This window comes from Candidatus Kuenenia stuttgartiensis (assembly GCF_900232105.1).
In the GTDB taxonomy this organism is placed as follows: domain Bacteria; phylum Planctomycetota; class Brocadiia; order Brocadiales; family Brocadiaceae; genus Kuenenia; species Kuenenia stuttgartiensis_A.
On sequence record NZ_LT934425.1, the window covers coordinates 4,208,145 to 4,265,815 of the forward strand.

Here is a 57,671-nt window from a genome sequence, read left to right on the forward strand (position 1 = left end):
CTTAGCGTTAGAGTTAATTCGCAATCTCTACGGATATTCGGCGAAGAAAAGAAACCCTTTCCTTTATTGAAAGAAATCCAATATTTAAAAAGACCCCTTGCTATAAAATCATGGAACGTTTTTATTCCAAACGTTGATAATACTGAATATGTCAAAGGTCGTCTTTGTATAATACACAAAACAGAAGAAGCCATTAAAATAGCTCATAAAAAACTTAAAAGACATGCAAGCAAAAAGGGCATTGAACTAAAACCGGAGACCCTTATTTATGCCAAGTACGTAATAGTATTCACAACGTTTCCTGAAAATCAATTTACCGCTTTTGATATCTTAGAATGGTATCGAGTTCGATGGCAAATTGAACTGGTCTTTAAAAGATTTAAACAAATAGCACAATTTGGACACTTACCTAAATACGATGATGATAGCTCAAAAGCTTGGCTTTATGGCAAACTATTCGTTGCTCTTTTGACAGAAAAACTAATAGATTTTGCTACGTCTTTTTCCCCCTGGGGATACTTCATTGTCAAGCAAGAAGACTAAAAGCAAATGGCGTGAATTTGCTTTTATGCTTAATCAAGTAAAACGGGCTATAGAACCAGCGTTATCATTACAGGAAGTTCTTAAGTGCTGGAATGACATTGCTTGTTCTTTAGCAGAAAATACAAGAATCCGAAAAACACAGATATCAAAATACTTCGAGCATACCTAAAACAAGTTAGCGCTTATGGGGCTTAGCACCAGTGTCCAATCGTTATTCACAGAATATTCGGCTCTACGGCCAAAACCTCACGGCTCATGGTATGGGCAGATCAGAATGGAATATTCTTTTTCGCCGATTCCTTTACCGGCACAACTCATAATAAAAGGTGGAACAACTTCCAATCAGGTTTCATGGATTGGTTACCTAACCCGCAACCGGTTCCTTGCACCACCTAATCTGCTTGCTACCCAAACATTTTTTTCTCGTCGTAGTTTACTTGCTCCTTTATTATGTAATAACATGCCCTGGCCAGCTTATTGCTCAAGGCTTTCGTTGCCAGAACTACATGGCTCTTTGACGCCTTCCTCTGATGCCATTTCCTTCCCTTTTCGCAAAATCTTACGTGAAAATGCGCTGCCTCCACATACGCCCACGCAAGGTATTTATTCCCGTTCTTACGGTTTCCTTTCCCTTTGCTCTTACCATTCGATAATTTTTTTGCCGATACGCATCTGCAATAAGATGAATACATCCCCACATCACTAAATCGCTCTATGTTCCCAGTCTCCAGCATTATCGTCATTGCCAGGATTTCGCCTATCCCAGGCACCTTGAGCAATTTCTTATACGGCTTCTTTAGCTTCACCTCCTTTAATACCGCTTTCTCTATCTTGTATATCTGCTTATTTAATACCTCTATTACCTCGTGATCGCACTGTGCTGACATGGTCAAATGCACGTCGCTGAACATCCCCATTACCTCTTCGTTACTCAGCTTCTTTATCGTATCACCGCTTATCGGTACTCCTTTGTTACGGTTTACCATCGTTTGCATACTCAATATATGCGCTGTCCTTTGTTGTACCAACATCATCCGCTTCCTCAGTAAATCCCTCACTGACCGCGTCTCTTTGGGATAAATATATCCCTCTGGTAATATCTTTAACCGTAACATCTTTGCCAACCAAAACGAATCCCTCGTGTCGTCAATGTACTTTAATCCCTCATACTGCTGCATTGCCGATGTATTTGCCAGGTGTACCTGATAGCCTGCCTCCATCAGACCATCCACTATCCAGTACCAGTTAAAGGTCGATTCTACTACTATACCCTTTATTTCTTTTTTGTATGGCTCTAATACGCGCTTTATTTCATTGATGTCATTACGGTTTCTCCTCTTGAATACCTTCCGATCCTCCTCATCGAGTATTCCAATATAATTATTATCACCATGTAAATCTATTCCTACGAAATATCCCATTGCTCGCTCCCTCCTTACTTTGTTATTATTTAACAATCGCCTTTCACGGTATCCTCCATTTTACCATGAAGAGTGCGCTCGGAGGTGCCTTCTATATGATTATCAGGTTTGCAACCTGAACCAAACGTTTTATACTTTCAATCCAGCCTTCTATTAGCAGAACAAATGACAAATAAATTCCAGATTCCAAACAGTCATCATGTTTCATTTGCAACACCCGGAAACGATGAAAATGGTTTTATAACCCTATCGTGTTGTAGTATGTGTACTTAAACTATTTTTTTGTAGTCTTACTTTAGAGTCGGAAACATCTGGCATTTCTGTTTCTGTACCGGTTCAAATGTATAGGGCCATCCAAAAAGTATCAGCTTGTCATTGCAAGGGTCTCTCAGCTTGTCATTGCGAGGGTCTTTTCCGAAGCAATCAGTATACTACGAGATATTTCGTGACGTAAGAAACGCCATATCGCAGGAGAAGCAAATTAAGGGTGGCTCAAGGGCTTAAAAAATAGAATTAATTAATGGAATGAATGCAGGATGGAAGGATCTCTATGACGGTTTATGAGATTGCTTCGGAAAAGACCCTCGCAATGACAAGCTGAGACCCTCGCAATAACAAGCTGATACCCTTGTAATGACAAAATAAGTCACCAGTCATCATGTTTCATTTGCAACACCCAGAAACGATAAAAATGGGCTTATAACCATATCGTGTTGTAGTATCTGTATTTAAACTATTTTTTGTAGTCTGATTTTCGAGTCAGGGATTTTGTGCATTGGAATTTTACCGCAGTACATGGCCCCATTATACGCATAAACTCATAGGTTCAGGTTGCAAGCCAATGTCATTAAGTTAAGAATTATTGTAACACTTTGGTTTTTAAAAAAAACGTATTACCGATAAGCTCCGTAGGAGCAACCTGTTTGTAGATAGGATACCATAACAGATCGTAGAGACAGGTTTGAAACCTGTCTCTATAATCAGGAGCGGCCTGTCTTCCTGTCAATCATATACAGGCCGCTCCTACGGAGCTATTTACCTGTTGAATTTTATTGCGCTACAAACAGACCGCCCCTAAAGGGGCTACATTGTTTTTTATGTCCCCTTGGATTTTTCAAATATAGTCAAACAAATAAGGTTTTCGAAAAATTTACACACCCCCGGCCCCTCTTTTTAGGGGGGAGATAAGAAGTCCCCTCTATCAAGAGGGGATTTAGGGGTGTGTTTGATAATATGCCTAGTCAAATAAATCTGTTTTTTAGAAAGCCATTTTATCGCCAAATCTCTAAAATCATATTTGTTTGGCTATAACTAAGGCACTGTCCAAAAATAATTTGGTATTTTTATTAATTTAGTTAAGTGAAATTGTATAATTCCAATCTGGCAAGACACTGTGTTTGTTTATGTTTATTTCTTTCATTTGGTCATCAGTGATTTTGATTCCTTTTTGGTATTCTTTCTCGTTAAGAATGGTTTGTACGAGAAGACCCGCTGTTGTTGTAGTGCCAGCAATTAAACTTAGCATAACATCATAAGACCTCAAAGGATTCCCCTCCCAATTTTTACTGATAAAACTAAACAGACGATGTTCTACCGGATTCCATTTTGATGCTCCTGAGGGATAGTGGCAAATCCTGATGGAGAGTCCGTAAACTTTACAAATATTTTGATAAAGCGCATATTTCCACAACCGGGGACGAAATCCGTTGCTCCCTCCTGCGTCACAAAGAATAAGGAGTTCTTTTGCGCATGGATACCTCTTCCAACCAAATTCATCCAGCCAAATCTTAATTGACTCGACTGCAAATTCCGGTGTGTCATAGGACGTACCAACAATAACTGTCCCTAAATTAGTCAGCAATTCATAGATACCAAACGGACATCCAACACCAATTGCCTGAGAACGAAAATCATGGGCCAAAACTTCATTTACTATTTTTGTCCACGCCTTGCCCTCATTTCTGAAATTACCTATCAATTCCTTTTTCTTACTGTCAACACTGATTATTGGCTGACCAGAATCTTCAAAATACTTTTTTGTCTCATTAATAATTTCAAACTGTCTATTACGGTCCGGATGACGTGTCTCTGCTATCGTTTTGCGATTTACTCTCAGAGAATAATCCATGTCCTTAAGAAGCTTACTAACTGTTGTTGCACATACGCTTACACCTCTATCACCGCATTCTTTTTTTAGAGTACGTGTGCTTCTTCTCGTCCATATTTTTCCTTTACCCATTGGGTCTCCTGCAGTATCGCCCTCCATCAATTCTTCAAGAAGTTTTACCACATCAGTTTTTTTTTAATCGAAGAACGACCTGAACCAACCTTACGTATCCGTCCCGGTGTAATGTTCTTACTCGAAAGTTCCCGACGCCCCTTGGCAATTGTTTTTACATTTATGCCGGTTAGCTGTGAAAGTCTTAAATCGCCGCCATGTCCCAGTTTCATTGATTCTAAACCAAGATAAAGCCGTTTCTGCCTTTCATCAAGTATGGAAAGAAATGTCTGCAGGCAATCCGTAACCACTTCACTCCCAAAGCCGGGAATTAATACCTTTTCTTCCTTACAAGCACACAACATGATTGACTGTTTACGTCTGGCGAGTTGATCCGTACCTAACACCTTGGAGATATACAAATATTCTCCGGCAATCTGCTCGCGCAAGACCCTTCCAGATACCACTAATTGAGTCAGTGCATTAAAGACTCGCACATGTACCAGCGTTTGAAGCTCCGAGGCAAAATAACCTTCCTGGGATTTATTAATGATGGCCTCGAGAGTATCTACAAGACTTCCTTGTTGAGAAAAATATATTTGATTGAAACTCCAAATGCCATATTTATTATAGCTTGCAAGTGTATCCAGTGTATGGTATTTGCCCGCATGGGAATAACTCGCACGATGTCCGAGCGATTTTAGCTTCCTGAAAACCGTTGCTTTTGAAGTCGTTCCCAAAGCTTCTTTGATACTGTCCAGAGTTAAAACGACATCCCTGCTGAATAGTCCCAAGAGCTTGCGATGAGAATACTTAGCTAAACGCATAATGACACCATTAGGATTAATACGCCGGATAAAATACCACTTAATCCTAATGTTATCATAATGGCTGGAGGGTGTCAATGCCTATATTTACTAGTTGTAACGGCTATTACCGTGACATACACAAAGACACTGCAACGATACTATTGGTACTATACAATACCATGTTATTTGTGGTCGCTCCCATAGCTAAGATTTTAAAAGACATAAACAACGGGGATCAGGTTACAAACCTGCTCCCACCCGAACCATCCAAGAGTGTACATCCCGAAAGACGCCATCATAAATTCATCTACGGCTTTACCGTTGCCTCATACGAAAAATCCTCCCCCCTCGTCATAGACCCCATCCTCGAATACTCCACCTACCTTGGAGGAGGCGACACGGATCATGGCTATGGCATAGCGGTGGACGGCGCGGGGTCTGCCTATGTTACCGGATATACTGAGGGCAACGGCCTCCCAATCGTGGGAACAACGACTCCTCACGGCGGCAGTTATGACGCCTTTGTCACCAAGCTTGGCACATCGGGCAGCAGCATCGAATACTCCACCTACCTTCAGAACTCCTGATCTGGTGGAATTTGATTTGATACCAAATTATATACAAGGCGCAGATTTGTGCCTGGGAATAATGTTTCGGAACTATTAAGTACATCGCATAATTGCTGAACATATCTGTTGTTCCTTGGGTTTGTCATGTTATGAATCGTTATCCTTAAGACGCCATTCTTTTCATCCGGCATTATATCTGCATCTGTCATAAAAATTTGACGTACCAGTGATCTTGCTTCATCTTTTTTAGAAATATATTCCTGCAATGTATTTGCCATTGCCGTCTCTGCCCGATAAGCAATCATTTTGATTGTGTCTACGAATTGCTTTCCGCTCTTCTTTAAATCCTGAAATTTCTTATCTTCCGGGAGTTTTGAAAACTCTATATGTTTCTCCGTATTCTTTTTTGTCGCCTTGAGTTGTTCAATCTCTTTCTCCAGCGTATCTATCGATTCTCTTATTGTTGCTTTCTCCTGTACATACTTCCGGATATCGGGTTCTTCTCCTTTCCTGACGGAAATAAGATAGATGGCGTTGCAAGTACTAATTTCTACGACGCCATATTTACTCCCACAAGCGTTCTTTCTTACGATACTACTTATACGGCATTCGCCACTACGAAAATCCAGGCGGCAAACTGGACGGGAACAACAATAGAATCGAATCATTCATGGAGTTTCACCACAGAATCCGCCCCGATAGTACCCACACCGACCACGGCAGCAGCGGTGTCGCCCACACCCACGGTTTTATTAACGCCGACCCCTACAATCACATCACAGCCCTCGCCAACCCCGACGGTATCGCAGGACGTTATGACACTGAGCAAGGATGTGGCGTATCTCTCCGGTGATACGGTGATTGTCACGGTAGCGGACGGCGACAGAAACACCGACGCAGGGACAAAGGAGATACTCACCACTGCCATAAAGGTTTCGGGCGATAACTATTATATCGGAAGCGACCTCCTGCTGGATTTAAACGAAGACGGCGCTGACAGTGGCACATTTATAGCGACCATAAAGACATGTACTACCACGAGCGGAGGGGCAGGTGCAACGGCGCGGTCAAATATCGGTACGGTAAAGACCGTGCAGGACGGTACGGTTACGGTGGCATACAGCCCACCTTCCGCCGTATCAGTCACAAAGAAACTCTCTTTCAGCAATTTTGACGCACCGCTTGCATTCAGCCGTCCTGCATATAGCCAAACAAATATGATTTTAGAGATTTGGCGATAAAATGGCTTTCTAAAAAACAGATTTATTTGACTAGGCATATTATCAAACACACCCCTAAATCCCCTCTTGATAGAGGGGACTTCTTATCACCCCTCTAAAAAGAGGGGCCGGGGGTGTGTATATTTTTCGAAAACCTTATTTGTTTGACTATATCTCACCGGGGAATATGCGGAAATCACCCTCAATAATGCGGAGTCGAACGCATACCATAAAGAGGCGGAAACGCTTTTAGAGAAAGTTTATGTACAGACCTCTCAGTTTAACATTGCAGGGGTAAGTATGGCGGAGACGGGTACCGATACGGGTATATTCATGGGTTCAATACAGATAAGCGCAGATTCCACACTCGACTATGAACACATACAGGCGGCAGACGGAGATACCCTGACGGCGAGTTTTTATGACGAGACAACCATTACCGGGTTCCCGCAATTGGTGACGGGTACCTGTTCAGTATCGGCCCTGCCTGTGCCAACGGCGTCCCCTGCCTTCACACCGGCAACACCAGTTCCCTCGCCGTCAATTACCCCTGTAGCAACGGTACCCGTTCCTACACCTACACCTACACCTACACCTACACCTACACCTACACCTACACCTACACCTTCTTCTTCACCCACCCCCGGGACGCCTAGCAAGGCGGAGAAGATAGCGGTATCGCCGGACTCATTATCTCTGGGAAAGGGTGAGGAAGGGCAGGTGACGGTAATGGTCACTGATGCGGATGGCTTCGGTATTGAAGGGGTCAAAGTGAGGGGAAAAACAACCACGAGTAACAATAAAAAAATAAAGGTGAAGCCTTCACACCAGAATACAGACGCAGAGGGCAAGGCCGTATTTACCATAACGGCAAAGAAGAAGTGCAAGAAAAATAATTGTGATGCAAAGGCACGCTTCAAGGCGAAGGGGGTGAAGGAAAAAGCAGAAGTGACCGTCCGGCTGGTGGAATAGGCGTAAGGCTTTTAATGGTTGATTAGTTGAATCCAGAATCATAACCGGACGTATGTTGGTCAACCCTGACAGGGTGAGGAACCCTGTCAGGGTTTTTTTATGGGTTCAGGCTTGCAAGCCAATGTCATTAAGTTAAGCAAACGGCCGCAAAAGTCCCACTTAATAAAGGCGGAAAAAGGGTGTTGTTTTTGATTAAATAATTCATAGCACCTTTGGGAGCGACCACAAATAACATGGTATTGTATAGTACCAATAGTATCGTTGTAGTGTCTTTGTGTATGTCACGGTAATAGCCGTTACAACTAGTAAATATAGGCATTGACACCCTCCAGCCATTATGATAACATTAGGATTAAGTGGTATTTTATCCGGCGTATTAATCCTAATGGTGTCATTATGCGTTTAGCTAAGTATTCTCATCGCAAGCTCTTGGGACTATTCAGCAGGGATGTCGTTTTAACTCTGGACAGTATCAAAGAAGCTTTGGGAACGACTTCAAAAGCAACGGTTTTCAGGAAGCTAAAATCGCTCGGACATCGTGCGAGTTATTCCCATGCGGGCAAATACCATACACTGGATACACTTGCAAGCTATAATAAATATGGCATTTGGAGTTTCAATCAAATATATTTTTCTCAACAAGGAAGTCTTGTAGATACTCTCGAGGCCATCATTAATAAATCCCAGGAAGGTTATTTTGCCTCGGAGCTTCAAACGCTGGTACATGTGCGAGTCTTTAATGCACTGACTCAATTAGTGGTATCTGGAAGGGTCTTGCGCGAGCAGATTGCCGGAGAATATTTGTATATCTCCAAGGTGTTAGGTACGGATCAACTCGCCAGACGTAAACAGTCAATCATGTTGTGTGCTTGTAAGGAAGAAAAGGTATTAATTCCCGGCTTTGGGAGTGAAGTGGTTACGGATTGCCTGCAGACATTTCTTTCCATACTTGATGAAAGGCAGAAACGGCTTTATCTTGGTTTAGAATCAATGAAACTGGGACATGGCGGCGATTTAAGACTTTCACAGCTAACCGGCATAAATGTAAAAACAATTGCCAAGGGGCGTCGGGAACTTTCGAGTAAGAACATTACACCGGGACGGATACGTAAGGTTGGTTCAGGTCGTTCTTCGATTAAAAAAAAACTGATGTGGTAAAACTTCTTGAAGAATTGATGGAGGGCGATACTGCAGGAGACCCAATGGGTAAAGGAAAAATATGGACGAGAAGAAGCACACGTACTCTAAAAAAAGAATGCGGTGATAGAGGTGTAAGCGTATGTGCAACAACAGTTAGCAGGCTTCTTAAGGACATGGATTATTCTCTGAGAGTAAATCGCAAAACGATAGCAGAGACACGTCATCCGGACCGTAATAGACAGTTTGAAATTATTAATGAGACAAAAAAGTATTTTGAAGATTCTGGTCAGCCAATAATCAGTGTTGACAGTAAGAAAAAGGAATTGATAGGTAATTTCAGAAATGAGGGCAAGGCGTGGACAAAAATAGTAAATGAAGTTTTGGCCCATGATTTTCGTTCTCAGGCAATTGGTGTTGGATGTCCGTTTGGTATCTATGAATTGCTGACTAATTTAGGGACAGTTATTGTTGGTACGTCCTATGACACACCGGAATTTGCAGTCGAGTCAATTAAGATTTGGCTGGATGAATTTGGTTGGAAGAGGTATCCATGCGCAAAAGAACTCCTTATTCTTTGTGACGCAGGAGGGAGCAACGGATTTCGTCCCCGGTTGTGGAAATATGCGCTTTATCAAAATATTTGTAAAGTTTACGGACTCTCCATCAGGATTTGCCACTATCCCTCAGGAGCATCAAAATGGAATCCGGTAGAACATCGTCTGTTTAGTTTTATCAGTAAAAATTGGGAGGGGAATCCTTTGAGGTCTTATGATGTTATGCTAAGTTTAATTGCTGGCACTACAACAACAGCGGGTCTTCTCGTACAAACCATTCTTAACGAGAAAGAATACCAAAAAGGAATCAAAATCACTGATGACCAAATGAAAGAAGTAAAGAATCCACCCGCGGAGCAGGTGGCTTTGGGATAACCCCTATAAGGGGATGAAAATGCCTTCCTTCCAAAGGAAGCAAGGTTGAGTTGTCCCCATTTTAAATTTACCGTTGTGACTCTTCTTGGCGCTCTTTCTGCTCTTGATATTTCACATATTTACGTATCTTTTCCGTATCCAAACCAACGGTATCGACACAGTAACCTCTCGACCAGAAATGATTACCCCAATAAGGTTTTTGCTTCAAATGTCGAAACTTATTGAAAACTCGAATAGCTGTTCTGCCTTTGATTATACCTACAAAATCGGATATCGATATCTTGGGTACTACCATGACAAGCAGATGAACATGGTCAATTTGTACATTTATAGTCAAACAAATAAGGTTTTCGAAAAATTTACACCTCCCAGTCCTCTCTATAAAGAGGGAATTAAGGGGCGTGCTTGTATAGTATGCTTAGTCAAATAAATCTGTTTTTTAGAAAGCCATTTTATTGCCAAATTCCTAAAATCATATTTGTTTGGCTATAACTCAACAACTTCACAGCCTTTTTGTTCAGAAAATGCTCTGATACACTTACCTACTTCTTCTGCTACTTGACCAGTAAGTATTCTTAGACGATATTTTGGTGTCCAAAGAATATGATATTGACAATGCCATATCGTATGCGATAATTTGCGAAATCGACTCATTTGTTACTCCTTTGTTGATGTTGTGGGGACAACTCAACTTAGATTGTAACAATGAGTCGTTTTACTGGCAAAGCCTTTAAACTCTGACCACGCCCACAGGGCGTGGTTTTCCACATTATTAATAAACATAAACAAACACAGTGTCTTGCCAGATTGGAATTATACAATTTCACTTAACTAAATTAATAAAAATACCAAATTATTTTTGGACCGTGCCTATGGTGGCGCAGGTATCCGTTCCTTCCACCCCCTTCACCCCCGCCAGCGGGGGACATGTATCAACCAGCAGCGTATCCTGCGGCTCTGCAAGCGCCTTCACCCCCACCAACGGGAGATATATATCCGCCACCCGTTGGAGGGTGCCAGGTAAAGCAAGGCACTGCGCAAGAACCGGTCGAGGATCTGTCCCCCTTTGGAGGGGGTTAGGGGGAGGAGCTTTGGGCGTGGTCAAGTTTATGGCAGGCTCTGCGCCCTTTGCGTCTTTGCGGTGAATCACCTCCACCTGATGTCCCGGTTGGGTGCGCTCCGTCCATTCGGCCGGTGCAGGATGGGATTCATCCAAACCACATACCCTGTTCAGTATCCTGAACGAACCTTCAATCTCTCTCTTTTCTCCGTCGATTATCTGATAAATATACGGTTTTTTATGGATGATGCTGCCTTCTTTAAGGATGATTTCCATGTCGCCGTCTTCCCTGATGCGCAAGTCTTCTATCCCTTCATAACACAACTGAACACGGGACGGACTGACTCCTGGCTTCACGATGACGTCATATTCCATCTGACGGTTGTTGCCGTAAAACCGCATATCGACGCCGTCGTAAATATTTTTGTACTCAACCGCGCCAAAGGTGGGGATATTGGTACGCCACTTCTCAGGACTGCCTACAAAGTAATTGATCTTGCATTCCTGCATATCCTCCGCAATGATCCCGGGGTCTTTGTTTGCGCCAAGAGGAAATAGCCGTATGTGTTCCTGCGGCTGTGGGCTAGGAATTGCAGATCGAGGATTGGCGGATTCCGTTTTTTTGCTGCGTGTCAGCGAGAGATATATCCCTTTTTTGGTAAAGAACATGCCCTGTCCGCTGCCTTTTTCATAATACTGTACCCGCTCATCCACCTGCCCGTCATTCTGTATGAAATAGAGGGGCAATTTCCCGTAAGATTCCTGCACGGAGGTGCGTACCGCCTCGCCCGGTTCCGGTGTGCCGCTGACGTCTTCGGGGATGAATAGACCGTTTAAGCCGTTCAAGTCATTTAAAATGTTTGAACCGGATTGTTGGTTGCGCTCAACCGACCTGCATGGCTGTGCCGGAACATTTACGGCACGTCCGTTTATCGTGAATACCGGGTCACTATGTACACCGATATCCCATTCATAGTCGGCCGATACGGCATCCTCCATTCCATGCCCTATATCTGTATAAATCCCAACAGCCAAAGCGATAAAAAACAATGTACACCACAAGCGTACTACCCTACACATAAATACACTCCTTTCGATAATTCAACAGAAGTTAGAAGACAGAAGGCATCGTACTATTTGAATGGCTGCGTAGCTGCGAAACCTCTGTGGTTCACATTCATATCATTCAAATAAATAGTAACACTTTAGTTTTTTGAAAAATGTACTACCTATAAGTTCCGTAGGAGCGACATGTCTCTTGTAAATCCATATTAAACAGGTCTGCCTGAATACGGACAGGCCGCTCCTACGGAGCTATTTACCTTATTGAATTTTATTGCTCTACAAACAGACCGCCCCTAACAGGGCTACATGGTATTTTTTCTATCCCGGGAATTTTTCAAGAAACTAAAGTGTTACAATAAATAACATTCCTCATAAACAATTTTATCTTTTTTCAGAAAACCAGGGTAAAGCATTTGTCTGATTGGGCTTAAAGGTATTGGCGTAAAAGGTTACCAGTCCATCCACCTGGCCATTATTGGCAATGAAGGGAATTTGGATGCGATGTATGTTCTGCCTGGTATGTTCCTTTGATACTGCTTCTGCCTTTTGGCTACCTGAAACTGTGTATTGGGCAAGAAATACCAGTAACAACACTATTGCCGATGTAATAAATAATCCCTTTTTCATAATTTCTGCCTCTTTCCGCCTGTCTGCAAACAGGCTTTTTTATTCTACAGTATTACAATGTAAAAACTTTTTTTGTAAGTGGAGACAGGTTAAAACCTGTCTCTACGCCTTTGCGTTCTATGTTCTTTTTTTGGCTGTGTTATTGAATCTAAAGAATCTTAACATTTTAGTTTTTTGAAAAAGATATTCACGTATTCCCGTTATATAACAGGAATAAAACATTTTCCTTGTAGTGCAAGGCATGCCTTGCCATTATTCAAATTTCTTATCTATCTCTTCTTTGTTATCAAAATAATAGCTAAGGGCATCAAATAACTGCGCGGGGGTTAGGCTTGGATAGCCATCAAGTATCTCCTCTATCCCCATGCCTGAACGGTAGTGATTTACAATTGATGCAACGGGGATCCTTGTGCCTTTAATAATGGCTTTACCCTCATATTTGCCAGGGTCTTTTTCGATATATCGATGTTGGGTACTTACAAACATTTTATGCCTCCTTAATCGGAAAGGTAAATAATACTATCCGGCTTAGAAAAACATAGTCTCTTTTTTTATAAAACATCGATTACATATTACGCTACTACCCATATAAACTTATGGGTTCGGGTTGCAAACCACCCATGGTTCTTATGGCTGTCAATGCTTCTTACTTCACCTTTACCATTAATTTCGCCTTCTTTTTCAAGCCTTTTGGGGAAAATACAATCCCGGCGGCGCCTTTTTTATTATATGCCGTTACAGTAAATGCCGCTTTACCATACGCATCGGTTGTTGCGCTGGAAGTAACACTGACCTTCTTCTTACTTCGGCGGTTAAGCCTTGCTTTAACTACCGTGCCTTCAACCGGGCATCCGTCAGTACCCAGCACCGATACGGTTACCGTGTCTGACTGATTTCTCATAATTACCAACTTCTTCTCAGGATCTGTCGTAATCGTCTCAGCCTTGCAGGCTTCATCGGTGGGTGTTGGCGTAGCTGTTGTGGTAAAAACTTCTTCGTTTCCATATGAATAACAAGGTGTAAAGTCTGGAATAATCTCTATCCTGTATTTATATATTCTGTAATAATAAGTCGTCCCAGCAGATAGCCCACTTACCCTTACGCTTTTACTTCCTGCTTCTACAAATGCAGAACTGGAATCGTCACCTTCGATATGTATTCTATTGGTATATGATTCACTAGAAGTGCCCCACTCAAAACCCAATTCCCCTCTTACTGAAAACTCCCCTCCAACCAATCCGTTTAAAGTGGCAGAATCCGATGTTACATCCGTTGCTTTATATGTTTCTAAGATAATCCCTCCATCGCATGGTGCAGTTGTGGTGACTGTGGGAGTCGGTGACGGCGATGTCGTATCCGCCGAGAGGTCGCCATCCAGTTTGGATATAAAGACATCAGAACCACCACTAAAAGAGGTATCATATGCGCCAGTGGTAGTGGGAAAGCCTGATGAATATGTATATCCGGCCACATAGACGTTCCCGCTTGAATCTATGGCTAATGACGTTGCCCCCTCACCCTCAGAGCTACCAAGGTAAGTGGAGGCAAGCAGGCTACTCAGATTGCTGCTCATTTTTGATATAAATACTTCATATTCCATATTCACACTACCATAATCAAAATCTGCACTTATGTCATAGGCGCCTGAGGTTGTGGGAAATAAACCGTTTGTATCACCAGTCACATACACATTACCACTCGAATCCAAGGCCAATGAACCTGCAGAATCATTACCTGACCTTTTATCATACTCAATGACATCTTCTGCACCCAGAAAGGTCGAGGCGAGCAGGCTACTGAGATCATTGTTTAACTTTGATATGAATGCATCATCATATATACCATGAGAGGTATCATATGCATCTGAGGTAACAGGGAAGTCTGGTGAATTTGTATATCCAGTCACATAGACACTTCCGCTTGGATCTATGTCCATCGAATTTGCCCTGTCGTCAGATGCCTCGTCGATATCATAAGAACCACCCCCGAGATACGTGGAAGCCTGAAGTGTGGATAATGAACTATCCAGCTTTGAAATAAAGACATCAAAACCATCATTAAAAGATGTATCATATGCACCGCTGGTGGTGGGAAAGTCGCTTGAAGAGGTGTTGCCCGTTACATAGACATTATTACTACTGTCGAGGGCTATGGCATAAGCGTAATCACTATCAGAACCTCCGAGATACGTGGAAGCCTGGAGGGTGGATAATGAACTGTCCAACTTGGAAATAAAGGCATCATCACCGTCATAGGATGTATCATATGCACCGCTTGTGGTTGGAAAGTCGCTTGAAGAGGTGTTGCCCGTTACATAGACGTTATTGCTGCCGTCAAGGGCTATGGCATAAGCGTAATCACTATCAGAACCTCCGAGATACGTGGAAGCCTGGAGGGTGGATAATGAACTGTCCAACTTGGTGATAAAGACGTCTCTGTCACCACCAAGGGAGGTATCATAGGCCCCGCTGGTGACGGGAAAGTCGGTTGAAGAGGTGTTGCCCGTTACATAGACGTTATTGCTGCCGTCAAAGGCTATGGTATAAACGCGATCACTATCAGAACCTCCGAGATACGTGGAAGCCTGGAGGGTAGATAATGAACTGTCCAGCTTGGTGATAAAAACGTCTCTGTCACCACCAAGGGGGGTATCATAGGCCCCGCTGGTGACGGGAAAGTCGGTTGAAGAGGTGTTGCCCGTTACATAGACGTTATTGCTGCCATCAATCGCAATAGCCACGCCATAATCATTAGAAGAACCTCCTAAGTAGGTAGAGGCCAGCAACGGATCAATGACAAGTTCCTTTGTTTTGTCATAAGAAGCAACCTTAAAACCATAAATCAGGGATTGGGAATCAGGTACCTGGAATTCGGGGTTTATTAATTTAGAGTTATGAGTTTTGGAATTCAACACACCCCTTACCTCTCTTTTTAGAGGGGAAATGTCGGGTTCTTCTCTGTTCTGAATATTGTATTCAACTTCAACGTTGACTTTTTTACCCTCTATTTCCTGATATGCCACTGGTTTGGTGAATGTTACGGGGCCAAGTTCGGTTTCTGCTACGAGCTGGCCTTGTTCGTTTACCCACAACCCGCTTGCCCTTAATCCACCCCCTCCCCCCGCCAGCGGGGGACAATCCTTCACGGAGCTTGTAAAAGGGGATAAAGGAGGTTGTATGCCGCTCAGATTTATTTTTATCTGGTCGGGATTAGCACCCGGTTTTACATAAAAGAGTTTTTCTACGTTGTTTCCATACGCCTTCAGTTTTAATTCTATGCCCTTATAGACTTCTCCAAGATCAACCACATCATACGTGGAAATATTGCTTTTCCACTTCTTCTGGTCATTTCCCCTAAAATAATTTACCTTTGTTACCGACGTACCTTCTCCCTTTATTCCCTTTACTTTTGCGCCGACAAGCGTTTCTTTTAATGCAACGCCCTGTAATAACATATTAGGATTCAGGGTTTGTGAGTTTGGGGTTGGGGAATGTAAATCGCTGATTTGTTGGGTGCGCTCCGCCCATTCGACAAGCGCAGGGCAAGCTTCATCCAGCCTACACGATTTGATGCATGAATCACGATTTTCATGTATCTCGCATCCCGCATCGTGTATCACACCGGGCGAATGCCATTCGCCACTACTGTCAGCATTCTTAGCTTCCGATCTTTTTGGCAGTGAATAAACAATCTCCCCCTCATTCGTGACAAATACCGTCCCGCCAAAGGTATTAGCGTAAAATTTAACCTTTTCGCCCATCTGTCCTTCATTGGAAATAAAGGGAATCTGGAGTTTTCCTATCTTTTGGTTAACCGCCTTGTTTGACGGTTTACCTGTGCCTTCTTGCGCAAATAACGGAAAAGCAAAACCAAATAACAATAAAAGCACTATCGAAAAGTTAAAAATATGGGTCCTTTTTTTCATAAGTATTGTCCCTTTAAATTAAGGTAAAAGTTTATAGGGTAAAATTGTGCGTGCATTATAGACAACGCAATTCCATCGTCAATATTTAAAAAAGACCAACCACGCATGGGAGAAGCAATGTGGGGGCAGCCCATTAGAAGGTTTTCAAAAGGATAACCCTTGATTTGATTTGCCACGTAACAGAAAATGGTAAGCTCTACTTGTGGCTATTCAGCGTGAACATTATACAGCTTGTTCTGCGGTTCGGTCTTCTCTTTAAAAAACCGCATAAGGCCTGAACCCGCGAATGTAGTTTCCAGTACAATTACGTTCCCAAACAGATACTTCACTATGTTCAGTACAAGGTTTGAGAACGAGAGTATTAATGTTCAAAAACCCGGTTTTTTTACCTGCGTAGTTTTATGTACTCAATATCTTTCATTTCATACTTGCCCAATCCCTTTTTCCCTGCATTGACGATGTGTTTTGCTTTTTGCGATACAGGCATTAAGCGGTTTTCTCTGCGTTTTGCATCTATTATATCAAGCCCTATCCGGTCTATTGCCACAGGGTCTGTTCCAAAAAACAACTGTTCTTCATTCCAAATAGTGTTGGAGGCCTTGGGTCTGGGGCCTCCTGAGAAGCATGCCTGTAATGCGTCAACAATATGCAGGCGCAGTTTATTTTTAATGGCAGGATGGGCGCAAACCTCCGCAGAAGCAGGGTCGCAGTAATAGGGTGAAGAATGAAACCGCGGGGTATTATTTATTACGCCAAATCCGATATTTTTGAGACACAGGGTTACGCCGGCAATGCCATGGTCTTTCATTACCGGCACATTAATAATGGCAGTAGTCTGCTGCGTGACAATCCTGCTGAAAAGAGACCTTGCGCCGTCATCCTGGCGTAATTTCGGGTCATCGTCGTGCGATTCGTAATAGACATCCCTGTCGTATCCTGCCGTATGTTCCGTGCCGTAATACCGTACGCCGGCGGTTCCTCTGTTTACCTCATAGCCTGCGCTGACCAGATGTTCTTCAAAACGGTCCCAGACGATGATATTATTTTCCTTAACGCCTGCAGCAAGCAACCCGGCTATGATGGCGTTTACCACTTCCGGTCTGGTAGAAAGCAATTTGCCGCCTATCGGGTTGATCTTGACGCCTACAACATCCTCCGATGTAAAAAAACAGCGCCAGGCGTCTTTAGTGGTTTTTTTGCCGGTAAGCGCAAACATTCCTTCGTCCACCATTTTATCAACCCTTATTTGATCAGGGGCACTCTTGCTTATAATCCCGATGTCTTTTACGGCAATAACCCTGCTCTTTGATAGCATATCGGTATCAGAATCTGCGCCAAAGGTTTCTCTGAAGCCATTAATGCCCATAGCGCCTATTCCAACCCCAACGGCGCCCATCGCGGCATTCCTTAAGAAATCCCTACGAGAAAAATGATTGTTTTTTAAGTCCATAACATCCTCCTCTTTAAAATGTCAAGAAATTAAGGAACCTATATATTTTTATTTAATTCATACCTTTCAATCACACCGGCGCCAACGCTATCGCCCCACACGTTTACTGCAGTACGGAATCTGTCTAAAATCCAATCAATTGCCAGGATTAATCCAATGCCTTCGATGGGTAAGCCAACGGACTTAAGCACTATTACCATAGTAATTAATCCCGCCTCCGGAATGCCTGCAGCGCCTATGGCTGCAGGTGTTGCGGTAACAAATATAATGATTTGCATTGCGGGCGTCATGGTTATTCCATATGCCTGGGCGATAAATATCGCGGTAACTGCTTCGTAGAGAGCCGTTCCGTCCATATTTATTGTTGCTCCCAACGGAAGAACAAAACTTGCCGTTCTATTTGAAATTTTATTTTTTTCTTCAGCGCATTGCATGGTAAGCGGAAGGGTCGCCGAGCTGGACGCTGTAGAAAATGCATTTAGCAAGGCGGCGCTCATGCCTTTTCCAAAAATAACAGGACTCCTTTTCCCGAATATTTTTAGTATGAGGGGCAAAATAACGAAACCGTGAATGGCAAGACCGATTAAAACCGTAAAAGAATATTTTCCCAGTAAGTACAATTCAGGAATGAATCCGCTGAATCCCCCTGCCTGTCCAACCCTGGAAGAAATCAAACCGAAAATACCAATAGGCGCAATATACAGCACCCAGTGTGTTATTTTCATAACCGCATCATTGAGAATAGAAATGACATTAACCGCAGATTGGGCTTTTGGCCCCAATGCAGATAATGACAGACCAATTAAGATGGAAAAGACAATTAAGGGCAGAATCTCCATTTGAGCCATTGCGGCAAAAATATTATGTGGCAACATCCCCTGCTTCCCGCTTTCTTTGTCACCTATTAGTATTTGTCGAAAGACGCCTCCCATCGTATCCTCATTGACACCATAGGGATTATTTTCCTGTATTGTGTAAGATGCGTCAGGATAGATTTCACCTGTCGACAACCCTTTTCCAGGCTGAATAATGTTTACCAGGGCAATACCGATCAGTACGGCAATACATGTCGTTGTCAGGTAGTAAACTATTGTGCGCCAGCCAAGTGTCCCAAGACTGCTAAGATCGCCGAGATTTGTTATTCCAACAATAAGCGATAAAATAACAATGGGAATTACAAGCATCATTAATGCGTTGATGAATATTTCGCCCAGCAGGGAAAATTTGACTGCTATGTCAGGAACGAATCCCCCCGTTACCATACCTGCAACTACCGCAATAATAATATACAACCTAAATCCTGCAAACAAGGCAAAGCCTTGTTGCAGGAATAGGATTGAAATGGTAGGATTTCCAAGGTATTCGGCGGTATATTGATAACAAAAAACACCTGAAAGGAGATTCACCATTTCGATGAAGAATATAGCAAAAAAATACAGCAAAAGACAACCGAAAATCAAGGCAGAGATGAGCGGGAAAGGCTTAACGGTACATGCAGGGCTTTTACCGGTATTGAATTTTATGGGTAAGCTGATGTTCCGGGAGAGAGTCCATGAAGCGGTCCATAAGGATCGTGGAGCAAATGCCCGGTATCAGTTTGTCGATGCGGTACAAATGGTAGTGATAGGGTTGATAGCAGGGGCGACATCGATGGTAGAGGTGATGAAGGTGTGTACAGATGAGGTATTGAAGAAGATGTCCGGGTGGAAAGAGGTACCTGTAGATACTACGATAGGACGTATTATGAAGCTGGCGAGTCAGGGAGATATAGTGGAACTGACGGGGGGTGATCCACCGGTTTAGGGGAAAGATATGGAAGCGTGCGGTGAGATCAGGCCATAAACTCAGGAGTGCTCTTTGCGAAGTATGGATAGATGTTGATTCTACCGTAGATGGTGTATATGGGAAACAGGAGGGTGCAGAGGTAGGATATAATCCGCACAAGAAGGGGCAGAAGGCGTATCATCCCTTAATGGCATTTATTGCAGAAACAAAGGAGGTATTACATAGTTGGTTCCGCTGTGGAAGCGCCTACACGAGTAACGGAGTAGTAGAGTTCATGAAGGAATGTATGGCGTACATGAATAAGGGGGGTAAGGGTGGTATTTCGGGGAGACAGCGGTTTTTTTACCGGAGAATTACTTGAATACCTTGAGTCAATATTGGCGGGATATCTGATTAAGGTAAAGCTGAAGAATCTGGAAGGATTGCTTGAAGGGCAGAAATGGAATGAGGTGAAAGGGGAGCCAGGATGGGAACAGGCTGAATTTTGGTATCGATGTGCAGGGTGGGATCGTGCGAGACGTTTTGTGGCAGTGCGGCAATTGGTCAAAAGAGAAAAGAAATTAGTAGAAGTGTCCGTGTATGAGTATTTTTGTTACGTTACAACGGAGCGGTTAAGTCCGATGGAAGCGCATCGTTGTTATGGAAAGAGGGCTACCTGCGAGACTTTGATAGAAGAGAGTAAAGGACAGATGAATGCGGGGCACATACGTACGGGTGAATTTTTGGCCAATGCTGCGCTATTTCAGTGTGCGGTGTTAGCGTATAATCTTTTGAAGTGGATGGGATTGCTCAGTGGTGGAGTGATACAACAGTGGGAAGTAAAGACGATGAGACTGTGGTTAATCCGTGTGGCAGGGAAACTGGTGGAGAGAAGCCGGCAGATGACATTAAAATTGCCGGAGAAATTTCTCCATCAGGAGGAATGGGAAAAGTGGGAACGCATGTCACTGGATGTAGTTTTTCAGTAGAAAACCGACGTTGTATAGTCAAACAAATCAGATTTTCGAAATTTGCTCGCCAATAATTTGAAAATTTTCAGTTAAAAGAGTAGACAATTCATCTGTATACTCGTTAATATTTTTGAAAAAACTTAAACATTTGTTTTTAAACTTCTCATAAGTATCATAATACTTGTTATACAATATTTTTTTGCGAAAGAATTTCCATAATCTTTCAATGAGATTTAAATTGGGCGAATAGGAAGGGAGAAATTTGATCTTTATTCTCGAATTTGCAAGGTATTCTTTGACCAACTTAGACCTGTAATATTTAGCATTATCAGAGATTATGTAAATAGTACCGGCTTGAGCATACCTTGACTCTATTTCATGGAAAAGCTTTATTGTTGATTGAGCATTGATGCTTTCATCTTCCCGGATTGTTACTTCAAAGGTTTCTATGTCAATAGCCCCGTTTAAATTTATTCTTTTCCTGCCGGTATTAGAGGGTATTTCCTTCTTTTTGCCTTTCTCTATCCAGCAATATGCAGACGTAGAATTGTGCTGTGGATGAACTCCATCCATAAAAAGTATCTTATCTCCAGGGGCTTTCTCTTCTTTGAGTTGTTTGTAGTTTTCGATAAATTCTTTTTGTTTTTCAGGGTTTGCTTTGCCTGGAACTATTGTAGTTTTCTTGTAAGTAAAGCCTAATCTATCGAGGGTATGTACCATTCCTTCGGGTGTATAGATTTTATTGAATGTCTGTTTTACATATTCAACAATTTCTTTTGCCGCACTATAGTTGTTTTTCCTGATATGATCTTTTAATTGTTCTTCTTGTTCGCAGGTGAGTTTTGGCACACAGCCAATATAATTGTCAGATAAAAGCCCGTCAAAACCTTTATCTTTGTATAGTTTTTCGTAATTCCTGATTGTTTGATCGTCTAACAAGAGCGCCTCTGCTACTTTTTCATAACTCCATCCTGAATCAAGAAGAAGTATAGCTTTGATTCGGTCGGCATGACGTCTATGAGGCTCTTTCTTATGTGCTTTTTTAAATTCTATTCGGGTTTTTTCACGGAGAAATGGATTCATGCAGAATTTAATACTCTAGAAACAATTCAAATGCAAGAAAAAAACAGATTTTTATAAAAATAAATGCTTTTTACTATATTTCGTTTTTTTAGTCTTTTGAGAGTGGTAAGTATACCGCAGATGGAGACAGTACATCCCTATCTTGATTTTCATTGCATCAGAGAGCACGTTTCCGACAATTTCCCATGTCTTTTTGTTTAAAGTAGTATAGCCAAACAAATATGATTTTAGAGATTTGGCGATAAAATGGCTTTCTAAAAAACAGATTTATTTGACTAGGCATATTATCAAACACACCCCTAAATCCCCTCTTGATAGAGGGGACTTCTTATCTCCCCTCTAAAAAGAGGGGCCGGGGGTGTGTAAATTTTTCGAAAACCTTATTTGTTTGACTATATAATCATCTTTTTTCATCGGAAACTGCCGAAAAGATTCTCCTGTGCCTTCTCCTTCAGTTCCCGTAAGTTTAAAGAAATCGCAAGATAATGAAGGAACCTCAATACTATAATGAATGCGCCAAAGACTTCCTGTTTTCCCAGGTTCCTTTACTGTTGTTGCATCAAATAAGCGAAGATGAAAATTATTCCGTTTATTAATTTGGAGGCCACGCTCACGGAATAAAGATAAACATAATTTATATAGCCATTCTTTGCTCTTTTTTAATCGCTTTAATAAGGCAACATCGGATAAATCTGCTAAGTTAGCACGCTTGGCTCGAACTACTGTTTCACGCAATGAATAGCCACATCCTAAATGAATTAATAATGTTCGAAGAAGCTTTTCTTCAGATTTATCCTTGCGCAAGCCTTTTAAAGCATTTGTATCAACGGCTAAACTTTTCCAATCGTTTGGGAAGAAAGTTCTTAGAAGATCCCAATCTTCTCTCATCATGGCTTTATCCTCCTATAGAGTGATTAGCGGGATAATTAATATAAAAATACCATGATGAATAAAATTTGTCAATAAAACAAGTTAGCGCTTATGCCCCCTGCACCCCCGCCAGCGGGGGACATTGTTTGAACAACAGGGGCATTCCCGATTTTTGGTTAACTAATTGTACATTGTAACACAAGCATCCTGCTTGTGGCATTTTACCCTCAAGCTGGAAGCTTGAGTTACTATTCTTTCCCTCCCCGCTAATGGCATTTTTACAAAAAATCGGGGATGCTCCCGTTTTGTGAGAGGCTTGGGGGGTGAAACTCCCCCTTGCCTATTCGGTGCCTTTGTGTAAAAAAAGTAACACTTTAGTTTTTTGAAAAATTCCCGGTATAGAAAAAATACCATGTAGCCCCGTTAGGGGCGGTCTGTTTGTAGCACAATAAAATTCAATAGAGTAAATAGCTCCGTAGGAGCGGCCTGTCCATATTCAGGCAGACCTGTTTAATATGGATTTACAAGAGACAGGTCGCTCCTAACGGAGCTAATATCTGTTATAATATCCTATTTTGCTACAAACAGGCTGCTCCTACGGAGCTTATAGGTAATACGTTTTTCAAAAGACTAAAATGTTACTAAAAAAAAGATTTTCGGACTAAAATTCCTATACATTTAAGGCATTTGTTTTGGGAAGTTCTGCCTGATTTCCTGTAAAATTTTATCACCGCCATTGTCCAGCATCCTTTGAGCAAGTTCGTTTCCAACCGCAGCCGCTTGATTAGCAGGTCCCTTGTGACTGTCCCGTATAGTACGTTCTCCGTCAAGCGTACAGATAACCGCTTCGAGGTGTACTTCATCATTAAGCACTTTTGCATGTGCTCCAATAGGTACCTGGCATCCACCCTGGAGTTTCGCCAATAAAGCACGTTCCGCCTCTACTGCAATCCTGGTGTGCAGATCATCCATTTTCGATAGTATTTTATTTATCCGTTCATCATCTTTGCGTATTTCTATTCCGAGTGACCCTTGTCCTACGGCGGGTAACATAATTTCGAAAGGAATGATTTCGCTGATCTGTCCGGTATAGCCTATCCTTATCAAACCTGCATGGGCAACGATAATACCATCTAAATCGTCAGCCTCGAGTTTTTTTAGACGGGTATCAAGATTGCCCCGAAGATCTACAATTTCAAAATCTGGCCTTAACGCAAGGAGTTGTGCCTTTCTGCGCAGGCTGCTGGTGCCGATACGCGCATTTCCAGGCAGTCTTTCAAGGGTGACGTTTTTCGCGCTTATGAGAACGTCGCTGGGATCAACCCGCTTTGGCATTGCACCGAGTGTTAATTTCTCAGACACCTCTGTAGGAATGTCTTTTGCGCTATGCACCGCAAGATCAATTTTCTCCTTAATCAAGGCAACTTCAAGTTCCTTGGTAAAAACGCCAACGCCTCCCAGACGTGACAACGGCACATCGGTAATCTTATCTCCGCTGGTAGATATTTTTTTTATTTCAAATTCAACACCGGGGTTTAATTTCTTGAGCTCTGAAATAACCCAATTTGTCTGGGTCAATGCAAGCTTACTTCCCCGCGATCCAACGATAATAGGTTTTCCTTTTGGCAATGCAAACACGCTCCATTTAAAAGGTTAAATAGTAATAACATGCACATGTATTTTTAACTTTATTTAGTGTTCCGATAATAGCATAATATAGTGTATGAGTCAAACTCCTTTGTTAACGGTAGGGGCGAAGCATTTGTCCGCTTTGAGTATGAACGCGTTTATGTCAATTTGTAGCAAATGCTTCGCCCCTACACTATGCGGCAAAACAGCTCCATTATTGGAATTTTTCAAAAAACTAAATTGTTACCGGGAAATGATAAAGTCAGTCGTCTTTTCATTTTCGATAAAGGAAGGAATTTATGAAAACCAGCATATTCAAAAGAATTCTTTATAGTTTGTTATTATGTATCGTTATTCAAAAGGTTTCGTTTGCAGACGCTCTTCCCTTCAGAGTATATGTGGAGGACGTACCGGGTGAGGTTTTCGTTGGAGATCAAATCCCCATAACTCTAATCATTGCCATTGATACTGGCCATTACATTTACAAGGATCAGGTAAAAATGGTAAGCAGCGAACCGTATCTCTATGAGGTTTTCTTTACAAAACTTCCTGAAGGAAAAACAAAAATAGATCCCTTTCTGGAGAAAGAGGTAAGTTTTTACGAAGGACAGGTCGCGATAGCTGCGTATGTACAATTGACGGATAATGTGCCTGAAGGCCCTTATACGATTCGCCTGAAGGTAAACTATCAGGGGTGTTCGGAGACAATTTGTTTCGCCCCAAAGACAGAGGAATTACTCTTGCCGTTAAAAATCAATTCCTCTCAGAACATGACATTCACGGGGAAAACCGAAGATGTTTCGCGTGTATTGCAAAAAGAGGAAGTAACGTCGGATGTGAGCGATATACAGAAAACCATCGAGGATAAGGGGCTTATTTTATCATTTATTTTTATTTTCCTGGCAGGAATAGGCTTAAGCTTTACCCCATGTGTATATCCAATGATTCCCATTACCGTGGCGGTAATTGGCGGACAGGCTTCCGGCGAGCAGCAGGGAAGAAGAAATTCCCTGAGGGCATTCCTACTGTCATTGATTTATGTGCTGGGCATTTCCATTGTATATGCTGCGTTGGGAGTAACGGCAGCATCAACCGGCGCACTGTTCGGCGCCGCATTACAAAGCCCGTGGGTTATTGGTTTTGTTGTGGCGGTATTTGTAGCGCTCGCAATGAGTATGTTTGGATTTTACTACTTGCGTGTCCCGTCTTTTATTTCAGACAGGCTTGGCGGTAAAACAGGAAGGGGCGTTGCCGGTGTTTTTGTCATGGGTTTGATTTCAGGGATTATCGCTTCGCCGTGTATAGGCCCTATTCTTGCAAGTTTACTGGTATATATTGCGAGTACGGGAAATATCTTTTTAGGTTTCTGGATGCTGTTTGTCTTTGCGTGGGGATTGGGCGTTCTCCTTATCGTGCTGGGGACTTTTTCAGGCGCAGTAAAGGCGCTTCCCAGGTCCGGCGCGTGGATGGAAACCGTTGAGCGGATATTCGGTTTTCTTTTGATAGGAGCTGCTTTTTATTACCTGCGGCTCATTATTCCCGAAGGCGCTTTTATTACTTTACTCGGCATTTTCCTGATTGTTGTCTCGGTTTTTTCGGGGGGTTTTGATAAATTAACATTTGACAGCTCTCGTTTTCAGCGTACCAGGAAATCATTTGGTCTGTTAGCATTTATCTTCGGAGTATATTTTTTACTTGGATATATGGTAAACAAAGGATTCATTTTACCGCCGCTATTCACTGATACAAATACCAGAATTGGCAGTGTGAACAACGCGGAAATACATTGGATTACAAATGAAAAAGAGGGTTTGGAAATAGCAAAAAAGGAAGGGAAGACGGCAATAATTGATTTCTGGGCGTCGTGGTGTTCTGCCTGCATGGAATTAGAAAAAATCACGTATGTTGATCCGCAGGTAATAGAGGAGTCGAAGAAATTTGTCAATATTAAGATAGATGCTACAAACGCAGAAGATCCGGAAATAAAAAAACTTTGGAAAAAATACAAGGTTGTCGGTTTGCCAACGATAGTGTTCGTTAATAAGGACGGCGTAGTCCTGAAGGACAAAACAATAACGGGTTTTGTCGATGCAAAAAAATATTTGCAAGCGCTAAAAAGTGTGGAATAGCGCTAGTTGGCGAACGGATAGGTTTTATTTTGAAATTTTTTATAATCTTTGGCAAATAGTATGCTTAATGTCCTCTCAAAATGTAATTTATTTAAAAACACGAACTCCGAAGTAGTATAAACGGGACAAACGGAAAAAACTGCACTGCAGAAACCAAACATTTTAGGCCAATATGAATACTGCTTTATAAACAGACTACTAAAATGACACTGGCTGGAAATACTCTGATTTCTCGTGATAAGATGATACAATATTTATTAGTTCCGGGAAAACGAAATGATAAATCACAATGGTTATCCAGGGCAGGATACACTCTTTAAAACTGGTATTTGCTGAAAAATGGCTTGCATAATCAGATTTTATCGCTTGATGCCATATCCATTGAAAATACACAATACGGTCAAATGTATAAAACCAAAGGCACATTAACCGGGCCGAATGGAAAAAATTTGACAGTACATATAAATTATTTGAAGAAATTGTTTTATTAAAAGATATCCCTGAAAAAAATTGCAGAAAGGCGACGTTGCTACTATTGTTGAGTATCACCCTGTTTCTAAGGGTGAAGATGGATATTCTTTAGAAGTATTTAATGCACCTGGAGACACCATAGCTGTGATAACGGTACCTGTGTCGGCAATTGAGCCTTTAGCAGAAAACGAGATTTTTAGTATTCGTACATTGGTGGTAGAAGGAAAAGATTAAGAGACAGGGTAAATCTTCATAATTCGTAACACTTTCGTTTTATTTGAGTTTTATTGTTTTATAGGGTGCATTCCCGATTTTTTGTATATCTTCACACATTTTGTTTTTTTACAAAGAATTGTAATACTTTAGTCCTATGAAAAAAAACGCTCGTTCCCAAGCTCCGCAGACTGGGTCATAAATGTTTTTTATTTGACTCAGTCTGGGAGCTTGGGAACGAGCATTTTTGTTTTTCAAAAATCTAAACTGTTACAAAAAATCAGGAATGCTCCCCCGTTTTATATCTGCGAACTGCGCAACACTTTTTTATTGATGTCTCCTTACGACAAATTCTGCGACATCCGTGGAATAGCTTTAGTTAACCTTCACGGTCATTGATTTCTTCAAACAACCTACCTTAAATTTGACCTTTGCAGTTCCTTTCTTTTTCATTGCGGTTATGGTAAATGCCGCCTGACCATTGAAGTCTGTGATACCACTGGACGGTGAAACCGATACCTGCTTCCTGCCCGCCTTATTTACTGTTACATTTATTGTCTCGCCTTCGGACGGAGAATCGTATTCGCCTGTTATCGTTACCGTCACTTCACTACCTTCCTGCCTGGCAAGTGTCAATTCTTTAGGAGATATTGTTATCGACCCCAGGCATTTCGAATCCCGAAATTGAGAAACCGTTAGTTTGACTTTGTTTATCGAACGGGCATTATTGGCATTATCAGTGCCGGTAGCAAATCCTTCATAGGATACATCCGGATTCGAAAAATAGTTGACCCTCGTGCCATTGCACGTAGCCATGACAGACCTATAAGGATAAAAGCAATAGCCGTATGAATATTCAAATACACCCGTAGCCGAGTATGCGTCATCATGTCCGCACCCCATATTGTGTCCCATTTCATGGGCCAGGGTTTGGTCTGAACAATACGAATACGAATACCAAGAACCACTGCCAGAACTAATTTCGCCTACCTGTACCACTGAAAATGCCCAATTTTCAAACGAGCTACTCAGTGACGTCATTTGCCATGCTCTGCCACAAACATCGTTACCGGACGTGTAAACCCTCAACAAAACAACAAGATCAGCGCCCAAACGATTGCGCAGGTCCGCCACGTCTGAAAAAACGCCACTCCCGTACGTTAAATCACTGAGGGCGTCCGCCGTTGTTCCGCTGTCTTCATAATCAACCTCCTCTATTCCGACAACCCGTGCAGTAAGGCCAATTTCGCTGTTTACATAGGAAGCGTTTGCTACACCGGCCAGATAACTAATCTGGGCAATAAGCTCATCACCCGGATATGCCTCCGCAAAACCATTCGTATATAAAACAAGCACGTCAAAAACCGATCCGTCATCTCTTTTTTCGGAAGAAGAACTATCCTTGATCTCTTTGTCATTCAATTTATCATAATGCGGAATCGAGCCACCGTCGTCTATGGGAGCGGCTTTTTCCGGATCGAGCTTAAAGACCCGGTGCGTGTTTGCGCCTCTGACAGGTACTATCTTGTAAACCTCGTCTTTCAGCTCAATCTGCCCAAAAAGGGCATCGCCGCAAACCGACATAATGATCGATCCTTCCCGACCTTCAGGCTTTCCAATCCATGTCACGCTTTCCTTCAACCCCCGAAGAAATGCAGTGCGTCTGACAACAATGCTATGTTCCAGAAAATCCATGCGCACCTTTTCATATGCTTCAATTTCTGATTTCAAAGGAATAAGGTTGATAATAACTTCCTGCTGACTGTCAGACATTGCAACGCCAAATACTGCATCATCAGATGTTAAATTCCCGGACACGGCAGAGGTAAAGAGGGAAACAATTTCTTCATTGCCGGCATGCACATTTAGAGACATAGCCAACAGGAAAACAACATACCACAGCATTTTTAATTGCAAAATTGTATTTTTGGGTTTAGGCATAACTCCATTTCCTTTTCAATCACATTGTATTGCAGAGCGAAGCGGCGCTTCGCTCTACATGCTTTCCATTCTGCACCACATGCGCCTTATACCACATGTACGTACTGATCACAGCTTGAGACCAAGCCAGTCTTTACAGGATTGTATAAAACATAACTTACAATCCGTTCCGGTTCCTTTCCATCACGCACAACATGGTCATAGCTTTCGTGCTGCCAGAAGGCGCCACTGCGGTTGAGGAGTTTGTTTGCTTCCCTTGCCATGTATGACTTTAATGATTGCAGAATTTTGTAGAGCGAAGTGCCACTTCGCTCTACAAAAAAATGTTGCCAAATGCCTGATTTACCGGTAAAGAATTTCAAATTGGTAGCGCGACCGTCTCGGTTGCGCAAAAAAGTTGGCCGAAGACCTTATTAAATGCCCAGAAATTTATTCAGCAGCCTTTCTTCTGTCGTTTTCGACCAGAATATACACTAAGACGTTGCCCTAAACGAAGTGCAAAAATGACTATTCCTAAAAATGGTTATTCATGATAATTTGTCAATAATAAAGATTTGATTCCTCCATATAATTCAACTCCTTTCCACTACCTATAATCACTAAACAAAATAGTGCCTGTCCCTATTTGCCCCTTAACATGAGCATTCCCGATTTTTTGTAACCGTTTGTGTGATTGGGGCAAAACAACGCTGCAAGGGATGTGGCAAGCCTGTCCCCCCGCTGGCGGGGGATTAAGGGGGTGGAATTGTATGCGGAGGAAATCTGGGAGGTTTATAACATGAATAGCCATAAATTTTTCTTCTCATTCCTACGTTCTGCGGGAATGCATGTCACGAAACAGGATAAAATTGTCCATTTGACCAGTCTGCGGAGCGTGGGAAAGAGGGTCAAATTTATTTTCATAATAAAGGGGTAGTTGAATCGATGGAGAAATCCAGTCCACCCCCTGCACCCCCGCCAGCGGGGGACATAGTTTGAACAACAGGCGCATTCCCGATTTTTGGTTAACTAATTGTACATTGTAACACAAGCACCCTGCTTGTGGCATTTTACCCTCAAACTGGAAGCTTGTGTTACTATTCCTTCACCTCCCCCCGCTAATGGCATTTTTACAAAAAATCGGGAATGCTCCCCCCTTAACCACTAACCACACTTAATCACAGATCAAGGTTTGATACCAACACATGACCCTATTCGGTATCCTTACGCAACGCTTTTTGTATACCTTCAGGTTAACTTCACTAAAACTTTTTCACACAACAATCAGAAACGGAGAAATCAAATACGTTAAACCCGATTCATGCCCGATCCAGCCCTGAAAATGTGGAGAAATGATTAAAATTATTCCTGCCCAACCGGAGGAACTCGCTACATCAAAATCAAAGACCCCCATTCCCCGTAAGCTGAACTATTCCGGTTTAACGAACATTTCCAACAACTCCTGTAACGAGCATGAAATCTGCATTTTTCCAACTGCTGACTGTGTTGTCTGGGAGACAAGTACACGTTTATCCGCTCCAACCAGATCGGCAGCGCGGTTGAGGCTGTCAAAATCCTGCAAAGAAGGGTTCGACGTCAACTTCACTTCAATAGCCCATAATTTGTTCTTGTAACGGAACATGAGATCAATCTCAGCGCCATCAGCCGTACGGAAGAACCATGGATCCACCGGCCATCCGGTCATATTCAAGGTGTCCAGGATTTGCCCGATAACAAACCCTTCCCAACTTGCGCCCACCCATGGTTGATTAAGAAGCGTTTCATAGTCCTGAACACCAAGCAAACTGTGAAGAATGCCGGTATCACGCCAATAACACTTCGGACTACGAACAAGCCGTTTCTTCACATTTGCAAACCAGGGTTGAAGCTTCCGAATGAGAAAAGTCCCTTCCAGAAAATGGACATAGGTATTGACCGTATGGTACGAAAGGCCGAGGCTTTGACCAATTTGCGAGGCATTCCACAATTGGCCATGAACGGCTGCCAACATTCTCAACAAACGTTGCATCACTTGTGGTTTGGCGCTTAACCCCCAGCTTGGTAAGTCACGTTGCGTCATGAGGTCGAGATAGTCCTTTTGCCATTGTGGATAGCGGTCGGACGTCAAAACACCGCCATCAGGAAAACCACCCCGTAACCATAATTCCGTCATTGGGATATCAGGAAGTTCGGTGAGAGTCAAAGGGGTTAATTCAACCAGGGAGAGACGTCCTGCCAGGGACTCAGAAACATGTTTCATGAGCGCCGGTGAAACAGAACCCAGCAGCAGGAAGCGACCAAGCCTTTGTCGTTCCATATCTATTGCCCCACGTAAGCGCGGAAATAATTCCGGCCATGACTGGGCCTCGTCAAGGACTATAAGGCGTTTGGTCTTGATCAACGAAGGCCATTGGACGTCCAGACGCAGTTGTTCTGGTTCTTGTTCCAGATCGAAATAGTCAGTTGACAAAGAGCGCGCCAGCGTGGTTTTGCCGGACTGGCGTGGTCCGATTAAAGCTACCGCCGGATACGATTTCAGGCGCTGTTGTACCAGCGTTTTTATCTTTCTTGCGATAATCATACAAAATAGAATACAATTTCTATTTTGCAATATCAAGATATTTCCAAAATGTTTCGATTCAGGTTACAAGCCTGAACCCGCCTGGAAAAATTGAAAGGAAATTCTCACTTTTGAAGATTTTACCACCCTTTCTTTTTGTTTAGCGCATATGAGTTATTTCGGTACGGATGCTCACCGAAACAGGTAAATAAAAAAACACAATTACTTAATATTTAAGACGTGCCCCTCAGTCCTCTCCTGCCATCCAAGCTACATGGCTCCGGCTTTTACCATGACGGGTCTTTCACCCGTTAGAAAGCAATACTCTTCTCTGGGCACGCTAATATTTAAGACGTGACCCTCAACCCTCTACAGACGTTACCCTGAACAAAGTGTAAAAATGGCAGTTCCTAAAAATGGTTATTCATGGCAATTTGTCAATAATAAAAATTTGACACCTCCATATTTTCCCTCTTATTTGTTACGGGTTTGTGGCGTGCCGCAAGGACGTTCACAAACTGCGTAACCCACAGATCTGGTGTATATGCCATTTGACGCTTCAGGTGGTGGGGCAGAACCACGATAGTACGGGTGATAGTAACTCTTCATTTCACTCACCTTTTCAATCAAACCAATAAGCAGGAATTCCTTACACGCCTCTCCTTCCTTCTTTCCATTCCATGATGTCGCGTTTCCGATTGTAGAACCGAATGAATATGAATAAGAACCCTGAACCTGATATGGTGCTTTTTCCACTCCACCCGTAATCTGGAACGAATGCTGACTGCTTTCCTCAAAGTATAATGACCAGCTTCCTTCTACCCCTTCTCCACAACCACTTTGAGGTCTCTGGAAATTAGGAGGTTCGACCCATTCATAATTAAGGGAAAAGCTTGGTTTCCAATACCTTTTGCCACCCCATGATGGCCCTGCAATTTCGTAATCACCTGCCCTCAAAAATTTGTTATCATTTGGGTCATCCGACGGCATACTTCTCCGTGTCCAGCCGGAGCCGGAGGGGCAAGGGTCTTGCGATCTTAATCCAAACGGGTCCACCCTTACTGTAGGTTGTCCGCCCACATACTCATACAGTAGCAGTCCCGTATCGTATCCAATCGGATCCCTGCTTACAAACCTTCCTTGATCCGCGTTCATGTACCGCATACGGTAGTAATAAACTCCAGTTTCCGGATCTAGTCGGCGACCCGTAAACAGATACGGATTGTCAATACTGCCAATGCCGCCTGATGTAACCACATCGTCACCGTCAAAATCCACTGTGCCATTTGCCCCGGATTCAAATACCGTTTGAAGACCATAGGCATCATATTGATAGCCTTCTACAACTTCGCCGTTATTATCAGTTAATGCAAATATGGAGTACAATGTATTCTGATGATAAAATAACTGCTCGTCACCGGCGCTGGTAGCGCTGTCGTCACTGTCCACATTTCGATTCAGCACAAGAGGTTCGTCTATGTACATCCCAAAGACATATTGTTGTAATACGCTATCGGCATCATCCCGTTCCTCGATCTCCCGCCATCCATCCAGGTAAAAGTTTGTGGTTCCATCTAAATCACCGGAGTTCGACACCACTTTGCGAATGCGGCGTCCCGATGCATCATACGTATAGGCGGAGATTACGGCGCTATCTGTTTTTCTGCTCACAGTGTACAGCCGGTTTGCAAAGTCATATACATAAGTGTTTGTTCCATCGTCAGTCAAATTACCATTGTTGTCATGCGCCTGAGAAGCGCCTTTAAAGTCAACGTACTCATTCATTTCATTTGCGGTATTTTTAAAGGTTTCAGTGCCAATCGTAAGCGTTAGCCAATTCCCTAAGCCGTCAAACCCCCAGTCCGTTTGGTTCTCACCGGCCTTCCCTTTACCATTCTTATCTTTGTAGAGCGAAGTGTTATTTCGCTCTTCGTAAGGCGAAGCGACGCTTCGCCCTGCATTACTGGATGCCTTTTTGGGGTCAATGACGTCTCGATTAAAGGTTATCAGCCTGTACACCGAATCATACGTATATACATCGCCTACGTTCTTTTTCCCGCTGAACTCGTGCAATCTGGTTTCGTACAATTTGTTACCCGCCCGGTCGTATCCATGTTCAAACCCGGCAACAAGGTCATTGTCTTTTGTAAGGTGTCTCAGCTTTACCGTACGTCGTGCCTTGTCGTAACCCTCGTTTTTTGTCCTCTTATCATTAAGAAAGGTCATACGAACACCGTTACTGTATGTCCGTTCCAAAATCCTTCCGGGTCCTATGTAATCATAGTCAACAATGTTTGTAGCAGAACCAGAATCTTTTATCGTGTCAATCCTGTCAAGCTTATCGTAGGAAGTTTCTATCTTCCTTCCATTGGGATAGATTAACGCCAGCCTGTTATTAGAGCCATCCCACTGGCTTGAGACGGCTTTGCCGTTCTGCACCTCTTCAAGAAGCCTGCCAAGGGAATCATAAGCATAAGCAACCGTAGCATCGTCCGCGGTATCGTTAGGGTTGTTATTGTCAAGAGATTTGGTGAGCCTTGAGAGTCCGTCATACTCAAATGCCTGCTGTGTTGTCCCAATAACCCCTGATGCCCTGGTTACATCCTTCTGCGTCAGACGGTTGAGTGCATCGTAAGTGAACTCTGTCACAGAGCCGTTCTCGTCGGTCGCTTTTACCAGATTGCTGTCCTTATCATATTCGAACGTCTTTGTCGTCCCGTCGGCATTGGTCTGTTGTGTAAGACGGTTTGAATCATCATAGTCGTATTGTGTGGTATTTCCGTTATCGTCAGTTATTGCAGTGAGGTGGGAATTTTTGTCATACGTATAGGCAATGGTAATCTTTCCATCGGGGTTATACGGATTGGAGGTGTCGATAGCCCCATTGCCCTGTCCACCCTTCCGGAGGTCTCTTTCCTCTTTAATCTTCCGGTTGATTCCATCATAGTAGTAATGCACGGTGTTGCCATCCTTATTAATCTTGCCGTCATAAAGCCCCTGTTTGTCCTTTGTCTTTTTTCCATTTGGGTCACTGGTATAAATGAGATTATTACGGCTGTCGTAGGTAAATCTGGCGGTCTGCCCTATATTATCAGTTACCCTGACTAAACGGTCCAGTGCGTCGTATTCGTTTATGGTGGTAAATTTCTCTGTCAATGAAGGGCTGTTCCCTTCCTGAGTGACCTCAGTTTCTTTGACCATTGTCATATTGTTGTTTTCGTCGTAGGTGTAGTCTGCACGATTCCCTTCCGGGTCAATCCTTGCTATCAATCTGTTTACCCCGTCGTATTGTGATTCAAACACGTCTCCATCGTCCGCAATGGTAAAAGTCGTGCGTCCTTTGCGGTCGAATTCGTTTCGTGTTGTTACCCTGCCGTCATCAGATGTACCCAAAGGTCCATCTTTGAGGACAGTGGTACGGACGGTACTCACACCGTCAGCCACAAACAGTATTTCATCCTGCTGGTACTGCCTGTTCATCTCGTCAAAGAAGTACTCTGCCTGGCTTAACAACACGTTCCCAGAACCTGAATTGTCTTTCGGGCTTTCACCACCGATAGCGCCATAGCGTAATACCTTTATAACATTACCACTAGGATCATACACCTGTTCTGCAACATTCCCTAAAGGGTCTGTAGTCTTAACGAGCCTGTTAAATCCGTCATATCCATACAGGATGCTGTCGTTCGCTCCGTCACCGTTATTATCCTCTCCGTCTATTTGTTCAACAAGGTTTCCGTTCTTATCATAATTGTATGTTGTATTTGGAGAACCTCCGCTGCATCCGCACACATTAGTGGAGCGAAATACCTTGTCCCGTTCGTCATATTCCGTCTCCTGATAATTTCCCTCCGGCTGTATGACCTTTATCCTGTTTTCATTCGCATCGTAATGATACTCAGTAACCAATGTTTCATTCTCGCTAACTTCCTTTGTCTCTTTAATTAAATGATCAAGAATGTCGTAGGAATAGGTGTACTCAACAAAATCCCCTGCAAGATCGCCGTTATTGCTGTCACTATTTTCAACCTCTTTCTTTACGATATTGTCATTATAATCGTACTCCATATAGGTGACATATTTGAATGCCTTTAAGTTTGTTTTTTTCTTTTTTCCTTTATTTTTAGAGACAGAGGCAGCACGGGTGATTTTGACTCTTTGATTGAGTTCGTTAACCACATATTCCGTAGCAATGCCGCGGCCATTGACTTCTTTTATTACATTTCCCACATCATCATAAAAATATTGAGTCTTAATCTTTGCCGGTTTTGAATTTTTACCGGAATTCCGCTTTGACGAGGAAGTGGTATCTGCTACTGCCTCTTTCAGATAACCAAAGTGATCTTTCCCCTTGCCATTAATCTTATCCTTTCCATCGCCGTCGGGGTCGTTCTCAGGTTGATAGTCGTATTCAGTAACATTCCCCTCGGTGTCGGTCTTTGATGTAATCTGGCCATATTTATTGTAGGTAAACAACTCCACAATTTCCTGTGATGTATCGCCTTCAAGTTTCGCCTGATTGGAATCACTCAACAGATTTGCCGTCGGATAAACAATCTTGACCACATTGCCTGCAACGCCGTTGGTAACGCCGTCGCCGTTCAGATCGCCCAGACCAATTTTTACCCCTGCCTCATCAAGCATCGACTGAACGTCAGCACTTGAAACACCCAAGACCTCTGCTATCGCATTCAGATTGTTGCCTTCCTGATAGTCAAAATAATAGGTAGTAGTATAACGTGCTTTTGAATGCGTGCCGCCGTTGGGTGGCGCATAGCCGGCGTCGTTTCCCCGCGGGTCAGTCTCTGTTCTGGTACGATTGTATATCGGCTCATAGGTAAAAGTCGGGGTGATTTGCTGCTGGTCGCCCCCGCGGTCGCTGTCTGGTATCTGCTTATTTTCAAGGAGATTCCCCTGTTTAAACCTGTCCTTTGTATAATCGGTTGAACTTGCATCCCCTGCGGCGAACGTATTTTCAACCTCATTTCCCTCTGGCAGCGTGGCTTTTACCCTTTCTCCATCTGCATTATATTCAAAGCCCGTCTCAAAATATGCCGGTTCACCCGTTCGCAGGCCTTTGGTATATTCCTTAATGGATATGGCATTCCCCAGTTTATTGTGCTCGTATATCGTCTTGTTACCGTTGCGGTCTGTCACCGTTACGCGATTGGCCGGTTCATTGGTACCCGAAGGGTTTGAGGTAAGTTCCTCATATACATACGTGACATCACCTCCTGCGGCAATTCCGCCGGCATTAGTTCCTCCGTAGGTCTGTTTTATAACGCGACCGTAGGCATACGATGTGGAGTCTGTCTCATATACATTAATCACGCGCGGTGAGCCACCGACTGCCACTTCGTTCGGGGCTGTTATGGTCAAAAGGCCGTGGTTTAACGTTTCATCATCAAACCCTGATGAATAGGTATATTTAGTGGTCTTGCCATCAGGGAAGTCATTTCCATTAGTGGTACCGGTGACTGATGGAGAGGTTACAGAGACGAGATCGCCGTTGCCGTCATATTCAAATTTAATGGTTCTATCGGCAAAATCCTTTACCCCGGTGAGTCGTCCGTCACTGTTATAATTGTACGAAATCTTCCTGCCAAGTGTGTCGGTAACTTCTGTGAGTCTGCTGTTGTCATCCCTTTTAAACTTCATGGAATTTCCGTGTCTGTCTTCCAGATTATTAAGGAAGCCATTTTTATCATACGACTTTTTACTCCCCTGCCGGTCTCTTAGTATGAATGAACCGTCCTCATTTTTTGTTAGTCGGGTATAGGCTCCTAATGGAGTGCTATATGCGCCATCTGATTGTAAACCATAGAGGTCTGACCTGCCGTGACCATCCATAACGACAACACTCCCGACTTTTGTAAACGAACTACTGAATACAGGGGTAAAGGTATCCGTTGAAATGGCGTCCTGATTATCTTCCGTAATTTCAATTAGCCTGGAGTTATAGTTAAAATCCCAGTTATGTCCCAACGTCCCGTCATAGGTAATGCGGCTTTTGTAGGTGCGGGTAAACGCCCAGTCGAATCCGCGTCCGGGTATCTTGAGGTCTGTTGCCTGTAAGACGAATTCACCGTTATGGAGCGTTATGGGGTCGGGTGCGTCATTGATAAGACCAGGACTTGTAATCATGAAAGCTTCATCAGGTGGTGGACATATAGTGCAGGCAGCATCAATAAAAACGCCGCCATTTGCTCTCATGAGTTTTTTATAGTTTGTAGACGCATTATTTAAGGGTGTAACATACTGATCGTCATTGATCATAAGCCCGGTTGGTGACGTAACTGTCGGTGTCGGTTTTGGAGAGACCGTTGGGATTGGCGTTGGTTTAGCCTCTTTCACGGTAACAACCACCTCACAAATGCCGCCTGTATCGGTTTGTTCATAATACCACTCAATTGCAAAGCTCGTTTGCCCAGCCCCTGTGGCGGTAATGGTAAACACGCCATGGTGGCTATAGAACTCCGTATCAGGAGATAGTGTTGCTATGCTGGTATCTCCCGTATATACCGGCCGATAATGGGTCACATCTTCCGTCAAATCAGCCGTGATCTGCCAGGTGGTGGTTTCCCCGACGTTCATTGTCACTGCAACAGGGCCGCAATCGTGTGCCTGGGCAATGGGCAATTTTGTGAGTGCGGGAAGAATTAAAAAAGCGAGAGTAATCAATGTGGCTAAAATTAGTGTCCGGTTATAATGCACTGTTTTCCTGTCAAATAGTAAATACATACATGCTCCTTTCTGTGATATAAAGATATTTATGCCCAAGAAATACGTGGAAAAACAATTTGGATTTTCTCCGCCGTTCTCTTTCTCTATTTTTCTTCCGGTTTATTTAAATCAGGTATCAACGGTCCTCCCTATATAGGACGAAGAGTCTCTTCGCCCTACAGCCGCAATTTTAAAATTCCTTGTTCAATAGGATGAAAATTTCACATTCCAAATATTTAACACAAGAAAACTCACCGATAGCTCACCGATTCTCAATATTTTAAAATTTCTTGCATTCCGGCTTGTGAGTACCGGATAGTATCGATCTGTACAGAGCTTCTGTTTCCGGTGAAGGTGTAATCTGATAAACCGAAGAGAGTGCATTCCTTAAATGGTGATAAACCTTAACTGCTTCCAAACGCTTGTCAAGCCTATGGTGACACATCATAAGCCGCTGGTAAAACTCCTCTGCAAGATTATCTATCTCAATCGCCCTTTCATAATATTCCACTGCAATTTGCCATTGTTTCGCACGTTCCAGATAATTCCCTGATAACATAACCAGCCTGAAAAACTTTTTCTGTAAGGATTTCCGGATTGATACAGTCCATAAACATGATATATCCGCCGGCAGAAAACACCCTTTATAGAGATCAAAGGCCTTTTCAAACAACTTTAAAACATCGGGTCGCACAAGGGGGACGGGCTTTTCAGATACGGATGCACCGGCAATTTCCTCCAGTAACCTTTCAAATACCCATACATCAACCCAGCAATACCGGCTGTCAAGCGATAAATGTCCGCCTTGTAGCTTGATTGCCGCATCATTGCCAATGAGGCGGCGCAACCGGTACAATGTGCTCTCAAAGGCATGATGCGCCATGTCTCCTTCTGTATCGGGCCACAGCATATTTGTTACCCGGTCTATAGATACTTCCTTGCTTCCCAGTGAAATAATCGCCTTGATAAGTTCCAATGGCTTGCGCGGTACCTTTCCGGACATGGAAACGGGGCTGTCTTCTTTCAGCAGGGTAAACCTCCCCAGCGTGAATATCTTTAACGGCCACGGCCAGTTTTCACACCCCAGAGGCGGCGTATCGGGAACCAGTTTGCGTGTGCGGACAAGTTCACGGACGTACTCGGCCTCGATTCCTGCCTCAAGCGCCTTTATGCACAATCGTGAGACGACTTCAGGCCGCCATAAGAAGCAGTTGATGAAACGATGTTCCCTCCCAAACGACATTGCCTTGCGCAACGCTGCCAGCCCCTCTTCCTCTGAAGTTCCTTTTCCGCTACACTCCAATGCTAACCAGGCTTTCGTCAGGAGGCACATATGTTTGATAAGCTTGCTCTTTGTCTGCCGTCCAATTTGTTGGGCACGATTGAGCCAGGATATTGCTTCACGGTATTCTCCCCTTGCCGCAAAGATATGTGCCGCTGCAACATGATTTACCGCAACAGGGAGATACGCTCCTATCTTTGCGACCAGGCTGGTATGTATTCTCATGTGTTCTGCGGCAGATGACAAATTTCCACTGGTCAGATCTCTCCATGCACACAGGAAGTGATAGAAGATAATGTCGATTTTTCGTGCATGTGTCAGACCGGACGCTATTTTACGAATCATTCCATTGGCTGTTTCAATATCTCCGTCGCTCAGTGCTGCGCAAGCCGCAAATGAGAGGAGGTGGTGATCCCAGAAATGTATGCCCGTTTCGCAAGAAAGCTTTAACGCCTCAGAAACAGTACGAAGACACGACTCAACGGAACCTGTAAGCCATGCATACATGGCCTTTGTATTTTCCCACAAAAGGCGCTCCATCGGAAGGATTGTTTCGGATCGTAACCCTTCGCTGATCGAGTTTATTACAATGCCGACATTTGCAAAATCACCCATCCACAAGTAATGTACCGCAAGATGAAATCCGAGCTGGAGACGAAGGTTTACCTCTCTGCACTCCTGCAGACACAAAAAAACGCGGTGAGCCCATTTATCAATCTCAGGGTGATTTGGTTCCCTCATCGCCATAATGAAAAACCTGCAGGGAAGAACCCTCAATTCAACTTCAAATGAAGGGAAGGGTGTTCTTTTCTGAAATATGTCATCAAATAATGAAGCATAGTTGTCAAGACGGGGAAAATCTTCAAATTCGTGAAAAATAGTATCTACCGCATACGACCAGGACAGCCACATGCCCGTTTGTTCATTCCAGGCGCGGAACTGCATAAATGCCCTGTCAAAACAACCACGGCTTTCTGTAAGATTGTACGATAATTTACAAACACCGTGCCAGTAAAGGATCCACGGTTCATTATCTCTTGTTTCTTCAGGAATATTTGTAATCCATTCCACAAGCGTCTTTGTTCTCCCCTGCGCTATGAGGGACGATGCATGGCTGCAGGTTAGCTTGATAAGACCATCCCAGTCACCAACATTAATGAATAAAAGGGCAGCATCTTCTATTTGCCCTGATTTTCCAAGAAGTGCGGCAGCCTTTCGCTGCATAGCAGACAATCTTCCGGTGTCAAAAGAATCCCTTGCCCTGGAGAGCAGAAATTCCCTGAAAAGCGGGTGGTATTGATAAATAGTCTCCTTCTGATAGTGTGCCGTGGTAAAGTAATTCTTTCGGGTCAGTTCGTGCAGGATGCGTCCCGATTCGCTGACGCCGGTGAGTTTTTCTGCCATGTGTATCGTCATTCTTGGCAAAAAGGCTGTCTTAAGTAAGAATATCTGCGTTTTCTTATCTGTCTTTATAAAGATTTCATTTGCAAAATAGTCAAATGCCTTTTCGTATATTGATCCGCTTCGTAGCGTATCATCAAGACCCTTTGTTCTTATGTGCTCCGCTATAAGTACAAGACCTGCCGCCCAGCCTTCTGTTTGTGTGTATAACCGGGTTAAGGATGTGTTTGCTATTCTCTTTTTTGCCCCTACCAGAAGTATCTCCTTAGACTCTTTCATGGTAAACCTGACCTCTTCCCGTCCAATAAGATGGGATTTATTGTTTGCACTAATACTGGCATAGTGGGGAGGCGGGTCATTCCGGCTGACGGCTATAATACTGATACCATCAGGGATTATATCGAGGCTGCTGGTAAGCGTTTTATGAAATAAAGAATTAACAGGCGCATCCTGTATATTGTCAAAAACGATTATCCATGGTGACGTCAGTCTGCTATACAACTCTTCAAAATACCGTTTGGTAAACAGGGGAATACTCTGTTGGTACTCAGGCGTTAACAAGGGGAGGGGTTTCCTATGCGATGGAACAGCCTTCTTTACCGCTATTCCCATAGAGTAGAAAAAGGTTGCAATATCAGCATCGCCTTCATCCACGCGGTACCACAGATAGGAGAGCTTACGGCTATTCAGATAGCTTGCCGCAAGGGTTGTCTTTCCGGAACCGGCAGGCGCCGATATCCAGATTACAGGCTTGTCCCTGCCTTTATCCATCAAGCGGAACAGTCTTTCTCTGGGAAAGATACCCGCAATCTTGGGGCGGGTTATTTTTGCTATAAAAGTATTTATTTTTTCCATACAGCGACTTGTTTTATAAATAACCGGATCAAAACGGTCCGTAAGGGAAAGGAAAGAGAATTTGAGGAAACAGAGAAAAATCACGCCATGTTTTATCCTTTTACTTTCCGCCTTTCCAAAATCCCCCCTACGTCTTTTTTGCGTTTATAGGCATTTGGAGGTATTTTATCAAGACAATTCCGTGAGAAATGTCTTCAGGATTTTCAGAAATTATTGATGGGATAATATAGGAGAATAGGGACACTTCCCTTATTATCCCACCAGATCAATCAAGAAATATAGGAAGTGTCCATATTCTCCCCAATGCTTCGCCCTTACATTGCAATTATTGTAATTTTTCAAAAAACTAAAGTGTTACCGTGATATTCATTTGTTTGCCGAGGGTGTTTTGGACAAAAGAATATCTTTATAAACAGCTTTAAGCATTTCCCTCCCTTGAGGTTTTGGTATTTTTCTCCGTTCCTTCTTTGCCGTTTCCAGCCAGAGGTACCTGGCTGTTTTAACTTCTTCCAGGGCTTCTTCTTCCGTTTCACCAAAAGCCGAACATTCAGACAATTCCGGCACTACAGCAATATATCCCTCGTCCTCTTCACTATAGAATATTTCAATTGCATACTTATACATTCAATCGCTTTCCTCTAAGAGATTATATTTTTCAATTCAGACAACCTGTGAAAGCTTAAGAAGGCTGTCGGAAAGCCGTGTGCGGGAAAATCGCATGCACGGTTTGACGAGGGGCAGGTGATAAGTATATGGCGGAGATATGGTGGCACTGGCGGGAAACCAGCCAGCAAACAGAGAAAACAAACTTCTGCCTAAGTTCTCGTCGTCTGTTTCTACTCTACTGAAATCTGTGGTTCCTCTTTCGTATTTCGTGCTTGTTCGGTTCTGGCTATGCCAGCTTAGTTTTTTGTCTTTCTGCCGATTTTATTTTCTGTGCCGTTGATGATGCGTTTGATATTGGATTTGTGCCGGAAAATGAGAAATAATGAGATAAAGATGGAAAATAATGTTAAAGACAACCCGCTGCCGAAGGGTTCGTTATTTAACAGTATTATACTGATTACCAATACAACGGTACTGACCATTGACCCTAATGATACGTAGCGTGAAATAAAAGTGGTTAATAACCATGCGGCTACTGAAATGAACAGAGGTAAGGGAGCTAACCACAGAAATACACCGCACCCGGTTGCGGCGGCCTTGCCTCCTTTAAAACCTAAAAAGACCGGAAAGGTATGCCCCAATATAACACCGGTGCCGCACAATATAGCATATAAGCTGCGGCTTTGTCCTGACGTCACGTAATCAAAAATTAAAACCGGAAGAAAACCCTTCATCATGTCAAGAATGAAAACCAGTATCCCATACTTTTTCCCCATTACCCGCCACACGTTGGTTGCTCCAGGATTGCCGCTTCCTGCCTCACGAATGTCGATGCCTTTTGCCACCCTGGCAATAATAAACCCAAACGGAATGCTCCCAATAAAATATGAAATAACCGGACTTATTATATTTATCATGAACATGGAAGAACCTTTTTTAAAAAATGTTTTAGGACAACCCCGAAAAATGCCACCAAAATTTGTGAAACGTGTACGGCGAATAATAGCGGTGAATGTATACCTTCCAATCTCTGTCTATCGCCGGGTCGGTCGTCATGTATGCTTTGAAAAATCGTATCCTGTCTGTTTTTGATACATGGGAAAGCGGCTTTTCTGTTTTTTTACCTTGCAGCCAATAATATTTTTCAAGGGAACGGTCTAATCGCAGCAAATTCTTCATTCTTTTACCGATAGTTAATTGACGCCAAACCGTTGATTTGTCCAAATCAATTATGTACGCTTCAAATGTTCCCCCGGAAATCTTCTTTAAGAGCATATTTTTTAAATGTAAGTCCGCATGGTATATTCCCGCGTCATGCATTTTTCTTATCAATTTTGCCAGGGTAAAAATAACAGATTTTTTTGAGTGGACATCTACTGCAGGTTGTTCATTGAGAAAGTCTATTAAATCAACGGCGCCTGCAATCTCCTTCGATATGAAATTGGCCGAATAAAAAATGCCCCATCTCTTTTTTTTTGTTACGGCGATGGCTTCCGCGGAGGTTATGCCGTTTTTTCGGGCAACTTCATGTACATAGATTTCATTTAATGGCCGGTCGCCGAAAAAGAATACATTTCCTAAAAGCCTGCCCAACATACCGCCATGTTTATAGTTTCTGACAATGAGTCTTTCACCGCCGTTTTTTTTAATAGGAATGGTCGGATAGCGGCCCCTTCCCTGCTTTATTTGAAAAGAATCCTGATTGCCTGCTTCTGACACCAATGGAGGGGAAATTATGTCTGCAATAAATTCTTTATAATCTTCTTTTACACATATGATAGTCTTATTGCTTCTCATTATGGAAAAATGCGGGGGTATTTTTGTTGTATGCGGCATACAGTTCATATACTGTCGGGGTAAAGCTTAGTGAAAAAAGGGGTGATTTAAACCATCGATTATGATGTACGAATTACGATTTGCGAGGTACGATTTAAATCCCAAATCCCAAATCCCAAATCGTAATTCGTAAATCTTATAGAAGTCTGCATGGGTGTTTCATTATATATCACGAATTCCATGAATACAAACGCAAAGTTGCTATTCCTGCATTGTGATAAACGGTGGCGTATAACGGGTTAAATTGGAGTTGCAAATACACATTTCGGCGGGTACATTAACCCGAAAGATGAACTGCCGCAGAAAATATCGTAAAAGGACGGAGATAGGGTTTTCAAATATGAAAATAGGGAAAAACAGCATCAACCAGAAAAATATTTTAATTGTTCGCCTGGGTGCTATGGGTGATATTATTCACGTGATTCCTGCCGTAAAAAATGTAAGAGAAGCATTGCCCACCAGCAAAATTACATGGCTTGTTGAGGATAATATTAAGGATTTGGTTGAAATGGTTCCCGAAGTGGATGAAGTGCTTGTCTTCCCCCGGAAGCGATGGCAATCATGGTTATTGCGTCCGGAACGGTATTTTCAATTCATTTCAGAAATGTTTGCCTTTTTTAAACAATTAAACATGAAAAGGTATGATATTGTATTGGATTTTCATGGTAATTTTAAAAGCGGCCTTTTGGGATATCTAAGCGCCGCAAAAATACGGGTGGGGTTTTCCATGGGATATTGTAAAGAATTCAATTATATTTTTACGAATGTGCATATTACTCCGCGGCAAAAAACCATGCACAGAATTGAAAAATACCTGTCGCTCGTTCAGGGATTGGGCATCGAAGCATATTATAAAAAACCGGTGTTTTCTGTTCCGGAACAAGACAATAATTATATTGACGATTTTATCCTCAAAAACCATTTGGGTCAGAAATCCATGGCGATTATTCATCCGGGAACAAGCCTGTTTGGCAAATACAAGAGATGGCCGACGGAAAAATATGCGCGTTTGTCAGACAAATTGATAGAAGATTTCGGATATGCAGTGATTTTTACGTGGAGCGGCCCGGAATATAACATTGCAGAGGATATCCGGTCGCACATGCATTTCCCGGCGATAATTGCATGCAAGACCGCATCGGTGAAACAGTTGGTTGCGTTATTGCAACGTGCGGATATTTATATTGGAGGGGATACCGGGCCTACCCATCTTGCATCATGCCTTGGGATTCCTACAATAGCAGTTTTCGGGCCAAAGGACCCGGTTGTTTACGCACCCTTTGATGAGAATGCGTCGGTGGTGAGAAAAGACATTCATTGCAGTCCTTGTGAAAAACGCAGGTGTGAACATGTTACGTGCATTCACTCAATAACCCCTGACGATGTATACAGCGAAATCTGTAAATTAAGGAAGAAAAGAGGTTTGACTTTTTAAATATTGCCTGATAACATATCGCTTCGCTTTACTATTAATAGAAGCCGATATTTAGGAGAGATTTTGTTTTGGAAACAGAGGATATTTTCGCTTCAATCGAACCACTCATGGATGAGGTAGAAGCCCGGTTTTACAAAGAATTACAACCACAGAATAACTCACTGGCAGACCTCGTTGTACATATAAGTAAATATAAAGGAAAAAGGCTGCGGCCCGCCTTAACGCTGCTTTCAGGCAAATGTATAAGCGATACGGCACCTCAGCACATAGACCTTGCTGTTGTTGTGGAAATGGTGCATACCGCGACATTGGTGCACGATGATATCATCGATGAGGCTGCCATGAGAAGGCATGTCGAAAGTATGAATTCAAAGTGGGGACGTGAAATATCCATTCTGTTTGGTGATTATTTGTTTTCGCGCGGCTTTACCATCCTTTCCGCCCTTGATTCTCAAATAGCAACTCTGCTGCTTTCTCAAACGGTAAATACGATGTGCGAAGGCGAGTTGATTCAGTTGAAAAGACGCTATGATGTGGGGCTTAGTGAAGAAGATTATATTGATATTATCGAAAAGAAAACCGCTTCATTGTGCGCCACAAGTTGCCGTTTAGGCGCCACCTTTGCCGGGGCAAACCATAAGCTTTCGGAGATGATGTCAAATTACGGCTTAAAAATCGGTACCGCCTTTCAGATAATAGATGATTGCCTTGATTTTATGGGAGATGAAGATGAGGTTGGCAAATCGCTGAATACGGATATTAAAAAAGGGAAACTCACCTTACCGCTTATCCGGCTGGTGCATCAACTCCCCGTAAGCAAGAGGGAATCAACAAAGGAGTTGATCTTTAAAGGTCATTTAGATGAAAAAAAGGACGCCATCGTAGAGTTGCTTACCGAACACGATGCCGTAGAGTACGCATTTGACAGGGCAAGAAGCATTGTTAAACAGGCGCAGGATGTGATTGCACCGCTTCCCGATTCTCAATACAAGACAGCGCTTATTGAACTGGCAGATTATATCATTGCCAGGAAAAAATAAAAAAGAAGAAAGGACTGCTTTATGTTTTCCATACCAGGTGGTTGGGAGTGGATTATAATCGCGTTAATTGCTTTTCTCATATTTGGCAAAAGACTGCCTGGCATTATGAAAAATGTCGGAAGAAGTATTGCTGAGTTCAGGAAGGGCTTTAAAAACGTTGAAGAAGAAATAAACGAAGTGAAAGAAATAAAAGGCAATATCGATACTATTACTAAATTTAAGATTAATTGATACTTGCCGGGTATTTTATTGACTGCATCTTCACACAAATAATCACGAAGATTTCAGTAATCCTCAAACACACCCACGCCTGACGTCTTAGTAATAATTAACTTGTAGTCAGCAGCCCTTTCCAACAAGTTTCAACCGCATCATTTCTGCGAAGAGCCTTACCTCATATTCGATTCCTTTCTGAAGATCGTTTTCCATTGCGTAGTTGATACATTTTTTCATTTCCTTCAACACCCTTGCATCCCGTTCCAGCAAAGTTTTTGCAATTTCAATCGTATGTTTTAAAACATCCTTATGAGGCACGATCTGATTAATAAGCCCCCATTCCAGCGCAGTATCAGCCCGTATCAGTTTTCCAAGGAACAACATCTCCTTTGCACGCGCTACCCCAACCAATCTCGGGAGTCTTTGAGTAGCGCCCAAACCCGGAATAATTCCAAGCTCCGGTTTGGCTTCCGGCAGACTGTAAAAGGATATATCAGACGCAATACGCAGGTCGCACAACATTGCCAGCTCCAGCCCTGCACCAATGGTAACGCCATTTATCGCGGCAAGAACGGGTTTCTTGCAATTCTCTATTTCAACAAATATTTCATGCGCCTTGCGGAATCTTTCGTAATTTTTCTCCGCTACAAGACCGGAAATCCATGACCCAAACAGCTCGTCACGATCTGCCCCGTCGCTAAAAACCCCACGAATCCTGCTTGCAATAATAATCGCTCCGATAGAGTCGTCCCCTTCATATTGATCCATCTTGTCGTAAATAGCATCCAACAACCATGAACCAATAGAATTTCTTGGCGGTTTTTTCATGTAAATAATGCCGATCGCCTTGCCATTTTTCGCTTTTATTTCTTCAAATTCAATGTGGTCGTACCCTGAGGTATCTCCACGATTCATACGGATGTCTTTCATAATAATAGCCCGGTTATTTACCTGTTTGATTTTCTATTAAACATATAAACTTAACATACTTACAAAATTTGGTTTGTTTAAAAACGTGTAACACCGCTGGCACAGGAAACCTGGGTTTAAAAGGAGAATATTCTTCCATCATAGTATTCTTCCGAAAAGGCTTATATTTTCAGCGCTACCTGAAATCCTTCATGAATAGCCTCTAATGCCGTTCGCACCTTAACACAGTCGCCTATGCTGTAACTCTCTGAAAATTTACGGGATATTTCATCCTGCAGCTCCGCGTTAGGACGATAACCTGCCGCAACAATTATGGTATCCGCCTTTATGAAATGCTCCTGCCCGTCTTTTTCATACACAATGCCACTACCCTCATGGTCGTCAACAATTCTTTTTACCTTTACTCCCGTTTCGGCGAGTATCCCGGCATCTTTAAGCTCATTGAGCATAATCCATCGCGTTGAAACGCCAAACCCGCCCCCGACCTTCCGTTTCATCTCCAATAGTGTGATATTTCTGTTTCCATGAGATGTACATTCCACTGCCTCATCCGCATTAATCACTTTATGTTTCAGCAAAAAACAGGCAACCTCCGGGCTCATTGCCCCCTGTTTAGCCGCATAGAGCGCAACCTCGCTACCAACAGTCCCCCCCCCGATAATTACTACATTGCTTCCCAGCGGCGTCTTTCCCTCCAAAACACTACTTGCAAGGCAAACGTTTTTTGAGTTAATGCCCGGCAGATCAGGCAAGATTGGCACCCCCCCGGTTGCGAGAATAACGACATCTGGATTCTCTTTTTCAATAAAAACACTATCAACTTCAACGCCCGTATGTATTTTGACATGCAGTTTTTTCAACTGTTTTTTGAGATAGTGTATAATATTTCGCACCTCATTACGTCCCGGAGGAATACAGGCATATTGCAATTGTCCCCCAAGGATATCTTTTTTTTCATACAAAGAAACATCATGTCCCCGTAATGCCAGAATACGGGCAGCTTCCATGCCTGCAGGCCCGCCTCCTACTATAATAACTTTTTTTATACTTTCCGCCTTTGTTACCGCATATTCACCCTCATGCCCGGCCATTGCATTGTAAATGCAGGAAACGGCCTTAAAATTGAGCAGCGAATCAAAACACCCCTGATTGCAGGCAATACACGTCCTGATATCATCATAACGTCCCTGTTGATATTTGTTGGGCAACTCCGGGTCTGCAATAAGCGGCCTGCCAACAGACACAGCATCTGCACGGTCATTATCAAGTATTTCTTCCGCCAGTGAAAGATCGTTAATCCTGACGGAAGAAATCACCGGCACATTGACGTGTGCCTTAATTTTTTCAGAGAATAAGACATATGTCATCCTGGGAATTACCATTGACATGATAGGTATCCTGCTTTCATGCCAGCCGGGAGATACATTAAACGCATCAGCCCCCGCCTTTTCTAATATTCCAGCTATTTCAACAGAATCGTTGATCCTGATGCCGTCTTCCACGAAATCCTCCCCGGATAACCTGAAAATAACGGGATAATCCCCCCCTGCCTCTTCCTTTATTGCAATTACCAATTCCTTCGCAAACCTCGCTCTGTTTTCCAGACTTCCACCGTATTCATCATCACGTTTATTCGTCGCAGGGGAAAAAAACTGATTAATGAGATATCCCATACCGCCATGAAGCTCCACTGCGTCAAACCCCGATTTCTTTGCCCTGATCGTTGCGCTCACGTATCCGTCAATAACCTTTTTTATTTCCGTTATTGTCAATGCATGAGGTTCCTGTCTGATATTTCTGTGTGCCAATTGCGACGGGGCAACGGGTTTCATTTTCGTGAAAAATGAAGAGGCGCTCCTTCCCCCGTGAAGCAATTGAGCGGCAACGCACGTTCCATAAGCGTGAACAGCGTCGGTCAGTTTTTTGAGTCCGGGAATAAATTCATCTTTGTCAAGCCCTATAATGCTCTTCCACACCTTGCCATTCATTTCGGGATAACAACCGCCCACAACAATAAGGCCAACCCCCCCCTTTGCCCTTTCAATATAGAACTGAATGATGCGGTCATTAATACCGCCGTCAGTAGTAAAACCCAAGTCCATGGCAGACATGAAAAGCCTGTTTTTTACCTGCATACGTCCGATTTTTATTTTCTGGAATAGTTTATTCATAATAAAATTTGTTGTAAAAAATAGCAAAAACCGCAGCAATAAAGATAATTACCGTGGTAATGGAATGAAATGCCCCTTTACGTGTTGAATATAAATAAGAGGGGGAGTGGAAACCAAAAACTGTTGGCAGGAGACATATTTTTAATCAAACACGCAATACTCGTTTACCGTTAAAAAAACAGACACATTTGCTCTAATTCTTCACATTCAGGAACGTTACGATTATAAAAATCATTTAACTTTTTGTCAAGGTAATCAAAAAAAAGTGCAGGGGACGAAGCATTTGCCAGTTTGGGCATGAACGCATTTATGCCAATTTATTGCAAATACTTCGCCCCTACTTTTTCAAAAAACTGCCTCATCCGCAGAATCTGTGGGTAAGTATTGGTTCCGGCAAATTACCAAGAGTATGATACAAGGCTGTTTGCAGGCATTCCAGAGATTTATAACCATAAGCCTTTCTCATAGTCAGTTTCGCCTTAAGGTTAAACCCCTCAACCGTACCGGAAGAAAGTCTGCCATCAGCCTTGAACCAGTTGAGAATGAGCTGCTTGTGATTGCGCAACATCTTTGCCACTTTTTTCATAGGTTCCAGGTTGGTTTTTAGGGTTCTCGTAATCCAGTTCTCGAGAAACCTGTCTGCATACGCCGGATACTTATACTCCCAAAAACGCTGAAAATCTTCACGCATTAAATATGCCTTTATTGAACTCAGGTTGATCTTAACTATCTGGCTTAACCGTACCGTTTGCTTTTCTGTCAAGTTCTCAGGCCTTTTCAACAGTAACCAACGGCTCTTTTCCAAAACATTGTCTGTGCCTTCATCCTTGAGCTTTTTGACCTCTTCCCTCCGTATCTGGTCTATGGCTTCATTGAATTTCTTCATGATGTGGAAACGGTCAAGAATATTAAGCGCCTGGGAAGCCTTCTTCGCTATCACCTTCAGGTACGGCGACCACATATCGCTGCAAACGAATTTGATTCTCAGACAACGTTCTCTACCTAACTCCATGAAAAACTTCAGCAGGGTCTTTGCCTTCCGCTCAGGGCCACTCCATAAAAGCCTTTTGGCATGCGAATCAAGCTGATATACAAGGGTTAAATACTTGTGGCCACTCCAGACTTGTATCTCGTCTATTCCTATTTCCGTTATATTCTCCAAGTCCCTGTGGGCAAGGCCGTAGGCAACTACAAACTGCACTGCCCTATACACACTGTCCCAACTGGACTTGAATATCTCGGCTGTCTCTTTCCAACTCAGGCGTTTAGCCCATCGAGACAGGAATACCTTGTATGTGGTGGTCATCTGCTCCTTACCTTCTGACCAGGGAATTCGCTCTACATGGATTCCGTCCACTGGACAGGCGGCGCGTCGCGGGGAATATCGGAAAAATACTTGAAACCCCCATAATGGCGGATACTCGTATAACCGGGACGGCTGTGTATCATACCCAGACGCTCTCTTCCCACATACTGAACATTCAGGCTTGGCATTTACCCTCGGCTTTATATCTGCTACTAATGCCTTTCTACCATTTATGACCTCGAAACTGACTGCTTTGTAAACAAATGACTTGAAATTCTCTACCGTATTTAATAATGTCTTTATCTGCATTGCCTCTCCTTTTGGGTTAAGATGCTTTCTTGATAAAAAACATCTTACTCCCTTTGGGATGGCAATGCACCTTTTCTCTTACTAATCCTTACTTATTACCCACAGATTCTGCGGACGAGCCAAAAAACTAAAGTGTTACAAATTGTTACCAAAAATGCAAAATTTGCATAGGCAAAAAATTAAATAAAATATGCATAGGGTTAGGCGCGAATACTTTGTTTGTGTGTATTTAATCAAAGGCATACGTTTTCCATCATATATCTATAAAGTATGTAAGTATTTGATAAACGTATTCTTATGCGTTGATTGCAGATATTGCAAAGCGGCATCCTTTATTCGTTTCATTTCCTTGGGTATTTTATTTATTAATTATCAAATAATTAGCGTTAATGGTTGTAATATAAATAGTTATATTTAATACAAAAAACCCTTTCTCGTGCTGGCATACTATTTGTTTAATTGTGAAGATAAGAAGCTCTCACACATAGGAAATGGGGCATTGTTTTGCAGGAATGGGTACTTTGTAATAAAAACAATACGAACAATTTTAGAAATAATTCTTGAGAAAAAAATTGTTATGAAAATAATTAAAGTTGACGAATCAAAAATATCAGATGACTTGTTTAACATTGTCAAACTTGTATTCAGGGATAAAATGGACTGGAACTGTCCTGTGGAAGTTTGGCGCATGTGGATTAAAAAGGAAACAAAATCATGGAACCATTTTGTACAGTGGTTCCTGGACTATGATAAAAACATTGATTTGAAGTTGCGGGAGTTTTTGCACATGCATAATGGCGAATTTGAGGCGTTTACGAAAAACTGGGTTGCTGAGGATGAGCAAACATCATTCTATGAATTTTATGCAGAAAAGAAATGGGAAGAGGTCTTATCAAATATACAGAAATTTTTCACAAACACAGCAAAAAACATAAACAACACAAAACTACCCTAAAATCGGTTGAGATAATTCTCAATGGGTAATCCATGGGAATACTACCATTCACTTCCTACCATTCACTTCATTTGCTACTTTTTTGTAACACTTTATTTTTTTTAAAAATTCCAATATTGGCAATGTTTGCCGCATAGTGTAGGGGCGAAGCATTTACCATAAATTGTTATAAATAAGTTCATACCCAAACGGGCAAATGCTTCGCCCCTACTTTTCCAAAAAACCAAAGTGTTACGATTTGTTTGACTTATAGCAACAGGAACGAAGGCTGCCGAGGTTAAGACTAAGAAAAAAGACTTAACTTTTTGGCAAAAGATTGATAGATTGATTATGTGGACGAGGAATAGTAATTATTAAGCTAAACATTTTACCATGAAAGAGTAAGGAGGTAAGTCCCTCCGTATTTCGGCATAAGAACTATCATTTTTGTTTCTTTTCGGGAGAAGAATCCAGTCTCCACATACATTTTCAATATCTCGACGGAGAAACAAAATTCTGGTGAGAATCACTGGTTTCACTTGCAAGGCATTATGGACTATCTACAAAGCAGTCATCATGTTTCATTTGCAACACCCAGAAACGATGAAAGATGAAAATGGTTTTATAACCCTATCATCTTGTAGTATCTGTACTTAAGCTATTTTTTGCAGTCTTACTTTCGAGTTGGGAACATCTGGCATTTCTGTTTCTGTACCGGTTCTAATGTATAGGGCCATCCAAAAGGTATCAGCTTGTCATTGCAGGAGGCCCGGCTTGTCATCGCAAGGGTCTTTTTCTGCTTGTCATTGCGAGGGTATTTTCCGAAGCAATCAGTATACTACGAGATATTTCGTGACGTAAGAAACGCCATATCGCGAGAAAAGCAAATTAAGGGTGGCTCAAGGGCTAAAAAAATAGAATTAATTACTGGAATGAATGCGGGATGGAAGATCTCTATGACGGTTTATGAGATTGCTTCGGAAAATACCCTCGCAATGACAAGCTGAGACCCCTGCAATGACAAGCGGATACCCTTGTAATGACAAAATAAGTCATCAGTCATCATGTTGCATCAGCAACACCCGGAAACGATGAAAATGGTTTTATAGCCATATCATATTGCGGCACCTGTGCTTGAGTTATTTTTTGTAGTCTTATTTTCGAGACAGGAAATACAAAAAATCATTGAGGAGAAAAAAACGACCTTGCAAAAAAGTGGAAGAAGCATTTTTGAAAGCCGAAATTGTAAATATATCCAATTTCGATATTTGGCTATATACAGTCGGTATTTGGCTATATACAGATGGGAAGGAGTATTTTTTGACTTACTAAGAGTACCCTTGGTTTCAAGATGCAAAAATGAGGGAGATTCAGAATGTACAGCTCATCCACGACTCGCATTTACATTGGCCTGACCTGGACATCGATCTGGAAATAGACTCTCTGGAAAATCCAGAAAAGTATCCTCTGGTATACAAACCATAAAAGGATGACACATAGTGTCAATTACTGCCAGCTTAAAGCAGGCAACAGCTATTATTGAGTTTGTAATGTAGATAACCAGACAAATCATACTGAAGTTGTCAATAGATAAGGTCTGGCCCTGTCATTATATATAGTCAAACAAATAAGGTCTTCAAAAGAAGAACAATAAAATTCGTAACAATTTAGTATTTTAAAAAATTCCAACAATTTAGTGTGACGGGATTCGCCGCACCAAAAAAAGTTGTGCGATAAGGAAGAAGGTCTACTCGATAGTGCGACTAAGATACAAGGGAGTGATCATTGATTTATGCAATAATAGGTGATATACACAGTAATTATGAGGCGTTTACTGCCGTTGCAGATGAAATACGAAAAGAACGTGTCGATGAAATATTCTGCGTAGGCGATATTGTTGGTTATGCCGCAGAACCAATTTTGTGCATTGAATTAGTACAACAACTACGTTGTAAAACCGTTGCAGGCAATCACGACTGTGCGGTGGTAGGGAAATTCCCCGTAAGTTATTTCAATAAATCCGCAAAAGAAGCGGCCATATGGACGTCAAACCAACTTTCACAAAGTTATAAAGATTATTTGAAAAATTTGCCCCTGATTGAGAAATGGAACGACATTACCCTTGTGCATGCTTCTTTAAACAGGCCGGAATTCTTTGACTACATAACAACCCTCGCAGACGCTCAATTGAGTTTTGATAAACTAAATACATCTGTTTGCTTTTACGGTCATACCCATGTGCCCTCGGCATTATTTCTAAACGAGAGTTCTGTCCGGTTGGATAAAGGACATGTCTTTGATTTGAATAATGTAGAAAAGGCACTCATAAACGTGGGGAGTGTTGGACAGCCGCGCGATTGGGATTTGAGGGCATCTTACGCTATTTACAACACCGAACAAAAAACCGTACATATCAAGCGGGTCAAATACAATATTATCTCTGCAATGGAAAAAATTTATAAGGCTGGACTGCCTGGAGAAAATGCATTACGGTTAGGAGGTTAAAGTCTATGGATTCTCACAAACATACTGATAATTTTTCTAAAAACGAGCTGGAACGTGATATCTTCGGTAGCATAAAAGATAAAGAAATAGAAAACGTGGAATGCGAACGATGGATGGGCGGTCCCCGCGGACCTGAGAAAATAACTTTTAGAGATGGAAGTATCGCAATGTTTAAATGCGATATCCGGCACTACTGGATGGCTGATAACCCGGATACTCCTATCAGGGAAACTATTGTTTATAAAATTGACACCATAGTAGGACTTGGATTAGTCCCGAAAACGATGGTAATTGACGATACCATTAACAATATACGATATAACGGTTCCATTCAGGAATGGGTAAAAAATGCGAAAGACGGATATCAAATAGATAAAATGACCCGTAAAGAAAGAGAGGATTACCAACGATTGCTAATCTTCGATTTTATAATTGGCAACAGCGACAGACACCTGGGAAACATATTATTTACCAGTGATGACAAAATACACGCTATTGATAATAACGCATGCCTTGTTATTGGTAAAGATGAAGATCTTCTTGCATTTCCGGATGCGATAATTGATTTTTTTAATAAAAAAACTATTACCGATATTCCCCACGTTGTGGAGTTGATAGAAACATTTTACAAAAATAAAAAAATAATATTGAATTTGATTGGGAAATATGTGCATGACAATACAAAATTGGCGCAATTAATGGTGGAGTCAAGGATTAATTATTTGTTTAATATGCTGAAAAAAAAACAGCCTTTCCCGCGAAAATACTTAGAATGGCGGAAGGGATTGAGCGCGGAAATTCAAAGAATTTTGTCGCAAAACCAATCGTCGTTCCCCATGTATTTAACCTTAACCGCCTTATCACAGCTTGCAGTATGGGGTTAACATTACTTCAGGATTAACGCATTAAATCAGATAGACGCATTGCATGCGTCTATCTGTTGTGTCAACATTTTTATTACGTGCAGCAGTTTCCAGATGCATGCAATGCGTCTCTTACATTATGCACATTGAAATTCCTATACGTGAACGTATTTTTCAAAAAATTAAAGTATTACAAAACATTTGATTTTTTTGCGATAACCTGTCATTTTTACCCGTAAGCTGATCTGTTTTTTACTCATTTTACCAAAAAAGGTCTCCCTTATCATTAAAGATAACAACTAAGAACCGACAGATATCCTTTCGCTTGCCTTTCTGGTATACGATGACCTCTCACCAAAAGATATTGAGGATATAGAAACATTGGTTCTCGATAGAAGCAGCTTTTCAAGAGATCAAGAGATAATGACTAACCATACACCAACCATCACTCCTCTACACAGACATATTATCAGCACTTTTCAAAGGGAATCACGTAACTATTCAGCGTAAACGATACACGGCTCGTTCCCAAACTTTGTACTGAACATAGTGAAGTATCTGTTTGGGAACGAGTTGCGCTCTGATCTCCGGTAGTTTAATAAATTACGCTGAATAGTTATTGTAATTTACTTATTATAAACATTATTAATAAATAAGTAAAAAAACATTTATCTTATCTATAATATTATACTTACCATATTATTTAAAAACGTAATACTAGCACTATACCGACATGTTATCAACAATTGTTTTATGATAAAATACTCTAACAGATTTTCTTTCTGTGGTTTTTCTGCCACCGTTAATAAAAAAAGTCCAAGCCCCTTCCCTTATTTTCTCGGGCCCTTTTTTGTAAAATTGTGATCAGATGTATACTGTAATAGTTCACAAATAGGGATTTCTAAGGAAAAATTTAACTTCTGCCAACATAAATAATTATAGCATTTCTGGAATCACATTTTGTGAACTCCTACAGTATAGCAACCCCGCGACCCTCTTACACAAAGAATGGACAAATGGGGGGTAAAAGAAGATAGACAAGACGGTTTAAGATTTTTGATAAAAAAGCAATGTTTTCTCTATTTGTAGCACCGATAAAAAAGAGGAAAACAGGTCGCCGGATCAATGCAATTTTTGTATAGTTGATGTCTTTATTATGGAGATTGTTATTGTTAAAGTAGCAGATAACGTGTATCATTTGTGATAGTTACAAATTTTATACCTATTTAAATAATGTAAGGATAGAAATAATCTATGGAATCATTTGAAAGTTTAGGACTGTCAGAATCAACACTAAAGGTGTTAAAGGAAAAGGGGTACGAAGAACCTACGCCAATTCAGCAAAAAACCATACCGGCAATACTGAGCGGAACTAAAGATATCGTGGGGCAGGCGCAGACGGGTACTGGCAAAACAGCGGCATTCGGCCTTCCCGTTCTTGAACTCCTGCCGGAAAAATCAAAAAATGTTCAGGCGCTTGTACTCACTCCAACACGAGAATTGGCAATTCAGGTGGCAGAAGAACTCAATTCGCTGAAGGGAAAGAAAAGATTGAGCATTGTTCCCATATACGGAAGGCAATCCATGGAATTACAGCTAAGAAGCCTTAAAAAGGGGATTGATATTGTTGTCGGCACGCCAGGCCGTGTCCTTGATCATCTGAAGCGGGGCACATTAAAGATCGGCAAAATATCGTTTCTT

At 42.3% G+C, this 57,671-nt stretch carries 40 protein-coding genes and 6 pseudogenes (2 of these 46 cut by a window edge); 18 read left to right on the forward strand and 28 right to left on the reverse strand.

The window, feature by feature from the left end:
- Window positions 1-543, forward strand: the end of a protein-coding gene (locus tag KSMBR1_RS19610) for an IS4-like element ISCku3 family transposase (protein ID WP_099323638.1). 561 nt of this gene lie to the left of the window's left edge; 543 of the gene's 1,104 nt are visible here — the last part of the coding sequence; its start codon lies beyond the left edge, outside the window; its stop codon occupies window positions 541-543.
- A gap of 404 nt (window positions 544-947) precedes the next feature.
- Here the strand turns inward: KSMBR1_RS19610 and KSMBR1_RS19615 are convergent, their stop codons facing one another.
- The 3 genes from KSMBR1_RS19615 to KSMBR1_RS19625 form a co-directional block, all read right to left on the reverse strand.
- Window positions 948-1,964 carry an IS110 family RNA-guided transposase gene (locus tag KSMBR1_RS19615; RefSeq protein ID WP_099323925.1) on the reverse strand — a complete coding sequence of 339 codons (1,017 nt, stop codon included), beginning with the start codon at window positions 1,962-1,964 and terminating at the stop codon, window positions 948-950.
- Between the two features lie 1,351 nt (window positions 1,965-3,315).
- Window positions 3,316-4,254, reverse strand: a complete 939-nt coding sequence (locus KSMBR1_RS19620) for an ISAzo13 family transposase (protein WP_099325441.1) — start codon at window positions 4,252-4,254, stop codon at window positions 3,316-3,318.
- On the reverse strand, window positions 4,248-5,009 hold the full coding sequence (locus KSMBR1_RS19625) for a hypothetical protein (protein WP_099326789.1): 762 nt from the start codon (window positions 5,007-5,009) through the stop codon (window positions 4,248-4,250). Before KSMBR1_RS19625 ends, KSMBR1_RS19620 begins: the two co-directional genes overlap by 7 nt.
- A gap of 77 nt (window positions 5,010-5,086) precedes the next feature.
- On the opposite strand from KSMBR1_RS19625, the gene KSMBR1_RS19630 reads away from it, so the two are divergent.
- A complete protein-coding gene (locus tag KSMBR1_RS19630) occupies window positions 5,087-5,578 on the forward strand; it encodes an SBBP repeat-containing protein (RefSeq protein WP_099326790.1) in 492 nt (163 codons plus the stop codon).
- Here the strand turns inward: KSMBR1_RS19630 and KSMBR1_RS19635 are convergent.
- Both KSMBR1_RS19635 and KSMBR1_RS21375 read right to left on the reverse strand, forming a co-directional pair.
- Complete coding sequence (locus KSMBR1_RS19635; protein ID WP_099326791.1) at window positions 5,566-6,228, reverse strand: putative transposase; 663 nt, start codon at window positions 6,226-6,228, stop codon at window positions 5,566-5,568. The two genes, KSMBR1_RS19630 and KSMBR1_RS19635, sit on opposite strands and share 13 nt — an antisense overlap.
- Window positions 6,225-6,389 carry a hypothetical protein gene (locus tag KSMBR1_RS21375; RefSeq protein WP_157820746.1) on the reverse strand — a complete coding sequence of 55 codons (165 nt, stop codon included), beginning with the start codon at window positions 6,387-6,389 and terminating at the stop codon, window positions 6,225-6,227. Before KSMBR1_RS21375 ends, KSMBR1_RS19635 begins: the two co-directional genes overlap by 4 nt.
- Between KSMBR1_RS21375 and KSMBR1_RS19640 the strand changes: the two genes are divergently transcribed.
- From KSMBR1_RS19640 to KSMBR1_RS19655, 4 genes are all read left to right on the forward strand, one after another.
- On the forward strand, window positions 6,376-6,801 hold the full coding sequence (locus KSMBR1_RS19640; protein ID WP_157820747.1) for a hypothetical protein: 426 nt from the start codon (window positions 6,376-6,378) through the stop codon (window positions 6,799-6,801). The two genes, KSMBR1_RS21375 and KSMBR1_RS19640, sit on opposite strands and share 14 nt — an antisense overlap.
- A 279-nt stretch (window positions 6,802-7,080) precedes the next feature.
- On the forward strand, window positions 7,081-7,752 hold the full coding sequence (locus KSMBR1_RS19645) for a hypothetical protein (protein ID WP_099326793.1): 672 nt from the start codon (window positions 7,081-7,083) through the stop codon (window positions 7,750-7,752).
- Window positions 7,753-8,148: 396 nt separating this feature from the next.
- The gene (locus tag KSMBR1_RS19650) at window positions 8,149-8,910 is read left to right on the forward strand and encodes a hypothetical protein (RefSeq protein ID WP_099326789.1); all 762 of its coding nucleotides are present in this window, start codon (window positions 8,149-8,151) and stop codon (window positions 8,908-8,910) included.
- Window positions 8,904-9,821 carry an ISAzo13 family transposase gene (locus KSMBR1_RS19655; protein ID WP_099326794.1) on the forward strand — a complete coding sequence of 306 codons (918 nt, stop codon included), beginning with the start codon at window positions 8,904-8,906 and terminating at the stop codon, window positions 9,819-9,821. The genes KSMBR1_RS19650 and KSMBR1_RS19655 overlap by 7 nt, the downstream gene beginning before the upstream one ends.
- A 67-nt stretch (window positions 9,822-9,888) precedes the next feature.
- On the opposite strand, the pseudogene tnpA reads toward KSMBR1_RS19655, so the two are convergent.
- The 8 genes and pseudogenes from tnpA to KSMBR1_RS19695 form a co-directional block, all read right to left on the reverse strand.
- Window positions 9,889-10,158, reverse strand: a pseudogene (gene tnpA, locus KSMBR1_RS23810) (IS200/IS605 family transposase); the annotation flags it as partial.
- A gap of 155 nt (window positions 10,159-10,313) precedes the next feature.
- Window positions 10,314-10,475 (reverse strand): annotated as a pseudogene (locus KSMBR1_RS19665) (transposase); the annotation flags it as partial.
- A 199-nt stretch (window positions 10,476-10,674) separates the two neighbouring features.
- Window positions 10,675-11,961 carry a DUF7948 domain-containing protein gene (locus tag KSMBR1_RS19670; protein WP_099326795.1) on the reverse strand — a complete coding sequence of 429 codons (1,287 nt, stop codon included), beginning with the start codon at window positions 11,959-11,961 and terminating at the stop codon, window positions 10,675-10,677.
- A 366-nt stretch (window positions 11,962-12,327) separates the two neighbouring features.
- Window positions 12,328-12,573 carry a hypothetical protein gene (locus tag KSMBR1_RS19675; protein ID WP_099326796.1) on the reverse strand — a complete coding sequence of 82 codons (246 nt, stop codon included), beginning with the start codon at window positions 12,571-12,573 and terminating at the stop codon, window positions 12,328-12,330.
- 252 nt (window positions 12,574-12,825) lie between these two features.
- Entirely contained in the window at window positions 12,826-13,059 is a 234-nt protein-coding gene (locus KSMBR1_RS19680; RefSeq protein WP_099326797.1) for a DUF433 domain-containing protein, read from the reverse strand.
- A 160-nt stretch (window positions 13,060-13,219) separates the two neighbouring features.
- On the reverse strand, window positions 13,220-16,498 hold the full coding sequence (locus tag KSMBR1_RS19685) for an SBBP repeat-containing protein (protein ID WP_099326798.1): 3,279 nt from the start codon (window positions 16,496-16,498) through the stop codon (window positions 13,220-13,222).
- 385 nt (window positions 16,499-16,883) lie between these two features.
- A complete protein-coding gene (locus KSMBR1_RS19690) occupies window positions 16,884-17,948 on the reverse strand; it encodes a DUF362 domain-containing protein (RefSeq protein ID WP_099326799.1) in 1,065 nt (354 codons plus the stop codon).
- A gap of 38 nt (window positions 17,949-17,986) precedes the next feature.
- The gene (locus tag KSMBR1_RS19695; protein WP_197705270.1) at window positions 17,987-19,240 is read right to left on the reverse strand and encodes a dicarboxylate/amino acid:cation symporter; all 1,254 of its coding nucleotides are present in this window, start codon (window positions 19,238-19,240) and stop codon (window positions 17,987-17,989) included.
- Window positions 19,241-19,361: 121 nt separating this feature from the next.
- Between KSMBR1_RS19695 and KSMBR1_RS19700 the strand changes: the two are divergent.
- Window positions 19,362-20,701 (forward strand): annotated as a pseudogene (locus KSMBR1_RS19700) (IS1380-like element ISCku8 family transposase).
- Window positions 20,702-20,728: 27 nt separating this feature from the next.
- On the opposite strand, the gene KSMBR1_RS19705 reads toward KSMBR1_RS19700, so the two are convergent.
- From KSMBR1_RS19705 to hemC, 3 genes and pseudogenes are all read right to left on the reverse strand, one after another.
- Window positions 20,729-21,766, reverse strand: a complete 1,038-nt coding sequence (locus KSMBR1_RS19705; RefSeq protein ID WP_099326800.1) for an IS630 family transposase — start codon at window positions 21,764-21,766, stop codon at window positions 20,729-20,731.
- Between the two features lie 390 nt (window positions 21,767-22,156).
- Window positions 22,157-22,657, reverse strand: a pseudogene (locus KSMBR1_RS19710) (IS4-like element ISCku3 family transposase); the annotation flags it as partial.
- Between the two features lie 657 nt (window positions 22,658-23,314).
- Window positions 23,315-24,265: a hydroxymethylbilane synthase gene (gene hemC, locus KSMBR1_RS19715; RefSeq protein ID WP_099326801.1), complete on the reverse strand. Its 951-nt coding sequence runs from the start codon at window positions 24,263-24,265 to the stop codon at window positions 23,315-23,317.
- Between the two features lie 299 nt (window positions 24,266-24,564).
- Here hemC and KSMBR1_RS19720 point away from each other — a divergent pair, with 299 nt between their 5' ends.
- Both KSMBR1_RS19720 and KSMBR1_RS19725 read left to right on the forward strand, forming a co-directional pair.
- The gene (locus KSMBR1_RS19720; RefSeq protein WP_099326802.1) at window positions 24,565-26,394 is read left to right on the forward strand and encodes a protein-disulfide reductase DsbD family protein; all 1,830 of its coding nucleotides are present in this window, start codon (window positions 24,565-24,567) and stop codon (window positions 26,392-26,394) included.
- Window positions 26,395-26,904: 510 nt separating this feature from the next.
- Complete coding sequence (locus KSMBR1_RS19725; protein ID WP_197705271.1) at window positions 26,905-27,099, forward strand: DUF4926 domain-containing protein; 195 nt, start codon at window positions 26,905-26,907, stop codon at window positions 27,097-27,099.
- Between the two features lie 354 nt (window positions 27,100-27,453).
- Here KSMBR1_RS19725 and KSMBR1_RS19730 read toward each other — a convergent pair whose 3' ends face one another.
- The 9 genes from KSMBR1_RS19730 to KSMBR1_RS19770 form a co-directional block, all read right to left on the reverse strand.
- Window positions 27,454-29,019 (reverse strand): M12 family metallo-peptidase, encoded by a 1,566-nt coding sequence (locus KSMBR1_RS19730; protein WP_099326803.1) that lies wholly within the window; start codon window positions 29,017-29,019, stop codon window positions 27,454-27,456.
- An 86-nt stretch (window positions 29,020-29,105) separates the two neighbouring features.
- The gene (locus KSMBR1_RS19735) at window positions 29,106-29,411 is read right to left on the reverse strand and encodes a hypothetical protein (protein WP_157820748.1); all 306 of its coding nucleotides are present in this window, start codon (window positions 29,409-29,411) and stop codon (window positions 29,106-29,108) included.
- A gap of 416 nt (window positions 29,412-29,827) precedes the next feature.
- Window positions 29,828-30,049, reverse strand: a complete 222-nt coding sequence (locus KSMBR1_RS21380; RefSeq protein WP_172953503.1) for a hypothetical protein — start codon at window positions 30,047-30,049, stop codon at window positions 29,828-29,830.
- A 378-nt stretch (window positions 30,050-30,427) separates the two neighbouring features.
- Entirely contained in the window at window positions 30,428-31,609 is a 1,182-nt protein-coding gene (locus tag KSMBR1_RS19745; RefSeq protein ID WP_172953504.1) for an ATP-binding protein, read from the reverse strand.
- Between the two features lie 423 nt (window positions 31,610-32,032).
- Complete coding sequence (locus KSMBR1_RS19750; RefSeq protein WP_099326807.1) at window positions 32,033-38,299, reverse strand: RHS repeat-associated core domain-containing protein; 6,267 nt, start codon at window positions 38,297-38,299, stop codon at window positions 32,033-32,035.
- Between the two features lie 262 nt (window positions 38,300-38,561).
- Window positions 38,562-41,819 (reverse strand): AfsR/SARP family transcriptional regulator, encoded by a 3,258-nt coding sequence (locus KSMBR1_RS19755; protein WP_157820752.1) that lies wholly within the window; start codon window positions 41,817-41,819, stop codon window positions 38,562-38,564.
- 366 nt (window positions 41,820-42,185) lie between these two features.
- A complete protein-coding gene (locus KSMBR1_RS19760) occupies window positions 42,186-42,443 on the reverse strand; it encodes a type II toxin-antitoxin system HicB family antitoxin (protein ID WP_099326809.1) in 258 nt (85 codons plus the stop codon).
- A gap of 278 nt (window positions 42,444-42,721) precedes the next feature.
- Window positions 42,722-43,342, reverse strand: a complete 621-nt coding sequence (gene plsY, locus KSMBR1_RS19765; RefSeq protein WP_197705272.1) for a glycerol-3-phosphate 1-O-acyltransferase PlsY — start codon at window positions 43,340-43,342, stop codon at window positions 42,722-42,724.
- Window positions 43,343-43,373: 31 nt separating this feature from the next.
- Window positions 43,374-44,222, reverse strand: coding sequence for a lipopolysaccharide kinase InaA family protein (locus tag KSMBR1_RS19770; RefSeq protein ID WP_157820754.1), 849 nt, complete (start codon window positions 44,220-44,222; stop codon window positions 43,374-43,376).
- Between the two features lie 379 nt (window positions 44,223-44,601).
- On the opposite strand from KSMBR1_RS19770, the gene KSMBR1_RS19775 reads away from it, so the two are divergent.
- The 3 genes from KSMBR1_RS19775 (at window position 44,602) to KSMBR1_RS19785 (ending at window position 46,967) form a co-directional block, all read left to right on the forward strand.
- Window positions 44,602-45,696, forward strand: coding sequence for a glycosyltransferase family 9 protein (locus KSMBR1_RS19775; protein ID WP_157820756.1), 1,095 nt, complete (start codon window positions 44,602-44,604; stop codon window positions 45,694-45,696).
- A gap of 68 nt (window positions 45,697-45,764) precedes the next feature.
- Complete coding sequence (locus tag KSMBR1_RS19780) at window positions 45,765-46,736, forward strand: polyprenyl synthetase family protein (RefSeq protein ID WP_099326813.1); 972 nt, start codon at window positions 45,765-45,767, stop codon at window positions 46,734-46,736.
- A gap of 21 nt (window positions 46,737-46,757) precedes the next feature.
- A complete protein-coding gene (locus tag KSMBR1_RS19785) occupies window positions 46,758-46,967 on the forward strand; it encodes a Sec-independent protein translocase subunit TatA/TatB (RefSeq protein ID WP_099326814.1) in 210 nt (69 codons plus the stop codon).
- A 108-nt stretch (window positions 46,968-47,075) separates the two neighbouring features.
- Here KSMBR1_RS19785 and KSMBR1_RS19790 read toward each other — a convergent pair whose 3' ends face one another.
- The 3 genes from KSMBR1_RS19790 to KSMBR1_RS19800 all read right to left on the reverse strand — a co-directional run bounded on the left by KSMBR1_RS19790 (window position 47,076) and on the right by KSMBR1_RS19800 (window position 51,668).
- Window positions 47,076-47,882: an enoyl-CoA hydratase/isomerase family protein gene (locus KSMBR1_RS19790; protein WP_099326815.1), complete on the reverse strand. Its 807-nt coding sequence runs from the start codon at window positions 47,880-47,882 to the stop codon at window positions 47,076-47,078.
- A 161-nt stretch (window positions 47,883-48,043) separates the two neighbouring features.
- The gene (locus tag KSMBR1_RS19795; protein ID WP_157820758.1) at window positions 48,044-50,053 is read right to left on the reverse strand and encodes an oxidoreductase; all 2,010 of its coding nucleotides are present in this window, start codon (window positions 50,051-50,053) and stop codon (window positions 48,044-48,046) included.
- A gap of 358 nt (window positions 50,054-50,411) precedes the next feature.
- The gene (locus KSMBR1_RS19800) at window positions 50,412-51,668 is read right to left on the reverse strand and encodes an ISL3 family transposase (protein ID WP_099326027.1); all 1,257 of its coding nucleotides are present in this window, start codon (window positions 51,666-51,668) and stop codon (window positions 50,412-50,414) included.
- A 577-nt stretch (window positions 51,669-52,245) separates the two neighbouring features.
- Between KSMBR1_RS19800 and KSMBR1_RS19805 the strand changes: the two genes are divergently transcribed.
- The 6 genes and pseudogenes from KSMBR1_RS19805 to KSMBR1_RS19830 form a co-directional block, all read left to right on the forward strand.
- Window positions 52,246-52,623 carry a hypothetical protein gene (locus KSMBR1_RS19805; protein WP_157820760.1) on the forward strand — a complete coding sequence of 126 codons (378 nt, stop codon included), beginning with the start codon at window positions 52,246-52,248 and terminating at the stop codon, window positions 52,621-52,623.
- A gap of 731 nt (window positions 52,624-53,354) precedes the next feature.
- Window positions 53,355-53,609, forward strand: a complete 255-nt coding sequence (locus KSMBR1_RS22170) for a GIY-YIG nuclease family protein (RefSeq protein ID WP_197705273.1) — start codon at window positions 53,355-53,357, stop codon at window positions 53,607-53,609.
- 337 nt (window positions 53,610-53,946) lie between these two features.
- A pseudogene (locus tag KSMBR1_RS23820) lies at window positions 53,947-54,087 on the forward strand (DUF2442 domain-containing protein); the annotation flags it as partial.
- A 300-nt stretch (window positions 54,088-54,387) separates the two neighbouring features.
- Window positions 54,388-55,107, forward strand: a complete 720-nt coding sequence (locus KSMBR1_RS19820) for a metallophosphoesterase family protein (protein WP_099326819.1) — start codon at window positions 54,388-54,390, stop codon at window positions 55,105-55,107.
- A 5-nt stretch (window positions 55,108-55,112) separates the two neighbouring features.
- Entirely contained in the window at window positions 55,113-55,991 is an 879-nt protein-coding gene (locus tag KSMBR1_RS19825) for a protein kinase family protein (protein WP_099326820.1), read from the forward strand.
- 1,233 nt (window positions 55,992-57,224) lie between these two features.
- Window positions 57,225-57,671 (forward strand): annotated as a pseudogene (locus KSMBR1_RS19830) (DEAD/DEAH box helicase) (it continues 1,127 nt past the right edge of the window).

Coding starts and splice junctions, on each gene's coding strand:
- KSMBR1_RS19795 (WP_157820758.1), bottom strand. CDS start 50,053: ATGAATAAACTATTCCAGAAAATAAAAATCGGACGTATGCAGGTAAAA.
- KSMBR1_RS19760 (WP_099326809.1), bottom strand. CDS start 42,443: ATGTATAAGTATGCAATTGAAATATTCTATAGTGAAGAGGACGAGGGA.
- KSMBR1_RS19770 (WP_157820754.1), bottom strand. CDS start 44,222: ATGAGAAGCAATAAGACTATCATATGTGTAAAAGAAGATTATAAAGAA.
- KSMBR1_RS19800 (WP_099326027.1), bottom strand. CDS start 51,668: ATGCAGATAAAGACATTATTAAATACGGTAGAGAATTTCAAGTCATTT.
- KSMBR1_RS19690 (WP_099326799.1), bottom strand. CDS start 17,948: ATGGACTTAAAAAACAATCATTTTTCTCGTAGGGATTTCTTAAGGAAT.
- KSMBR1_RS19615 (WP_099323925.1), bottom strand. CDS start 1,964: ATGGGATATTTCGTAGGAATAGATTTACATGGTGATAATAATTATATT.
- KSMBR1_RS19730 (WP_099326803.1), bottom strand. CDS start 29,019: ATGCCTAAACCCAAAAATACAATTTTGCAATTAAAAATGCTGTGGTAT.
- KSMBR1_RS19825 (WP_099326820.1), top strand. CDS start 55,113: ATGGATTCTCACAAACATACTGATAATTTTTCTAAAAACGAGCTGGAA.
- KSMBR1_RS19675 (WP_099326796.1), bottom strand. CDS start 12,573: ATGAAAAAGGGATTATTTATTACATCGGCAATAGTGTTGTTACTGGTA.
- KSMBR1_RS19720 (WP_099326802.1), top strand. CDS start 24,565: ATGAAAACCAGCATATTCAAAAGAATTCTTTATAGTTTGTTATTATGT.
- KSMBR1_RS19650 (WP_099326789.1), top strand. CDS start 8,149: ATGCGTTTAGCTAAGTATTCTCATCGCAAGCTCTTGGGACTATTCAGC.
- KSMBR1_RS19630 (WP_099326790.1), top strand. CDS start 5,087: ATGCCTATATTTACTAGTTGTAACGGCTATTACCGTGACATACACAAA.
- KSMBR1_RS19705 (WP_099326800.1), bottom strand. CDS start 21,766: ATGAATCCATTTCTCCGTGAAAAAACCCGAATAGAATTTAAAAAAGCA.
- KSMBR1_RS19805 (WP_157820760.1), top strand. CDS start 52,246: ATGAAAATAATTAAAGTTGACGAATCAAAAATATCAGATGACTTGTTT.
- KSMBR1_RS19645 (WP_099326793.1), top strand. CDS start 7,081: ATGGCGGAGACGGGTACCGATACGGGTATATTCATGGGTTCAATACAG.
- KSMBR1_RS19685 (WP_099326798.1), bottom strand. CDS start 16,498: ATGAAAAAAAGGACCCATATTTTTAACTTTTCGATAGTGCTTTTATTG.
- KSMBR1_RS19785 (WP_099326814.1), top strand. CDS start 46,758: ATGTTTTCCATACCAGGTGGTTGGGAGTGGATTATAATCGCGTTAATT.
- KSMBR1_RS19775 (WP_157820756.1), top strand. CDS start 44,602: ATGAAAATAGGGAAAAACAGCATCAACCAGAAAAATATTTTAATTGTT.
- KSMBR1_RS19790 (WP_099326815.1), bottom strand. CDS start 47,882: ATGAAAGACATCCGTATGAATCGTGGAGATACCTCAGGGTACGACCAC.
- KSMBR1_RS19670 (WP_099326795.1), bottom strand. CDS start 11,961: ATGTGTAGGGTAGTACGCTTGTGGTGTACATTGTTTTTTATCGCTTTG.
- plsY (WP_197705272.1), bottom strand. CDS start 43,342: ATGATAAATATAATAAGTCCGGTTATTTCATATTTTATTGGGAGCATT.
- KSMBR1_RS19640 (WP_157820747.1), top strand. CDS start 6,376: ATGACACTGAGCAAGGATGTGGCGTATCTCTCCGGTGATACGGTGATT.
- KSMBR1_RS19635 (WP_099326791.1), bottom strand. CDS start 6,228: ATGATTCGATTCTATTGTTGTTCCCGTCCAGTTTGCCGCCTGGATTTT.
- KSMBR1_RS19680 (WP_099326797.1), bottom strand. CDS start 13,059: ATGTTTGTAAGTACCCAACATCGATATATCGAAAAAGACCCTGGCAAA.
- KSMBR1_RS19755 (WP_157820752.1), bottom strand. CDS start 41,819: ATGGAAAAAATAAATACTTTTATAGCAAAAATAACCCGCCCCAAGATT.
- KSMBR1_RS19625 (WP_099326789.1), bottom strand. CDS start 5,009: ATGCGTTTAGCTAAGTATTCTCATCGCAAGCTCTTGGGACTATTCAGC.
- KSMBR1_RS19750 (WP_099326807.1), bottom strand. CDS start 38,299: ATGTATTTACTATTTGACAGGAAAACAGTGCATTATAACCGGACACTA.